We start from the raw sequence: 44,686 nt of genomic DNA, 5'->3' as shown, positions 1-44,686 counted from the left end.
CTTCCGAGGACCCTGCGGTGTCCGGTCCTCACGGATCTCGAAGTCCATCGCACCCCTTGAGCTGGGGTGTTGCGACGACCACTAGAACCCAAGGTGCGGTACGGGGCCTTCACGGAGGTCGGTCGGCAGGGCTCGGTTCAGTGGGGGCCGGTCAGCCGAACGGGTTGTAGGCCGGCGGTGCGGGCGGGGCCGGGGGAGCGGCCGGGGCCTCGGCCGAGTTCGCGGACGGGGCGGGCGGCGCGAAGGGGTCGAAGTCCGCTGGCGGGACGTGCACCGGGGTGCCCTTGCCCGGATCGGCTTCCTCGGCCTCGCCGCCGCTGGGGGCCGGGGGCGCGAACGGGTCGAAGTCGGCCGGGGGCACCGCGACCGGGGTGCCCTTGCCGGGCTTCGGGGGCGCCGCCGGCGCCGGCGGAGCCACCACCGGCGGCGCCACCGGGGCGGGCGGCGGGGTGGGGGCGGCCGAGCCGGCCATCACGGTGCCGAACGGGTCCTTCGGGACGGTGACGGTGCCGAAGGGGTCGGCTGCCACCGGCGCGGCGGGCGCCGCCGGGGCGGCCGGGGCCGCGGGCGCGGCGCTCCGGCCGAAGGGGTCGAAGTCGGCGGGCGGGACGTTGACCGCCGTGCCCTTGTCGGAGTCGCCGCCGGCACTGGGGGCCGGGGGCGCAAAGGGGTCGAAGTCGGCCGGGGGGACGTGGACGGCGGTGCCCTTGGGGGCCTCGGGCTGCGCGGTGGTCGGCGCGGGCGGGGCGAAGGGGTCGAAGTCGGCCGGGGGGACGTGGACGGCGGTGCCCTTGGGGGCCTCGGGCTGCGCGGTGGTCGGTGCCGGGGGCGCGAAGGGGTCGAAGTCGGCCGGGGGCACGTGGACGGCGGTGCCCTTGGGAGCCTCGGGCTGGGCCGGGGCGGGGGCCGGGGGCGCGAACGGATCGAAGGCGGCTGCGGCCTGGACGGGCGCGGCCGGGGGAGCCTCGGTGGACGCGAGGGCCGTGGTCGGCGCGGGCGGCGCGAAGGGGTCGAACTCCGCCGGGGGGACGTGGACGGCCGTGCCCTTGGGGGCCTCGGGCCGCGCGGTGGTCGGCGCGGGCGGGGCGGGCGGTGCGAAGGGGTTGAAGTCGGCCGGGGGCACCGCGACCGGGGTGCCCGCCTGCGCGGCAGGCTGCCGCGGCGGAGCCGGGGGCGCGACGGACGGGGCGGCCTGAACCGGCGCGGGCTGGGCGGGCGCGGGCTGAGCCGGGACGGGGGCGGGGGCGGCCGCGGTGGTGACCTGGGCGGTGGCGGTCGGCGCGGCGGTGGCGATCACGCCGTCCCAGCCGAGCTGAAGGCTTTTCAGGATGTCGGCGAAGGCGCCCGCGTACAGCTCCCAGTCCTCCGAGCGGACGGTGCCCAACTGCACGGTGAGCACCGAGGCGCCGTCCGGCAGCGGCACGAAGGCCTGGGCCACCGAGGCGATCGCCCAGCGCCGGGTGCCGTCCACGCTGAGCTGCGCGGGCACCGGCGCCGAACGGCCCTCGACCAGCACGACGGCGGGCCCGGCGGGCAGCAGCACCGTCCAGACCTCGGCGTTCGGGCGGGTGTCGGCCAGTGCGGTGGCCAGCTCGGTGACGGGCGTACGGTCGGTGGCGAGCGAGACGACCAGCGAGGCGTGGCTCGGGCGGTCGCCCACCTCGAGGGCGGCGACCCCGGCGAAGACCACCCCGGCCGCGTGCAGCGGCTCGGCGAGCGCGCTGCTCAGCACGGCCCAGTCCCGGCGGGTGGCCGGGTCGGCCCCGGCGAAGATCTCCTCGGCCGTCTCGACCAGGTGGGTGGCCCGGTCGGCCTGCTCGCCCCGGGTGGTGACGGGGTGGAAGACCGGCGGTACCACCAGGCGGACCTCCACGCCCGCGCCGGTGGCCAGCTCGTCCGGCACCAGCGTCTCGCGGCCCGAGGCCAGCTCGGCCAGCACGGCCGGGAACGGCGGGCGCAGCCCCGGGTCGGAGGCCTCCGCCGTGACGGGCAGCTGGAAGTGAGCGGCCGTCGGCCCCTGGCCCGGCGCGCCCTCGACACCCCGGACGGCCCCGGCGCCCAGGCGGCGGAGAAGTTCGGCGGTCAGGCCGGAGCCGGCGTCGGTGCCGCGCAGTGAGCTGGCCTCGACCACCGTGCCGAGGCCACGCACCGTCAGGGTGCCCTGGCCGGTGGTGGCCAGCCGCAGGCCGAAGAGGGCGCCGGCCGTGGGGTGGTCGGCGCGGCGGAAGGCGGTGAGGGAAGCCACGGGGTAGTGCGAGGCCCTGCCGTCGAGCAGTGCCTCGGCCAGCACGTCGAGCGTGGCCCCGATCCGCTCCGCACCCGCGAAGCCGTCCTGAGTCATGCCGCTGAGCCCCCCATCGCTCCCGAAGTCTGGCCGTCTGCGTGCGTCCGAACGGCCCAATGCTGCCCATTTTCTATCAGAAAGAGCTGGCCGGGCGGCACTGGGCGGTGGGTCGGGGCGGCTGAGGAGGAGTGGGGAGGGAGGGTTTGTGGGGGTGGGGCGAGGGTGGGGTCGCCGCGGCGGGCGGCACTGGGCGGTGGGTCGGGGCCGCTGAGGAGGAGTGGGGAGGGAGGGTTTGTGGGGGTGGGGCGAGGGTGGGGTCGCCGCGGCGGGCGGCACTGGGCGGTGGGTCGGGGCGGCTGAGGAGGAGTGGAGAGGGAGGGTTGGTGGGGGTGGGGCGAGGGTGGGGTCGCCGCGGCGGGCGGCACTGGGCAGTGGGTCAGGACTGCTGAGGAGGCGCGGAGCGAGGGTCGGTGGTGGCGGCCAGGCGGCCGAGGGTTTCGGCCAGGCCGGGGACGGCGAGGAGGCCGGCCAGGTCGCGGATCAGGCGGCCGGTGGGGCCGTCCTGGGGTTCGGCGGTGAGGAAGTCGGCGAGCTCCAGGGCGACGGCGGGCTCGCGGGCGGCCGTCACGGTGAGGGCGACCACGAACTCCTGCACCAGCTGCAGCTGCAGCTCCTCGCGGGGCACGCTCCGGTCGGCCAGCCACTCCAGCGAGGTGATTTCGGCGTTGGCGATCCAGGCGCGGACGGTGCGGCGCACCCCGGCGCTGGGCTCGGCCAGTGCCAGGTGGAGCAGGATCTGCTCGTACGCGGCCCGCCGCACCTCGTCGATGATCGCTGTGGTGCCGGGGCTGGCGGCCACCGAGCCGCCACGCAGCAGGGCGGCGAAGCCGGGGCCGTGGCTGTCCACGAAGTCGAGGTAACGGCCCATCACCCGGTGCAGCCGCTCGGAGAGCGGGCCCTCGGCCTTCTCCTCGAAGCGGCCGGCCAGCTCCTGGCCGGCCCGCCGCAGCGACTCCTCGTAGATCGCCTGCTTGCCGGGGAAGTAGTGGTACACCAGCGGCCGCGAGGCGCCCGCCGCCGCGGCGATGTCGTCGATCGAGACCTCCTCGGGCGGCCGGTGCGCGAAGAGCTCGAGGGCGACGGCGATCAGCTGCTCCCGCCGTTCGTCCACACTCAGCCGTCGCCGGGCCCCTCGCCCACCGGACTTGTCCGTCACCGCCTGCGCACGCGAAGCCATGGCCCTACCCTAGGGCCTCTCCTTCGGATCACGCCGGGCGGTCGTCGCCGGGGCACGCGCCCTCCTTGCCCGGCATCGGGCAGGAGGGGCCCTTCGCCGGCTTCTCCTCAGTCGCCGATGCTCCGCATGGACTCTCCCCCAGCCTTCGGCCGGGAGGTGCCCCCGCCTCGGCGCCGCCCGCGCGTCACTGGGCGACGCCCGCCCCGCGGCGCCAGCCGCTGATGTCACAGCCGACGTGATCCGAAAGAGAGGCCCTGGTCAACGCAGCCCCTGGACCGGCAGGCCAGGCTCGGGGCCGGTGGTGGCCAGGGTGTCCTCGTCAGGTGTGACGAAAGTCTGACGGTGGGCCGGGGAGGCTGGATTCGGGGGGTGCGGGCTGGTCGAATCTAAGGGTGAGCGGTGACGGAGAGAAGGCGGCTGCGCCCGGGACGCCCGTCGGGCGGCGGGTGGTGCTGGGGATGATCGGGCTCGGGGTGGCCGGGGTGGCGGCCGGGCCGTACCTGCAGCGCGGTGTGGAGAACGTGACCAGCAAGGACCCGACCGGGCTGAGCGGACTGCTGCCCGGCGGCGGGGGCTTCCGGTACTACTCGGTGGCCGGTTCGGTGCCGAGCCGCTCGGCGGCCGACTACCGGCTGACGGTGGACGGTCTGGTGAACCGCCCGGCCAGCTACGGGCTGGCCGAGCTGCAGGCCATGCGCCAGCGCCGCGTGGTGCACGACGTGCAGTGCGTGACCGGCTGGCGGGTGCCCAGCGTGCCGTTCGAGGGCGTGCCGCTGGCCGACCTGCTGGCCGCCGCCGGAGTCCGCCCGGAGGCCACCGCCGTCCGGTTCAGCTGCTTCGACGGCACGTACAGCGAGAGCCTGACGCTGGAGCAGGCCCGGCAGGACGGCGTGCTGGTCGCGCTGCGGATGAAGGACGCCCCGGTCAGCCACGAGCACGGCGGCCCGGTGCGGCTGTACGTCGCGCCGATGTACTTCTACAAGTCCGCCAAGTGGCTCTCCGGCATCACCCTCACCCCGACCGTGCAGACCGGCTACTGGGAGCAGTACGGATATGACACCGACGCCTGGGTCGGCCGGTCGAACGGGCGCGACGATGCACCGACCGGCTGAGCGCGTGCCCCGCTTCACCCGGGCCGAGCACTGGGTGCACCGGGCCACCGCCGCCCTGATGCTGATCTGCCTGGTGACGGCGGCCTTCCTCTACTACCCGCCACTGTCCGAGCTGGTCGGCCGCCGCCGCCTGGTGGTGACGGTGCACGAGTGGTGCGGCCTGGCGCTGCCGGTGCCGCTGCTGCTCGGCCTCGCCTCCCGCGCGCTGCGCGCCGACCTGGCCCGGCTGAACCGCTTCGCGCCGTACGACCGGGCCTGGCTGCGGGCCGTGCGGCAGCGCTCGTACCGCCGCCCGGCGGGCAAGTTCAACGCCGGGCAGAAGCTGTATGCGGCGTGGATCGGCGGGGCGGTGCTGGTGATGATCGGCACCGGGCTGCTGATGTGGTTCACCCACCTCGCCCCGCTGGTCTGGCGCACCGGTGCGACCTTCGTCCACGACTGGCTGGCGGTGGCCGTCGCGGTGGTGGTCGGCGGGCACGTCTGGATGGCGGTGAAGGACCCGGAGGCCCGGCGGGGGCTGCGCACCGGCAGCGTCGACCCGCTCTGGGCCGCCCGGGAGCACCCCGACTGGGACCACCGGGCCGAGGATCAGGAGCGCGGCAGCTCCAGGTAGCGCCGGTAGGCCGCCAGACCGTCCGGGACGAAGGGCCATTCGGCGAGCTTCGCCGACAGTTCGTCGTCGGTCAGCCAGCCGTGCCAGGCGACCTCCTCGACCTGCGGGGAGACCGGCCCGTCCCAGGCGGCTTCGTACACCTGGCACCACCACTGGTCGCCGTCGGCCGCGTTGTCGAACAGGAACTTGAACAGCCGGGTGGGCGTGATGCCGCTGACGCCCATCTCCTCCTCGGCCTCCCGGACGGCCGCTTCGTCGTACGTCTCCCCGGCGCCGACCACGCCGCCGACGAAGCAGTCGTAGTGGCCCGGGTGGTAGACCTTGGACTCGGTGCGGCGGTGGGTGAAGACCCGGCCCTGCGGGTCGCGCACCAGGATGAAGACGCAGCGGTGCCGCAGCCCGTCCCGGTACACCACGTCCCGGTAGGCCTGGCCGGTCACCACGTCCTGCTCGTCGACCACGTCAAGCAGCTCTTCGGCGGGGTTCGTCATGGAGGTGACGCTACCGAACGGGAGCCGGTCTGATCAGCCGATAATGGTCTTGACTGGTGTGGCGAGAGGGACGGTAGCTCGGTGGTGGAGATCTGGGGCGAGACGGCGGCGGGTTTCGAGCCCGTGCGGGAGGCCTTCGCGCGCAACTTCCGGGAGCACGGCGAGCTGGGCGCGGCCTTCGCGCTGTACGTGGACGGCCGCAAGGTGGTCGACCTGTGGGGCGGGGACGCCCGGCCGGAGGTCGGTGGGCGGCCCGCGCCGGCGGTGGCCTGGACGGCGGACACGGCCCAGGTACTGCGCTCGGTCACCAAGGGCCTCACCGCCGCCACCGCGCTGCACCTGGTCGAGCGCGGCAAGCTCGACCTGGACGCGCCGGTCTCCTCCTACTGGCCGGAGTTCGCGGCCGCGGGGAAGGAGCGGGTGCCGGTCCGCTGGCTGCTCTCGCACCAGGCCGGGCTGCCCGCGCTGGACGTGCCGCTGCGGGTCGAGGACGTGATCGCCTGGGAGCCCGCCGCGGCCGCCGTCGCCGCCCAGGCACCCGCCTGGGAGCCCGGCACCGCGCACGGCTACCACCCGTACACCTTCGGCTGGCTGGTGGGCGAGGTGGTGCGCCGGGCGAGCGGGCGCAGCATCGGCCGGTACTTCGCCGAGGAGATCGCCCAGCCGCTCGGCCTGGACCTGTGGATCGGACTGCCGGCGGGGGCCCGCCCGAGGGTCGGCCTGCTGGTGGACCTGCCCGCCCCGGAGGCCGCCCACAGCGGCCCGAACGGCCTCAAGCTGCGGCCCCGGCAGGCCGTGGTGGACGCCTACCAGAACCCGGCCTCGCTGACGGCCCGTTCGTTCGCCGCCGTGCGGCCCACGGTGGACCTCAACGACCCCGCGGTGCAGGCCGTCGAGATCCCCGGCGCGGGCGGGATCGGGACGGCCCGGTCGGTGGCCCGGTTCTACGCCGCGCTGATCGGCGCGGCCGACCGGCACAGCGGAGCGCCCGGGGAGCTGCTGCCGCCGGTGGTCGGCTCCGACCTGCTCCGGGAGGCCGCCGGGCCGGAGGTGAGCGGGCCCGACCGGGTGCTCATCATCAACACCTCCTTCGGGCTCGGCTTCTTCCGCCACGGCCCGACCTCCCCGATGTCCTCCCCGGCCGCCTTCGGCCACCCGGGCCGCGGCGGCTCCCTCGGCTTCGCCGACCCGGAGCTGGGCATCGGTTTCGGCTACGTCACCAACGGCATGCAGCCCGGGGTGACCGGGGACATCCGCTCCCGGACCCTGATCGCCGCGGTGCGCGGCTGCCTGGGTCTCTAGGTTTCAGGCCTGGCCGGTGGGCGTCAGGCCTGGCCGGTGGCGAAGTGGGAGATCTTGTCGCCCGAGACGGTGAAGCGCCAGGCGGTCCGCATCTCGCCCCAGGTGTCGTTGCGGTAGTTCGCTACCAGGGAGCGGCCGCCGTCGGACTCCGAGACCACGTCGAGGCGGCCGTTGGAGGAGAAGATCTCCCGGTCCACCCAGGGGGCGAGGTCGCGCTCGGCGCCGTCGTCGGACATGGTCGCGCCGGGGGTGAGCAGGGCGAAGAAGGCGGCGCGGTCGCCGGAGTTGATCGCGGCGATCAGGGCGCGGACGGTCGGATCGGTCATCGGTACTCCTCGGGGCTCCTGGGGAGGGTGTGATCAGTTCCGATTGTGGCGGATTCACCCCGTTCTGCCCGGAAGGAGGAGGCGGTGGGTCCCGCCGGGCCGCCCGTCCTGACGGCACGACGGAGCCGCCCGCCCGGGCGGGCGGCTCCTGAAGGTCAGTCCGCCTCGGTCATCAGCCGGGAGCGGGTGAGGAAGCGCCGTCCGGTCGGGGTCTCCAGGGAGAACCCGCTGCCCCGGCCGGGGACGACGTCGATGGTCAGGTGGGTGTGCGACCAGTACGCGTACTGGTCGCGGGCCATCCAGACCTGGACGGGGGCCAGGCCCTCGACGTGCAGCTCGCCGAGCAGGTGGTCGGCCTCGGAGAGCAGCAGTTCGCCCACCGGGTAGCACATCGGGGCCGAGCCGTCGCAGCAGCCGCCGGACTGGTGGAACATCAACGGCCCGTGCTGCGCCGTCAGTTCACGGATCAGCTCGGCGGCCTCGGCGGTGAGGTCGACCTGGGAGGCGGCCATCCTAGAAGAACCCGAGCGCCTGCGGCGAGTAGCTGACCAGCAGGTTCTTGGTCTGCTGGTAGTGCTCGAGCAGCATCTTGTGGGTCTCCCGCCCGATGCCGGAGTTCTTGTAGCCGCCGAAGGCGGCGTGGGCGGGATACAAGTGATAGGAATTCGTCCACACCCGGCCCGCCTGGATGGCCCGGCCCGCCCGGTAGGCGGTGGAGCCGTTGCGGCTCCAGACGCCGGCGCCCAGGCCGTAGAGGGTGTCGTTGGCGAGGTCGATGCCGTCGGCGAAGTCCTCGAAGCGGGTGACGGCGACGACCGGGCCGAAGATCTCCTCCTGGAAGATCCGCATGCGGTTCTCGCCCTCGAAGACGGTCGGCGCCATGTAGTAGCCGCCGCTCAACTCGCCTCCGAGGTCGACGCGTTCGCCGCCGATCAGCACCTTGGCGCCCTCGGCCTGGCCGATCTCCACGTAGGAGAGGATCTTCTCCAGCTGGTCGTTGCTGGCCTGCGCGCCGACCATGGTGTCGGTGTCCAGCGGGTTGCCCTGGCGGATCGCCCGGACCCGCTCCAGGCCGTCGGCGAGGAAGCCGTCGTAGATCGAGCCCTGGACGAGGGCCCGGCTGGGGCAGGTGCAGACCTCGCCCTGGTTGAGGGCGAACATGGCGAAGCCCTCGAGCGCCTTGTCGTAGAAGGCGTCCCGCTCGGCCGCCACGTCGGCGAAGAAGAGATTGGGGCTCTTGCCGCCCAGCTCCAGGCTGACCGGGATGAGGTTGGCGCTGGCGTACTGCATGATCAGGCGGCCGGTGGTGGTCTCGCCGGTGAAGGCGATCTTGCCGATCCGGGGGCTGGCGGCCAGCGGCTTGCCCGCCTCCACGCCGAAGCCGTTGACCACGTTGACCACACCCGGGGGCAGCAGGTCGGCGGTCAGCTCGATCAGCACCAGCACCGAGGCCGGCGTCTGCTCGGCCGGCTTGAGCACCACGGTGTTGCCCGCGGCGAGGGCCGGGGCGAGCTTCCAGATCGCCATCAGGATCGGGAAGTTCCACGGGATGATCTGCCCGACCACGCCGATCGGCTCGTGGAAGTGGTAGGCCACGGTGTCCTCGTCGATCTGCGACAGCGAGCCCTCCTGGGCCCGCAGCGCACCGGCGAAGTACCGCAGGTGGTCGATGGCCAGGGGTATGTCGGCGGCCAGGGTCTCGCGGACGGGCTTGCCGTTCTCCCAGCTCTCCGCGACCGCGAGGGCCTCGAGGTTCTCGGCCATCCGGTCGGCCAGGCTCAACAGCACCTGGGCCCGCTCGGCGGGCGAGGTGCGGCCCCAGGCCGGCGCCGCCGCGTGGGCGGCGTCCAGGGCCGCCTCGATGTCCTCGGCGGTGCCCCGGGCCACCTCGCAGAAGGTCTGCCCGGTGACGGGGGTCGGGTTCTCGAAGTACTGCCCCCGCACTGGGGGCCGCCACTCACCGCCGATCCAGTGCTCGTACCTGGCACGGTAGGTGACGACGCTGCCGGGCCGGCCGGGGGGCTGGTAGACCGTCATGTTCCGGTGTCTCCTCGCTGCGGGCTGGGTGGGTTCGCTGCGGTGGTCGGTTCAGACGTGCACAGCGCACCCTAGCCCGGGGCTCGGAGCGCCGCTACGGCGCGTACGCGACCCGTTGCGCGGGGTGGCGCGGCGGGTGGCGTGGTGCTCAGGCGACGCGGTAGCGGCCGGTGTTGCGCTCCCAGTGGAGATAGCCGGCCAGCCAGCTCGCCAGGCCGTCGGCGTACCGCTGGGCCGTCGCGCGGTCGGCCGGGTCGAGCTCCAGCCACTCGTAGGCGTCCGGGAGTTCGGCCTTGAGCTCGAAGAAGCGGTCGGCCATCCGCTGGGCCTCGTCGAGCACCACGGCCCCCGCCTCCTCCACCGAGCAGGCCCGCTCGCGCTGGGCGATGAGCACCAGGTTGCAGACGTCCCCGCGCGGTGCCTCCAGCGGGAAGGAGCGCACGTCGTTGGTCAACGAAGGGATGTCGGCGGCGAGTTGGCGCATCTGCCGGAGCAGCGGGTGGTGCAGCACGGCCTGCGGCACCTCGAAGCGGCCGAGCCGCTCGACCATGTCGAAGACCGTCTCCATCGCCGCGGTTCCCCGACGCAGCATCAGATAGCCCTGGCGGTCCGGGAGTTGGCCGGAGTTGCGGCCGGCCGCCTCCGCCGCGTGGCTGGCGAAGTACCACTCCCAGTCGTAGGCCGTGCGGGCGCGCCAGCGGGCGGACATGCCCTGCTGGCTGCGCCGCCACAGGTCCGCGAAGGCCCGCTCGACCGGCGAGGTGCCGTCGGGCCGGGCGCCGTGCAGGATGGCGCCGAGCTTGTCGCAGAGCCGCGCTATCCGCCTGGGGTGGCGGCCGAGCGGCCCGTCGAACTGGTCGTCGAAGAGGAAGTAGAAGCCCAACAGGTCGGCGGCGAGGCCGAGATCGGCGGGGGAGCAGTCGGGGTAGCTGAGGGCGGCCAGCTCGGCGATCTCCCAGTGGGCGTAGTCGAGGTCGGCCGTTCCTGCGGCGAGGTCGCGGTGGCGCTGGAGCCACTCCCGGTGGTGCTGCGCGGCGAGCGGGTGGTGCTGGCTTCTGCGGTGGGGGAAGGGAAGCTCAAGATAGGTGTCGTCGGACATCGGACTCCCGGGCGCTGCTGAAGGTGCGGTGGGTACTGGACTCCGGTGGGGTCGTGCCAGTGGGGTCGTGCCTGTCGTGTCGTTCCGGGTGAAAACGATCTCTGCTCCTCGCGCGGCGAGAGAGTATCCGATCTGATCATCAGATGGCAGGCATGTCAGGGCATTTGCCCCGGATGCCCGGTCCGAACCCTGCAAGTGCTCCCCGGCCTGCGCGAATGCGCCCCATGGGGGCGCACACGGCGCTAATGTCGGCGGGGAATACCCGGAGCGCGGTCGCGTCCTCACCGGACGTGTCCGACGCTGCATCACGGGGCATGGCCCGGTGGGTGACACGGCGAGGCGGAGGCGGGCAGTGGCCGGAGAACAGGACGCGGTGCGGAGCGAGGACGGCACTGGCCGTGCGGAGGGCGCCCAGCACCTGCACGAGCGCGACCGCGAGCTGGAGTCCGCCAGGCGCTCACTGGCCCGGCTGTGCGACGAGTTCGCGGCCGGCGGCACCGAGATCGGCGAGGTGCTGCTGCTCGACGCCCCGGCCGGGCACGGCAAGACCTCCGTCCTGGACGAGCTGCGCCGGATGGCCGGGCTCCGGAAGAACTGCACCTTCCTCACCGGCCGCGGCGGCGAGCGGCAGACCAACGAACCCTTCCACGTGCTGCGCCAGTTGCTGCACCCGGTGCTGAGCAGCCTCACCGAGGGCGAGCGCGCCGAGGTCTTCGGCGACTGGTACAGCATCGTCGGCCCGGCCATCGGCCTGATGCCGCCCTCGGGCGAGATGGAGTCGTTCCTCGACCCCCAGGGCATCCGGGACGGCCTCACCCACGTGCTGACCCAACTGGCCCCGCGCCGGGCGCCCTTGGTGATGGTCGTGGACGACCTGCACTGGGCCGACCTGGAGTCGCTGGCCTGGCTGGCCACCTTCGCCGCCCGCACCCGGTACCTGCCGGTGCTGCTCGTCTTCGCCTACCGGGGCGCCGAGATCCGCGACGAGGCGCTCGCCTTCCAGCAGCAGATCGAGAACCAGGCCAGCCGCAAGCACCTGCTGCGCCCGCTCAGCCCCGACTCGGTGGCGCTGGTGGTCCGGGCCGAACTGGGCGGGGACGCCGAGGACGCCTTCTGCCGCCAGGTCTGGGCCGTCACCGCCGGGAGCCCGTTCGACACGCAGGCCCTGCTGCGCGAGGTCCGCGAGCAGGGGCTCAAGCCGGTCGAGGAGAACGCCCCCAAGCTGCACGACCTCGCGGCCTACGCCAAGGGCATGGACGAGAAGTACTGGCTGCAGAAGCTCGGCATCAAGCCGCTGCTGTTCGCCCAGGCCGCGGCCCTGATCGGCACCGACATCCGGCAGAGCCTGGCGGCCAACATCGCGGGCCAGGCCCCCGCCGAGGCCGACCAGTCGGTCCGCGAGCTGCGCCGCCACCGGGTGCTCACCAGCGGCACCGGCGACCGGCTGGACTTCGTGCACCCGCTGATCGGCACCTCGATCTACCAGTCCATGAAGCCCGCCGCCCAGCGCGCGATGCACGGGCAGGCCGCCACCGTCATCGAGAACTCCGGCGGCAGTCTGCTGGACGCCTCCCGGCACCTGCTGGAGACCCACCCCGAGGGTGACGACGCGGTCGTCGACAAGCTGCGCCGGGCCGCGGTCGAGCACCTGGCGATCGGCGCGCCCGAGGCCGCGTACCGCTGTCTGGAACGCGCGTTGATCGAGCCGCCGGACGAGGACGAGCGCGCCGATCTGCTCTACGAGGCCGGGTGCGCGGCGCTGCTCACCCGGCCGCTCGACACCGTCAGCCAGTTGCAGCTGGCCCTGGAGATCGAGGGCGGGCTCAGCCCGGAGCGCCGGGTGGACGCCACCTTCCGCCTGGCCGAGGTGCTGGCCCACGCCGGTGAGCTGGTCAAGGCCGCGGAGATCTGCCGCGCCGAGGCGGACCGCACCCCGGTCGGCCCGGGGCGGACGCGGCTGCGCGCCACCCAGCTGATGTGGCACATGTGGCAGCGCGACGAGGACGACGGCCCCGGGCGGTCGGACCTGCTGCGCGAGCTGTACTACAGCCTCAGCGACGGGGAGGCCTCCGCCCGGGCGGTGCAGGCGCTGAGGGCCTGGGACGTGACGCTGCGCGGACAGTCGGCCGCCAGGGCCCTCGAACTCGTCACCGAAGCCCTGCTGGAGGGCGAGGAGCTGCCGCCGGAGCTGCGCTGGTGCGGCACGACGTGGGGTTTCGAGCTGCCCGCGATCGTCGGCCTGACCTTCACCTACACCGACCAGCTGGCGCAGGCCGAGAAGCTGTTCTCGGACGCGATCATGGACTTCACGGTGGCCGGCTGGAGCGGGGCCCATCTCGGCTTCGGCTACTTCCTGATGGGCCTGGTGCGCTTCCGGCGCGGCTTCCTGACCGAGGCGGAGGACTTCCTGCGACGCGGCCTGCGGCTCTCCGAGCGGATCGCCCCGGACATCCCGCTCCAGTGGGACGCCGTCGGCGTGCTGGCCGACACCCTGCTGGCCCGCGGCCGTACCGAGGAGGCGTGGGAGCTGGCCGAGCGCTACCGGTTCCGCCCGCCGTTCCACCCCACCGCGATGGTGCTGCCGGACGCACCGAGCCTCTACGGCAAGCTCCAGCTGGCCATGGGCGACCACGCCGGGGCGATCGCCACCTTCCGCGAGGTCGGCGCCCAGCTGGACCAGCGGGGCCGCCGCAACACCGTCTGGGCGCCCTGGGCCTCGCACCTGGCCGTGGCGCTGTACGCCACCGGCGAGGTGGAGGAGGCCCGCCGGACGGCGGCGGACGCGGTGGCCCGCGCCCGGGAGTTCGGCACCGCCTCGGCCATCGGCACCGCGCTGCGGCTCCAGGCCGCGGTCTGGGACGGACAGCACGCCGTCGAGCTCCTGGAGGAGGCCGTGGGTGTGCTCAGCCAGTCGCCCGTCGCCTACGAAGTGGCCTACGCGCTGGTCGACCTCGGCGCGGCACTGCGGCGCTCCGGGCGCCTGGAGGAGGCGGCCGAGTACCTGTACCAGGGCATGGAGATGGCCCAGCACTGCGCGGCCGAGGGCCTGGTCACCAGGGCCCGCAGCGAGCTGGCCCACTCCGGCATGCGGCCCAACCGGCTGCGCACGCTCAGCAAGGACGCGCTCAGCAAGCCGGAGTGGGCCGTCGCCAAGCTCGCCGCCCAGGGGGTGCCGCCGCAGCGGATCGCCGACCAGCTCGGCGTCGACCTGGGCCTGGTGCACCGCCGCCTGGTCAGCGTCCACCGCAAGGTCGGCACCGGCCCGGACGGCCTGGCCGCCGCGCTCGGGCTCACCCGGCCCGAACCGGGTGACGGATCGTCGGACGGTTCGTCGGACGGTTCGTGAGCAGGGGCGCCACGGGCGGCTAGGCTTGACGGACGATCACCCGGGGCGGCAGCCGCCCGGAGCGAGGAGCGAGCCATGACAGGGTCGGCAGCGGCGGCCGAGCTGAGCCGGGAGCCGTTCGAGGCGACGGGGGCCGGGGCGGCGATCGAGCGCTGGCGGCTGCGCAGCGGCAGCTGCGAAGCGACGCTGCTCAGCCTCGGCGCCACCCTGCACACGCTCACCGCCCCGGACCGCTTCGGCACCCCGGGGCAGGTGCTGCTGAGCACCGACGAGCTCGGCTCGATCCGCGGCCCGGCCCGCCACTACGGCACCACGGTGGGCCGGTACGCCAACCGGATCGCCGGCAGCCGGATCACGCTGGACGGGGAGGAGCACCCGCTCGCCCCGACCGGCGGCGGGGTCACGCTGCACGGCGGGCCGGACGGCTTCGCGAACCGGATGTGGCAGGGCGAGGAGGCCGAGGGCGGGGTCCGCTTCCACCTGCACAGCCCCGACGGGGACCAGGGCTTCCCCGGCGCGCTCGACGTCTGGGTCACCTACCGGCTGGCCGGCCCCGAGCTGACCATCGACTACCGGGCCGTCACCACCCGCCCCACCGTCGTCAACCTGACCAACCACGCCTACTTCAACCTCGCGGGTGAGGGCAGCGGCGACGTGCTCGGCCACCTGCTCACCCTGGACGCCGACCACTACACCCCGGTCGACGAGCGGCAGATCCCGCTCGGCCCGTACGAGCCGGTGGCCGGCACCCCGTTCGACTTCACCACCGCCCGCCCGATCGGCAAGTCCATCCACGACGAGCACCCCCAGCTGAACGGCGGCTACGACCACAACTGGGTGCTGCGCCCACGCCCGGTGGACGGCACCCCGGCCCGGGCCGCCTTCCTGGAGGACCCGGGCTCCGGCCGCACCCTCGAGGTGCTGACCACCGAGCCGGGCATCCAGGTCTACACCGCCAACGGCTTCCACGGCGCCGTCACCGGAGCCGCCGGCGTGCCCTACGGCCCCTTCTCGGGTGTCGCCCTGGAGACCCAGCACCACCCCGACTCCCCGCACCGCCCCGAGTACCCCTCCACCGAGCTGCGGCCCGGCCAGGAGTTCCGCTCCACCACCGTCCTGCGGTTCGGGGCCTGCGCCTAGGAGTTTGCTGAAGATCTTTCTCCGGCCGCCCGCCTTGCCCGAGTTCGCTGGTAAATGTCGATCGGGGCAATCTGGTGCAAGCTGGGCGCGATTTCAAGATCGTCAGTGCACTCCTAGCCCCGCCGTAGGATTGGCCAGATGGAGACCGGTGACGCGGGGGTGCACAAGGCACTCGCGGTGCCCGCGCGGCGGGCACTGCTGGCGGCGCTCACCGACGCCGCCGAGCCGCTGGACGTCCAGCAGCTGGCCGCGCTGCTCGGCCAGCACGTCACCACGCTGCGCCACCACCTGGCGGCCCTGCTCGAGGCCGGGCTGGTGGTGGCCGAACCGGCGGCCGCGCCGGCCGGGCGGGGGCGGCCCAGGCTGCGGTACGCCGCGGCGCCGGTCCGGGAGCAGCTGGCCGCGTACCAGGTGATGGTCGACGTGCTCGCCCGCGGCTACGGCGCCGACCGCGCGGAGCGGGCCGAGCGGGCCGAGCAGGCCGGCCGGGCCTGGGGCGAGAGCGAGGAGACCGGGGCCGGGCCGCTCGCCGAGCAGGTCCTGGCGGAGGCCGCCGGCTGGGGCTTCAAACCCGAACTTCGGCCCTCGGGCGAGGAGATCGTGCTGCACGGCTGCCCGTTCCAGCGCAACGCCGAGAGCCACCCCGAGGTGGTCTGCTCGGTGCACCAGGGCCTGCTCGACGCCATCGCCTTCCGGGCCGGCCGCCCCGGCGCGCTGCGGCTGCACCCCTTCAGTGGCCCGCACACCTGCACGATCACCATCGAGCCCGGACCGCGACGGGAAGCCGATCGCTGACGGAGGGTCCGTCGAGGCGCAGGGCTCGGCGGAGCGCGAGAGGGCGCGGACCATGAGCCCGCGCGCCGGTCTGGGGCCCGCTCCCGGCCCGCACCGGCGGCCCGTCCCGTTCCCCCGCGTTTCCCCAGGATCACCCGATCGTTGGTCCGCCTGAGTTCTGAGGCCTGCGATCGGAGTACCCCGTGCGAGTGACCGACATCCAGCGTTGCGAGATCCGGCCCGGACGTCTCGTCGAGTGGACGCTGCATCCGGCGGCCGCCGAGGCCGCCGCCGGCCTGCCGGACGATTCGCGCCCGCCCGCGTACGTCCAGGAGGCGCACGTGCGGACGGCGCGGACGGTACGGCAAGGAGGTCTGTCCGTACCGACCTGGATCGGCACCGCGTTCGACCTCCCGGGGCGGATCGATCTCGACGTCCTCCAGGACACGCTACGGATCTGGACACTGCGGCACGAGACGCTGCGCAGCGGCTTCCGCTGGGTCGGCGACGAGCTGCGCCGCTTCACGCTGGCAGCCGACGCCGTCCGGCTGCACCGGGCGGACGTGGGCGACTTTCCCGACGCGCAGACGCTGACCCGGTACCTGGAGAATCGTTTCGACGTCACGGCGGACGCGCTCACCTGGCCGAACTACATGTTCGCCGCCGTCGTCAGGGACGACAGCACCAGCGTCTACATGGCGTTCGACCACACCAACGCCGACGCGTACTCGCTCCAACGCATCGCCGCGGAGGTCCACGAGCTGTACGCGGCGGGCCTGGAAGGCCGCACCGTCCACACGCCACCGGTGGCCAGCTACATCGACTTCGGCGCGACCGAGCGCGCCAAGGCCGACCGGATCGACGACACGGACGCGATCGTGGCCCGCTGGCGGGAGTTCATCACCCGGTGCGACGGGCGGCTGCCGAACTTCCCCGTCGACCTCGGCCTCGATCCCCACGGGCCGTTGCCCGCCCAGAAGTTCATGAACGAGATGCTGGTCGGCGACTCGGACGCGGCGGCCTTCGAGGCGTACTGCCGCCCGTACGGCGGAAGCCTGGTCGGCGTCCTCGCCGCCACCGCCCTGATCGTCCGTGAGCTCGGCGGCCAGCAGGTGTACCGCACCGTCCTGCCGTTCCACACCCGGGCGCACTCCCAGTGGGCGGACTCGGTGGGCTGGTACGTGGGTGTCGCGCCGATCGAGGTGGAGCTGGGGCGGGCGCCGGACTTCGACGGTGCGCTGGAGCTGGTCCGGGCGGCACTGCGGGAGAACCGGGCGCTGTCGCGGATGCCCATCGCCCGGGTGCTGCGGCTGCTGGGGACCGACTTCCGGCCGACCTCGCCGGACCTCTTCTCGATCGTCTCGTTCGTCGACTCGCGCGACATCCCCGGGGCGGAGCGCTGGCACGAGCTGAAGGCGTACGCACTGCTGCGGGTCTCGTACGGCGACCAGGTCTGCGCGTGGACCACCAGGATCCACGAGGGCCTGCAGTTCGCCTGCCGCTACCCGGACACCGACGCGGCGTACAAGAACATGCGGCTGTACATCGAACGGCTCCGGGAGCTGGTCGTCTCGGTGGCGGGGGAGTACCGGGCCGCGCTCGCCGCCACGGCCGACGGCGCACTTCCCGGGCCGCCCCGGCAGGATGTCTTCCGGGGGGATGTCGCGATCGCCGTCCCGGCTTCGACCAAGGGGTGAGCACGCCCGCCGAGGGCGTACCGGAGTGGAGGAGCAGACCGTGAAGTACATGCTCTTGATGCAGTTCAGCGCCCAGCAGTCCGGCGAGGTGCCGCCGATCGGCACCTGGCGGCCGGAGGAGCTGCGGGCCCACATCGAGTTCATGCAGGAGACCAACCGCAAGCTGATCGCCGACGGCGAGTTCGTGGACGCCCAGGGGCTCGCGGGGCCGGAGACGGCGCGGATCGTGCGCTCGCACGCGGGTGGCGCGCCGCTGGTGACCGAGGGCCCGTTCGCCGAGACCAAGGAGTTCCTGGCCGGGTACTGGATCGTCGACTGCGAGAGCGACGGCCGGGCCCTCGAGCTCGCCGCCCACGTGTCGGCCGCGCCCGGGCCCGGCGGGCGACCGCTGAACATGCCGATCGAGGTCCGCCAGGTCATGTCGGCGCCCCCGGTCGACGGGGATCACCCCGACGGGGAGAGCTGAGCCCTGCGCCGCCCGGACGCGGAGACCGAGGACCTGCTGCGCACGCTCGCGCCGCAGGTCCTCGGTGTGCTCGCCCGCCGCACCGGCGACTTCGACCTGGCCGAGGACGCCGTCCAGGAGGCGCTGCTCGCCGCCGCCCGGCAGTGGCCCGAGGAGGGGCTGCCGGGCAACCCGAGGGGCTGGCTGCTCCAGGTGGCGGGCCGGCGGGCGGTCGAGGCGGTCCGCAGCGAACAGGCCCGGCGGCAGCGGGAGGTGCGGGCCGCCCTGCGGGAGCCGGCGGAGCCGGAGCCGGCCGGGCAGGACGACAGCCTGACGCTCTTCCTGCTCTGCTGCCACCCCGCCCTCACCCCGGCCTCCGCCGTCGCCCTCACCCTGCGCAGCGTCGGCGGTCTGACCACCGCAGAGATCGCCCGCGCCTTCCTGGTGCCCGAGACCACCATGGGCCGCCGGATCAGCCGCGCCAAGGAGCGGATCGCCGCGACCGGCGCCCGCTTCGCCCCGCCGACGGCGGCGGAGCTGCCGGAGCGGCTCGACTCCGTGCTGCGGGTGCTCTACCTGGTCTTCACCGAGGGGTACGCGGCGAGCGGCGGCCCGGCGCTGCGGCGGGTCGAGCTCGCGGAGGAGGCGATCCGCCTCGCCCGGCTGCTGGTCCGGTCGCTGCCCGGGGACGCGGAGGCGGCCGGGTTGCTCGCGCTGATGCTGCTCACCGAGGCCCGGGGGCCGGCCCGGACGGGGCCGGCCGGGGAGCTGGTGCCGCTGGACGAGCAGGACCGCTCGCGCTGGGACGCCGACCGGATCGCCGAGGGGGCCGCCCTGCTCACCGCCGCGATGCGGCGCGGCCCGGTCGGGCCGTACCAGGTGCAGGCGGCCGTCGCCGCGCTGCACGACGAGGCCCCGACGGCCGAGGCCACCGACTGGCCGCAGATCCTGGCGCTGTACGGCGTCCTCGAACGCCTGGCTCCCAGCCCACTGGTGACGCTCAACCGGGCCGTGGCCCTCGCCATGACGGACGGCCCGGCGGCGGGCCTCGCCCTCCTCGACACCCTGACCGGCGAGCTGAAGGGCCACCACCACTTCCACGCAGTGCGAGGACACCTGCGCGAACGCGCGGGCGACGTGTCCGGGGCCCGGCACGACTACCGCACCGCCGCCGCCCGGACGGCCAGTACGCCGGAGCGGAACTACCTGCTGCTGAGGCAGGCCAGGCTGGGGTGAGCCGGGGCCGGCCGACGCTGCCGCTCGCCGTACGGCTGCTCACGGCGCCCGAGGCTTCGGCGCGAGCCGATGAAGGTGCTACCGGGCTCCGGCGAGCCAGAGGTCCGGGCCGAAGACCTCGTAGTGGATGCGCTGGGCCGGGACGCCACGCCGCAGCAGCTCGGCGCGGGCCGCCCGCATGAAGGGGAGGGGGCCGCAGAGGTAGGCCCGGACGCCCTCGGGGAGCTCGACGCCGGCCAGGTCGACGTAGCCGGCGCGGTCGGGGGCGGTGGCGTCGGTCTCGTACCAGCGGTGGATCTCGGCGGTGGGCAGCTGGGAGACCAGGGCGGTGAGCTCGGCCGCGTGGGCGTGGTCGGCGGGGGAGCGGTCGCCGTGCACGACGGTGGTCGGGCGGGTGGCGCCGGTGCGGACGAGGTGGTCGAGCATGCCGACCATCGGCGTGATGCCGATCCCGGCGGAGGCGAGCAGCAGCGGCTCGTCCCCGTCCGCGAGGGTCAGGTCGCCGCAGGGGCGGGAGAGGCTGAGCAGGGTGCCGGGCGCGGCGTTGGCGTGCAGCCACCGCGAGACCTCGCCGTCCCGCTTGACGGTGATCCGGAGGTCATCTGAGCCGGGTGCGGCGGAGAGGCTGTACTGCCGGATCTGGCGGGCGCCGTCGGGCAGCTGGACGGCCACGCTGACGTACTGGCCGGGCTCGAAGCGCGGCAGCGGTCCGCCGTCGGCCGGGCGGAGGGCCAGCGCGAGGGCCGTGCTGCCCTGCGGCTCGGCGGCGGTGACGGCGTACTCGCTCCAGACCTCGCCCGGGGTGACCCCGGCCGCACCGTAGAGCTTGGTCTCCAGGGCGATCAGCTCGTTCGCCATCAGCCAGTAGACCTCGTCCCAGGCGGCGGCCACCTCGGCGGTGACGGCCTCGCCCAGCACGGACACGATCGCGGCGAAGAGGTGCCGGTGGACGATCTTGTACTGGTCCTCCGTGACGCCCAGCGCGACGTGCTTGTGCGCGATCCGGGCCAGCATCGCGCCCGGCCGCACGTCCGGGTGCTCGACCAGCATGGTCGCGTACGCGGCGATCGCGCCCGCCAGCGCCTGGCGCTGCGCCCCGGCGGCCTGGTTGCCGCGGTTGAAGAGGTCGCGCTCCAGCTCGGGGTGGGCGGCGAACATCCCGGCGTAGAAGCGCGCGGTGATCTCGTCCAGGGCCCCGCCGACGGCGGGAAGGGTGGCGCGGACGACTTCGGTCGACTGGGGAGAGAGCACGGAGAACCTCCAAAGGCTCGGTGGGAGACCGTGTTCTCAATATAAATGATGGTAATCATCTAAAAACAGCCGGGATGTGCCGAAGCGCCGGGCCGAGCCCGGGGTGATCGGAAAGGGATACCGGAGCGCCAAGAACCGGCAACGCGGAGGACACGCGGGCGTAACGATCGAAGGATCTTGCTGAAACTTGCTGCAAGGACTTTCGGCAGCGGTTGCATCGCTGTTACGTTCCTCCCCGAGCCCGACGGCCGTAACGGCGCGGTCGGCGCGGGACAGCCATTATGCGCCGTCCAACACCCCCCTCGGGCACCCCCACCTCTGAAGGAGTTCTCATGCGGCGTGGCATCGCGGCCTCCGCTCTCGTTGCGGCCCTGGCGGTCTCTCTCGCGGCCTGTGGCAGCAGCGGCTCCGGCTCGGACAGCAGCAAGGCCGACAGCGGCCCGGTCACCATCACCTACTGGGACACCTCGAACGCGACCAACGAGGCGCCGAACTACCAGGCCCTGGTGAAGAAGTTCGAGACCGCCAACCCGAACATCAAGGTCACCTTCGTCAACGTCCCGTTCGACCAGGCGCAGAACAAGCTGCAGACCGCGATGGGCGCCTCCGGCGCGCCGGACGTCTTCCGCTCCGAGGTCGGCTGGACCTCCGCGTTCGCCAAGGCCGGCTTCCTGGAGCCGCTGGACGGCACCCCGGCCGCCGCCGACGTCTCCGCCTTCCAGGCCAGCCTGATCCAGCAGGCCAAGTACGACGGCAAGCTGTACGGCGTGCCGCTGGTCACCGACACCCTCGGCCTGATGTACAACAAGGCGCTGTTCGCCAAGGCCGGCATCACCGCCGCCCCGAAGACCTGGGACGAGCTGAAGGCCGACGCCGCCCAGCTCAAGGACAAGGCCGGGGTCGACGGCTTCTGGATGCGCGCCGGTGACGGCTACTACGCGATGCCGTTCCTCTACGGCGAGGGCACCAACATGGTGGACGCCTCGGCGAAGAAGATCACCATCAACTCGCCCGAGGCCGCCAAGGCCGTCGAGACCTACAAGTCGATGTTCACCGCGCCCGGCACCGTCAAGGCCGACGTGACCACCGACAGCTACGCCCACATGATGGACGCCTTCACCAGCGGCAAGGTCGCGGCGATCATCCAGGGCCCCTGGGAGATCACCAACGTCTACAAGGGCAGCGCCTTCGCCGACAAGAAGAACCTCGGCATCGCCGCCGTCCCGGCCGGCTCCACCGGCAAGGCCGGTGCCCCGACCGGCGGCCACAACGTCTCGGTCTACGCCGGTGCCGACGCCGCCCACAAGGCGGCCGGCGAGAAGCTCGCGGCCTTCCTGACCTCCGCCGAGAGCCAGACCTTCCTCGCGCAGAAGAACTCCACCCTGCCGACCCGCACCGACGCCTACACCGCCGACGTGAAGGCAGACCCGGGCATCGCCGGCTTCCAGGCGATCCTGACCGCCGCCCAGCCGCGCCCCGAGCTGCCCGAGTACAGCTCGCTGTTCGGCTCGATCGGCACCAACCTCGGCAAGATCGTCCAGGGTCAGTCCTCGACCCAGGCCGGCCTGGACGCCACCGCCGTCGACTACGCCAAGCTGCTCCCCGGCTTCGCGAAGTAAGTCCTTGCAGCAGCCGCCCGGCGACCCCCACCGCCGGGCGGCTCGTGGCCGTACCACCCCGCAGCCGTGACGAATGAGGTGTCAACAGATGGCAGTCGCCGTGCAGGGCGCTCCCAAGGAGCGCAGCCGTGAGCGGGAGGAACGCCCTGGCCTCGTCCAGCGGCTGAAGCTCTCGTACAGCAAGTACTGGTACGCGTACGCGATGATCGCGCCGGTCGTGATCGTGCTCGGCGTGCTGGTCGGCTACCCGCTGGTCAACGGCGTCTACCTGACCCTCACCGACGCCAACAGCCTCAACTCGGCGCGGCAGATCGGCCACAAGCACATCCCGGCGAGCTACAAGTTCATCGGCCTGCACAACTACGCCGACGTGCTGTGGGGCCCCGGCAGCTACGACCGGTTCTGGTCGCACTTCGTCTGGACGATCGTGTGGACGGTTCTCTGCGTCACCGTCACCTTCGCGCTCGGCCTGGGCCTGGCCCTGCTGATGAACCAGAAGCTGCGCGGCCGCGGCCTCTACCGGATGCTGCTGATCCTGCCCTGGGCCGTGCCCACCTTCGTCACCGTCTTCTCCTGGCGGCTGATGCTGGCCGACGGCGGCGCCGTCAACGCGGTGCTCGGCTCGCTCGGGCTGCCCGAACCCTCCTGGCTGGCCGACCCGCTGGCCCAGAAGGCCGCCGCGATCGCCGTCAACACCTGGGTCGGGGTGCCGTTCATGATGGTCTCGCTGCTCGGTGGCCTGCAGGCCATCCCCGGTGAGCTGTACGAGGCCGCGGAGATGGACGGCGCCTCGCCCTGGCAGCGGTTCGTCAACGTGACGATGCCGGGCCTGCGCAACGTCTCCAGCACCGTGCTGCTGCTCGGCGTGATCTGGACCTTCAACCAGTTCATCGTGCTGTTCGTGCTGTTCGGCACCAATGCGCCGGACACCCAGATCCTGGTCACCTGGGCCTACTACCTGGGCTTCGGCCAGCAGCCCCGCGACTACGCCCAGTCGGCCACCTACGGCGTGCTGCTGCTCTCCATCCTGATCGTCTTCACCACCTTCTACCGCCGCTGGCTGGCCCGCAACGAGGAGGCCTCCCGATGACTTCCCCCCGCCCGCAGGGCCGCCGCATGCGCCGTCGGGGCGAGACCTCCCCGCTGGCCGCCGCACTCTCGCACGGTGTGCTGATCGTCGCCAGCCTGGTCGCGCTGCTGCCGGTGGCGTACATCGCGTACATCTCGCTCGGCCCGGACAAGATGGACTACCTCCACCCCGGGGCGATCCTGGACAAGGCCACCTTCGCGAACTACAGCAAGGTGCTGTTCCACACCGAGTTCTTCACGTGGTTCGCCAACTCGGCGATCGTGGCAGCCGGTACCACCGTCTTCTGCGTGCTGGTCTCGGCCACCACCGGGTACGCGGTCTCCCGGATGCGCTTCGCGGGGCACAAGCAGATCATGTGGACGCTGCTGGTGACCCAGATGTTCCCGATCGCAGTGCTGATCGTGCCGCTGTACACGATCCTGTCCGACCTCAAGCTGCTCGACGGCTACCTCGGGCTGATCCTGGTCTACGCGGGCACCATCGTGCCGTACTGCGCCTGGCTGTTGAAGGGCTACTTCGACACCATCCCGGTGGAGATCGACGAGGCCGGCCGGGTCGACGGGCTCAGCCCGTTCGGCACCTTCTGGCGCCTCATCCTCCCGCTGGCCCGGCCGGGGCTGGCCGTGGCCGCCTTCTACGCCTTCCTGACGGCCTGGGGCGAGCTCGCCTACGCCTCGACCTTCATGCTCAGCTCCGGCAAGTACACGCTCGCCGTCGGCCTGCAGACCTTCGTCAGCCAGTACGAGAGCCAGTGGAACCTGATGGCCGCCACCTCCGTGCTGATCGCGCTGCCCGCCGCGGGCTTCTTCTACCTGGTGCAGCGTCACCTGGTCTCCGGCCTGACCGCCGGCGCCGCGAAGTCCTGACACTGCGCCTCATTTCGACGTCCCCGCTCTATCTCCCAAGGGATGACCATGACCCAGAACCTGGCCGCCACCTCCCGGCCCGACGCCGCGCCGACCGCCCAGGACGGCGCCGCGTCCAGAGACTGGTGGCGCAACGCGGTCATCTACCAGGTGTACCCGCGCAGTTTCGCCGACTCCAACGGCGACGGGATGGGTGACCTGCCGGGCGTCCGCAGCCGCCTGCCGTACCTGCGCGACCTCGGCGTGGACGCCGTCTGGCTCTCCCCCTTCTACGCCTCCCCGCAGGCGGACGCCGGGTACGACGTGGCGGACTACCGCGCGGTGGACCCGATGTTCGGCACCCTGCTGGACGCGGACGGGCTGATCCGCGACGCGCACGAGCTGGGCATGCGGATCATCGTCGACCTGGTGCCCAACCACTCCTCGGACCAGCACGAGTGGTTCCAGCGCGCGCTGCGCGAGGGCCCCGGCTCGGCGCTGCGCGAGCGCTACCACTTCCGTGCCGGCCAGGGCGCGAACGGCGAACTGCCGCCCAACGACTGGGAGTCCATCTTCGGCGGCCCGGCCTGGACCCGCTCGCAGAACCCCGACGGCACCCCGGGCGAGTGGTACCTGCACCTGTTCGCCCCCGAGCAGCCGGACTTCAACTGGGACAGCCCGGCCGTCGCCGACGAGTTCCGCTCGATCCTGCGGTTCTGGCTGGACATGGGCGTGGACGGCTTCCGGATCGACGTCGCGCACGGCATGGTCAAGGCCCCCGGCCTGCCGGACATCGGTGGCTCCGAGCAGCTCAAGCTGCTCGGCAACGACGTGATGCCCTTCTTCGACCAGGACGGCGTGCACGAGATCTACCGCAGCTGGCGGATGATCCTGGACGAGTACCCGGGCGAGCGGATCGGCGTCGCCGAGGCGTGGACGCCGACCGTGCAGCGCACGGCCAACTACGTGCGCCCCGACGAGCTGCACCAGGCCTTCAACTTCCAGTACCTGGGCACCCACTGGGAGGCGGCGGCGCTGCGCGAGGTCATCGACCTCTCGCTCGACTCGATGCGCCCGGTCGACGCGCCCACCACCTGGGTGCTCTCCAACCACGACGTCACCCGGCACGCCACCCGCTTCGCCAACCCGCCCGGCGGCACCCAGATCCGCACGGCGGGTGACCGCGAGCTGGGCCTGCGCCGGGCCAGGGCCGCCTCGCTGCTGATGCTGGCGCTGCCCGGCTCCGCCTACCTCTACCAGGGCGAGGAGCTCGGCCTGCCGGACGTCACCGACCTGCCCGACGAGGTCCGCCAGGACCCGTCCTTCTTCCGCGCCAGCGGACAGGACGGCTTCCGCGACGGCTGCCGGGTGCCGCTCCCGTGGTCCGGCACCGAGGCCCCGTACGGCTTCGGCCCGGTGGCCGGCGGTCCGTCCTGGCTGCCGCAGCCGGCCGAGTGGGCTTCTTTGAGCGTCGAGAGCCAGACCGGCGACCCGACCTCCACCCTGGAGCTCTACCGCAGCGCGCTGGCCGTGCGCCGGGAGCACCCCGCGCTCGGCGGCGGCACCGAGGTGACCTGGCTGGACGCCCCCGAGGGCGTGCTCGCCTTCCGCCGCGACAGCGCCGAGGGCTCCTTCGTCTGCTACGCCAACACCACCGCCGAGCCGGTCCGGGTGGCCGCTCCCGGCCAGCTGCTGCTGGCCTCCGGGGACGAGCCGGTGGTGGACGGCGGCGAGATCGTTCTGGCATCGGACAGCACCAGCTGGTGGGCGGTCTGACATGGGTGCAATAGGCTCTGGGATCGTGACTACGGCGCGACTCTCGGACATCGCGGCGCAGGCGGGGGTCAGCGAAGCCACCGTCAGCCGCGTCCTCAACGGCAAGGCAGGCGTCTCCGCCACCACACGGCAGTCCGTGCTGGCGGCGCTCGACGTGCTCGGTTACGAGCGCCCGACCCGGCTGCGGCAGCGCAGCGCCGGGCTGATCGGCCTGATCACCCCGGAGCTGAGCAACCCCATCTTCCCCGCCCTGGCCCAGGTCATCGAGCAGGGGCTGAGCCGCCACGGCTACACGCCCGTGCTCTGCACCCAGACCCCGGGCGGCTCCACCGAGGACGAACTGGTGGAGATGCTGGTCGACCGGGGCGTGGCGGGCATCGTCTTCGTCTCCGGTCTGCACGCGGACACCACCGCCGACCACGACCGGTACGCCAAGCTGACCGGCCGTCAGGTGCCGTTCGTGCTGATCAACGGCTACAGCGAGAAGATCTCGGCGCCGTTCATCTCCCCGGACGACCGCTCGGCGATGTGGATGGCCGTGCAGCACCTGCACGAGCTCGGCCACGAGCAGATCGGACTGGCCGTCGGCCAGCGCCGGTACGTGCCGGTGCTGCGCAAGATCGAGGGCTTCACGGCCGCCCTGCGGGAGGTGCTGCACAAGACGCCCGAGGAGGCGGAGGCGCTGGTGCACCACACCCTGTTCAGCGTCGAGGGCGGCCACGCGGCCGCCGGGGCGCTGCTCGACAAGGGCTGCACCGCGATCGTCTGCGGCTCGGACCTGATGGCGCTCGGCGCGATCCGGGCCGTGCGCCAGCGAGGGCTCTCGGTGCCGCAGGACGTCTCGGTGGTCGGCTTCGACGACTCGCCGTTGATAGCGTTCACCGAGCCGCCGCTGACCACCATCCGCCAGCCGGTCGAGGCGATGGCCACGGCTGCGGTGGACGCCCTCCTGGAGGAGGTCGGCGGCAACCCCGGGCAGCGGGCGGAGTTCATGTTCCAGCCCGAGCTGGTGATGCGCGGCTCGACGGGGGCCGCGAAGTAGTCCGTTCCGACGCGGGGCGTCGTGCGGGGGAGTGTCCCCCGGACGGCGCCCCGTTCGGCGTGTCCGGGCTCCCCGGCTCCCGTGCGGGGTGACGATCGGATCATGGAGCCGAGCGGTACGGACGAAGTGGGCGCCCCGAAGGCCGCGGAGCCGGCGGCGCACCGGGACTGGCGCAAGCGGCTGCTGCTCGGCGGCGGGCTGCTGGTGGTCGTGGTGGCCGCGTACTTCGTCCTGGCCGCCACCATCCCGCGCTGGTGGTCCCAGCGGATCGGCGACGCCGTGGACGGGCGGCTCAGCACCGGCCTGGTGCTCGGCCTGTGCCTGGGCGTCAGCTGCACCCTGCTGCCGCTGATGGCCGCCTGGGTCGGCCTCTACCGCCGACGCTCCTGGAAGGTCACGCTGGCCTGGCTGGCGCTGGCCGTGCTGCTCGCCCTGCCGAACCTGTGGACGCTCGGCGTGGTGGTCGGCCGCGGCAGCGGCGCGCACGCGGGCCAGCGGGTGATGGACGTCAACGCGCCCTGGTTCCGCGGCGCGACCCTGGCGGGCGTGATCGTCGCGGTGGTGGCCTTCGCGGGCTTCCTGGTCTTCACGCGCCGCCGGAACGACCGCCCTCGCAAGGACGCGGGTTAGCCCTCCGCGGCGATCTGGTCGTGCTCGGCGGGCTGCCGGGTCTGCTGGGCCTCGCCGGTGCGGGCCTCGGTGCGGCGGCCGCGGGCCAGGAAGTCGCGGATCAGCAGTTCGACGGCGTCCTGCGGGCTGCGGGTGCCCGAGAGCATCATGACCTCGATCGCGAGGTCGGCGTCGAGCGAGACGGTCACCTTGGCCATGGTCATCCCCCTGTGTCGGTGGGATCAGCATGCCCAGGTACCCGGGGACGCCGCAAGGGCCCACCCCCGGCGGGTGGGCCCTTGCGGGTCAGGCGGTGTTTCAGATGCGACCGGCGAAGTCCGGCGCCCAGTTGGCGACGGTCTCGGTCTTCACGCCGGCCCGCGGGTTGGCGGCCTCGACGTACTTGCCGTCACCGACGTACAGGGCGACGTGGTAGACGCCCGAGTTGCTGCCGTTGTTCGACCAGAAGAGCAGGTCGCCCGGCTGCAGGTTGTCCAGCGAGACGCGGTGGGTGGCGTCGGCCTGGTCGGCCGCGACGCGCGGCAGGGAGATGCCGGCCTGGCGGAACGCGGCCTGGGTCAGACCCGAGCAGTCCCAGCCACCGTCGCTGGTGCCGCCGTAGACGTACGCCTGGCCCAGCTTGGACTCGGCGAAGGCGATCGCGGCGGCCATGCTGCCGGTCGCGGCCGGGGCCTGCGCCTCGGCGGCCTTGGCCGGGGCGCCGGAGCGCTTGGCCGAGGTGGTGCGGGTGGTGGCCTTCGGCGCGGCCTGCTGCTGCGGGGCGGCCTGGGCCGGGGCCTGCTGCGGGGTGGCGACGGCGGTGCCCAGGCTCAGGTGCTGGCCGGGGTAGATCATGTCCGGGCCCTCGGTGAGGACGGACTTGTTCAGGTCGTACAGCTTCTCCCAGCCGCCCTGGACGTTGTTCTTCTGGGCGATGGTGGAGAGCCAGTCGCCCTCGGCCACGGTGTACGTACCGGTGCCGGCGGCCGGGGCGGCAGCCTGCTGGCCCCAGTTGTGCTCGCCGCGGTGGCCCCACTTGGAGCCGGAGTCGGCGGTCGGCGCGGCGGCGTCGGAGGACTCGGACTTGGCCGGGGCGCTCGACTTGGCGGAGGTGTCGACCTGCGGGGCGGCGCCGCCGCGGGTCAGGCCGCCCTGGATGGAGCAGACCGGCCAGGCGCCGGGGCCCTGGTCGGCGAGCACCTTCTCGGCGACGGAGATCTGCTGGTCCTTGGTGGCCTGGTTGGCCTGCGCGGCGTAGTCGTGACCGCCGTACGCGGCCCAGGTGCTCGAGGTGAACTGCAGGCCGCCGTAGAAGCCGTTGCCCGTGTTGATGCTCCAGTCGCCGCTGCTCTCGCACTGGGCGACCTTGTCCCAGGTGGAGACGGAGGCGGCCGAGGCGGCACCGGCGGTCAGGCAGGGGATGGTCAGACCGAGGCCGACGACACCGGTGGCGGCGATCAGACGGCGGGCACGCTTGGTCGCGTTGATGGGCAGCATGAAGATGCGTTCCTCTCCCACGCCTGCGAGGTGAGCTGTCGGATTCGGGCTGGAGTTGCCCGGCCGTGCTGAGCACGGCTTCACCCCAAGCCCGGCCGCGGTCCGCTGGACCGCCTCCGGGCGACTTACCTGGTTCCCCCGCCCCTGCCGTGGTGCGTTTCTGCGCTGCCAGCTCGCCCGGCGGCAGGACTCGGCGTCCCGGATGAGCTGGGTCCGTGTGACCACGAACGGGAGGACATTAGGCAGACTTAAGTTGAATCTGCAAACACTGTGACCGCCATCACAGATCATCTTCAAACCATTTACCGGCGCCGGAATCCGGCCAATTCCACGGCGATGGCTCGCATACCGTCAAACCCTGTGCCGCACGGCGGAACTGGCGGTGGCTCAGAATTGTGGACTGACGGCGATTCCGCCGCGGGCGGCAGGTGACACAGTTCGGTCAAGCTGCGGTAAAGCCTGGCCGCCAGGGTCGAAGGTCCTGCCGGGCCGGGGGCCAAGGCCCGCGCCGGGGGCATGACGAACGGCCCGCCGACACGGGGTGTCGACGGGCCGTACGGAGGCGCGGGGAGGGCTACTCGGCGGGCTGGGCCACCGGGCCGGCCACGGGCTCCGGCTGAGGGGCCTCGGCCGGCTCGGCGGGGGCCGGGAGGGCGGCGAGGTAGGTGGAGGCGATCAGCTGGCCGACGGCCTGGTAGGTGCCGATCGGGGCGGCGCTGGGGCAGCCCGTCTCCTCCGCGGCGGTGGCCAGCAGCTCCGGGTCGGCCTCGGGGCCGATCACCAGCGGGGCCAGCGCCGGGCGCTGCGAACCGGTCTGCTGCAGGTGGGCGACGGCGGCCGCCACCGAACCCGGCACGTCCAGCGCCGCGGCCACCACCGGCACCGCGAGGCGCGCGGCCAGCAGCACGCCGGTGATCCCGGCGGCGGCAGCCGCCTCCTCGCCGCCGACCGTGGTCAGCACCACGCCGTCGGCGGCGGTGGTGATGGCGAAGAGCCGGGCCCGGTCGGCCCGGGCCAGCCCGGCCTCGGAGAGGCGGACGTGCACGGCCTCGGCCAGCAGCGGGTGCGGGCCGAGCACGTCGGTGACGACGGCACCGTGCTCGGCGGCGAGCCCGCGCAGCTCGGCCAGGTAGTCGTGCGGGCCCGCCAGCAGCGGGACCAGCACCGGGGCGGGCAGGCCCGCCTCGGCGGCCCGGGCCAGCAGCTCGGCGACGGTGGGGGCGTCCTCGCCCTCGGGGCTCGCCAGGTACCCGGCGGCGGCCTCGATGCCCGGCTGCTCGCCGCGCACGACGGAGAGCAGCTCGTCGACGACGGGGCGGGCCTCGGGCCCGGCCGTGGCGGGGACGGCCAGCACCAGGGCCGGGGCTCCGGTCGGGATCTCGGGACGCTCGGGGCGGCGGTGGCGCCCCCGCGCGCGGGAGCCTGGCGTGCGGACGGGCAGTGGCGCGCCCGGGATGGCTGCGGTGCTCATGGCGGAGATCGTAGGACATTACGCCGACATGTACGCAGGCGGCTCCCGTCCACGCCCCGGGCATCGACGGTCAATCAGGACATGAGCGGACATAACAGGTGATCAACTGGCCCGTTGCCCGAATCCGGGCAAGCGTAAGCCCGTATTCCGCGTGATGCTGGTCACATGGACCGGCCAAGGTGACGGACCGTGAGTCGATCAAGCGGGTCGAAGATCAACGCGGTGGCGCCCTCCCGGTACGGGGCGTCATCGAACCAGTCGTCATTCGCCCGAATATGTCCTCTTACGGGGCGTCAACTGTGCTTGTCGGAGCGGAAGAAGAGGCCAGTGACAGTGGCTTATGCACGCGCAATTGCCCGTGCTGATGCACGTGCATTCGGGCTATCATCACGTCAAGTGAGGCGAAAGCCAGGCAGCTCGGGAGAATGACGATGCAGAACACGTACAACGGCATGGCTGCTGCGGACCTGGAGGGCGTGGTCTGGCAGAAGAGCCGCCACAGCAACTCCCAGGGAAACTGCGTGGAGTTCGCCGCCCTGCCGGGCGGTGACGTCGCGATGCGCAACTCGCGCTTCCCCGAGGGGCCCGCGCTCATCTACACCCGGGCCGAGATCCAGGCGCTGCTGCTGGGTGCCAAGGACGGCGAGTTCGACCACCTGGCGCTCTGACCGCCGCTGCCGTACCGCGAGGCCGTCGTGGGTCATGGGACCTGCGGCGGCCTTTCCGTGTCCGGGGGCGGTCCGAACGGGCAGCGGGGCCCGGGCCGTCCGGGCAAAGCGAAGGGGGCGCGGTGCCCCGTTGCTGGAACGGGACACCGCGCCCCCTGACGGCGGAGCGCCGGCGCTCAGGCGGAGCGGCGGTGGCGGCCTGACGGACTGCCGGACCGAAGTGGCGTCACCGGGGCGTCCTCGGCCTCGAAGACGGCCCAGACGACCTTGCCCGCGCCGGCCAGCGGATGCCAGCCCCAGGAGCGGCTGAAGGAGTCGACCAGGTGCAGGCCCCGGCCTGACTCGGCCACGAAGTCGGCCTCCCGGGCGACCGGCCCGGTGCTGCTCGGGTCGCTCACCGCACAGACCACCTGCGGTGCGCGGTGCACCAGGCTGATGCGGATCGGCAGGCCCGAGGTGCCCGCACCCATGGCGGCCATCGGCCCGGGCAGCGGCCCCGAACCGGCCGGGCGCGGCCCGGGCTGGACGGGGATGTGGGCGGACTCGGCCGCCGGACAGCTGCCCTGAGTGCCCAGGGCGTGCCGCAGCGCGTTGGTCACCAACTCCGAGGCGACCAGCGCGACATCGTCGAAGAGATCGCCGAGGCCCCAGTCCTGCAGGGTCGTCCTGGTGAACTCGCGCGCGGTTCTTACGGCTTCCAGGCGAGGGGCGAGAGTGCAGGTGACCACGTGGGGGTCGGCCACGACAGCCGTACCTGTGCTCATGAAGAGCTCCTCCCATAAGGGGGCCGACACGGCTGGACCCGCCGGGGTCATGCCGGTCACCTCCGACTCGCTCGGTCGCGCCGTCACCTCCTCGACACACCCGCGCGTGCACACGTGAGCCCAGCCGTGCGGGGGCGCGGCCGGGTGCGGTGTGCTCAATCGCGCGTAGGGGTCGACGCGGTGCCTGCGGGGTTGCCAGGGATGTGCAGGTGCACGTGCACCATGGTCCTCTGCGCCCACTGCAGATGCAAGAGATGATTCACGTGCAGTCGTACAAATGGCATATGCAAGCGCCGGATGCACGTGCATCATGGGGGATCTCATGCAGAACTGGTAGATCGTTGCCTCAGTACCGGCACCGAGAGCGCTCAACTGATGGCAGACTGTGCGCTGTTTGTCCAAGGCGGAGGTTTCGACGGCATGACCACAGTTCAGCCCGGTGGTGGCTCAATGGTGCGCCGCATCCTCCTCGGCTCCCAGCTCCGGCGCCTGCGGGAGGGCCGCAGCATCACGCGCGAGGACGCGGGGTACGCGATCCGCGCCTCCGAGTCCAAGATCAGCCGGATGGAACTCGGCCGCGTCTCCTTCAAGGAGCGCGACGTCGCCGACCTGCTCAGCCTCTACGGCGTGGACGACAGCGGCGAGCGGGAGGCCATGCTCGGCCTGGTCCGCGAAGCCAACAAGTCCGGCTGGTGGCACAGCTTCAACGATGTGCTGCCCGGCTGGTTCCAGACCTACGTGGGCCTCGAGGAGGCCGCGGCGATGATCCGCACCTACGAGGTGCAGTTCATCCCCGGGCTGCTGCAGACCGAGGACTACGCGCGGGCCATCTTCTCCCAGACCCGGCCGGTGATCTCCGAGGACGAGCTGGAGCGCCGGCTCGGCCTGCGGATGCGCCGTCAGAAGCTGCTGGCCGCGGGGGACAGCCCGATGCTCTGGGCCGTGATCGACGAGGCCGCGCTGCGCCGCCCGGTCGGCGGGCCCAAGGTGATGCGTGCTCAGGTCCAGTACCTGATCGACATGGCCGAGCAGTCGAACGTGGTGATCCAGGTGATGCCGTTCCGCTTCGGCATGCACGCGGGCGAGAGCGGGGCCTTCTCGATCCTGCGCTTCCCCGAGCAGGACCTCGCCGACGTGGTCTACCTCGAGCAGCTGACCAGCGCCCTCTACCTGGACAAGCGCGACGACGTCGACGCCTACGTCCAGGTGATGGAGCGGCTCTGCGTGGACAGTCTGACGCCGGACCAGACCACCGAACTGCTGGCCGCGATCCTCGCCGAGAGCGACGACCGCTAGGCACCACTGCCCGACCGCTGGGGTCTGCCGGGCTTCCCGGGGCCCGGGCGGCGGTCCGGGCGGTCGCCCGGGGGAGTGCCCAGCTCCCAGTCCAGCCCGTAGCGGGCGAAGAGATCGGCCCGGATCGGGGCCAGCGGGAGAGCGGCTCCGGGGAGCAGCACGCCGATGCACCCGCCCATCAGCGCGCTGCGCAGCACGGCGTGCTCGGCGACCGGATCGCCGGCGCCCCAGCCCTCCAGCAGACCCTGCAGGATCGCGCCGAGCCGGCGCTGCTCCGGGTCCTGCACGAAGGCGCCGCCGTCCGGGTCGAGGATCAGGGCGAGGTGGGAGCGCATCACCCGGGGGTGGGTGAGGGCGAGGGTGAGCACCGTGTCGATGCCGAGGGCCAGCCGTGCCTCGGGGGTGGCGTCGGCCGCGAGCCCGTCCAGCGCGGTGGCGAGCGCCTGGTGCATCAGCCGGTGGGTGGCCGACTGCATGAGGAGCCGTTTGCCGTCGAAGTAGTAGCTCACCAGGCCGCGGGCGAGGCCCGCGCGCTCGGCGATGTCACCCAGTGTGGTCCTGGCGTATCCGTACTGGTCGACCAGCTCGACGGTGGCTTGGAGGATGCGGTCCTGGGACCGCTGGCGCATTTCCTCGTTGACCGAATCCCCGCGGGGTGCCATCGTGTCTGCTCCGTACGTTCGTTGGCTCCCGGCCAATATACTGCCGGGGCCAGGACGGTTGCGGCCCGCAGTGGCCCGTCGTCCTGCCCGTACGGAGAGCCGACTCCACCAACACGGGGGTTTGGTGGAGTCGGCTCGCCTTCAGTTTCGAGTGCCTCAGCCGCGGGAGCTTCCGGCCCGAGCGGGCTGCGCGGCCTGCGCGGGCTTTACGGGCTGCGCGGACGGCGCCGAGGGGTAGGTGTAGTCCGGCACCGGGGACTCCGCCCGCTCCGCCCGGCGGCGACGGCTGTCCACCACGGCGCCGGCCACGCCGACCAGCAGGCCGAGCAGTGCGACGCCGACGACCAGGAGCAGGGCCGGGCGGTAGCCGGCCAGCTGCTCGTGCGGGCTCTGCCCGCCGTGGCTGCCGGCCGTGATGACGGCGGTGACCACGGCGAGCACCAGCGCTGTGCCGACCTGGATCGCGGTGTTGACCAGGCCGGAGGCCAGCCCCTGCTCCTCGTCGGCCACGCCGTTGGTGGCCTCGATGTTGATCGAGGGGAAGGCCAGCGAGAAGCCCACCCCGATGAACAGCATGCTCGGCAGCACCAGGCCGAGGAAGGTGCTGTGCTCGTCGAGCCGCAGGAAGAGGCCGAAGCCGATCAGCAGGGCGAGCACGCCGACCGGCAGCAGGCGGGCGGTGCCGAAGCGGTCCACCACGGCGCCCATCTTGGTGGCGGAGAGCGCGATGAGCGCCCCGGCCGGGAGGAAGCCGAAGGCCATGTCCAGAGCGGACCACCCGAGCAGCCGCTGCAGGTAGAGCGTGGCGATGAACTGGAAGCCCGCGTAGGAGCCGACCAGGGCGAGGGCCGCGAGGTTGGCCCGGGTGACGCCGCCGTTGCGGAAGATGCCGAGCCGGACCAGCGGAGCGGCGCTGCGCGACTCGATCCGCAGGAAGGCGGCGGCGAGCAGGGCGACCACCAGCAGCGACCCCAGGGTGCGCAGGCTGGCCCACCCGGCGGACTGCGCCTCGGTGACGGTGAAGACCAGCAGCAGGAGGGCGGCGGTGCCGGTGACCGCCCCGGCTATGTCGTACCCGCCGGTGACGCGCTGGGTGGCGGTGGTGGGGCGGGGGAGCAGCCGGACGGCGGCGACCAGGGCGAGGAGCGCGATCGGCACGGGCATCAGGAACGTCCACCGCCAGCCGACGGCGGTGAGCAGGCCGCTGAGCACCAGGCCGAGGGAGAAGCCGCTGGCGCCGCAGGTGGTGTAGATGCTCAGGGCGCGGTTGCGGGCGGGGCCCTGAGCGAAGGTCGTGGTGATGATGGACAGGCCCGCCGGGGCGGTGAAGGCGGCGGCCACGCCCTTGAGGAAGCGGGCGGCGATCAGCAGGCCGCCGTCGTCGACCACGCCGCCGAGCAGGGAGGCGGCGGCGAAGACGCCGAGGGCGACCAGGAAGACCCGGCGGCGGCCCAGCAGGTCGGCCGCCCGGCCGCCGAGCAGCAGCAGGCCGCCGTACCCGAGCACGTAACCGCTGACCACCCACTGCAGGGCGTTGGTGGAGAGCCCGAGGTCGCTCCCGATCGAGGGCAGGGCTACGCCGACCATCGAGACGTCGAGCGCGTCGAGGAACAGGGCGGCGCAGAGGACGACGAGGGTGCCCCAGAGCCGTGGGCTCCAGCGCTCCTCGCGGGGTGAGTGGTCGTCAGGTGTCTGGTCGGGCAGGGGCCTTGCGGGCTGGGCGGTCTGGCTCGCTGTGGTCATGGCCCAGAGACTTCCATGCATGTGCATGGGATGCAAGTGCATTTATTGCGCACTCATTAAATGCGTGGGCATCTGCTAGCCTGAAGGGGTGGCGTACCCAGACTTCATCGCTCCCGACTCGCCCGAGCCGACCCTCGTCGCCGAGTGGCGCGACCTGCTCGCGCGCCATGCGGCGACGGCCTGCGCGCTCGACCGCGAGCTCGGTGAGCAGCACGACCTCGGCATGAGCGAGTTCGAGGTGCTGGAGCGGCTGGCCGAGGGCCATGTCGCGGGTGAGGGGCAGCGGCTCCAGGAGCTGGCGCCGACGGTGCACCTCAGCCAGAGCGCGCTCTCCCGCCTGATCGGCAGGCTGGAGAAGGCCGGGCTGGTCGAGCGGTCGATGTGCGCCGACGACCGCCGGGGCATCTACGTCGCGCTCACCGAGGCCGGCTGCCGCCGGTACCAGGAGGCCAAGCCGCTCCACCGCGAGGTCCTCGCCCGGATGCTCGCCACCCCGGCGAAGTAGGCGAAGTAACGGCCGGGCGGGCTCAGCGGTCGGCGCCGCCCGATTCGCCCGAGGCAGGGCTTCTCCGCCGCGCGTGCGGGGGCAGGTCAGCCGAGGCGGAGCAGGGCCGTCAGACCGGGCGCCGCAGCGAGCAGGACGGCGGCGGCCGGAGCCGCCAGGGCGGCGAGGGTCAGGCGTAGGCGGTGGTCCACCGGCAGGCGGGGCTCGCCCGCGAGCAGTCGGTCGACCCGGCGCGGGGCCTGGGCGGTCAGCTGCGGGGCCCGGGCGGAGGCGAGCGGGGACTGGCAGGGGCCGAAGACGCCGCGGCCGGAGTTGAGCTCGACCAGCGCCAGGGCCGTGGTCAGCCGGCCGTGCCGCCGGGCCGCCCGGTCGTCCGCCGCCAGCTCGATCAGCTCGCCCACCTGGTCCCGGAACGCGCTGAACATCGCCACCCCCGGGAAGCCGCTGGCCAGCGCCTGGGAGCACTGCGCCAGCCAGTGGTGCCGGGCCCGGACGTGCCCGCGCTCGTGGCTGAGCACCGCCGCCAGCTCACGGTCGGTCAGCTGGCGCAGCGCCTGGGTGGTCACCACCAGCCTGGCATCCGGCCCGGGCAGCGACCAGGCCTCGGGGCGCACGCTCTCCAGGACCACCAGCCGCTCACGCGTGGCGCGCCGACGCCGACGGGCCGTCAGCTGCGGCGGGATCTCGGGCGCCCGGTGGTCGAGCTGCTCCTGCCGGTGGCCGCGCAGGGCCCGCGCCGAGCGGATCTCACGGGTGAGGGAGAAGGCCGTCCACAGGCCCCCGAACGCCAGGGCCGCCGCCGCGAGCCGCCCCCAGCCCTCGCCGCCGGCCAGCCCGTACGCGGCCTCGACCCCGTGCGGGGCGCCCTGGAAGACCAGCTCGCGCAGCTCCGGCAGGGCCGCCGCCCCCGCGAGCACCAGCCCCAGCGCGCAGCAGAGCAGCACCGCGGCCACCAGGCACTGCCACACGAGCAGAGCCAGCACGGGCTCCCGCTCGGCCCAGCGGGCCCGGGCCAGCCGGCCCGGTGCGACGGTGGACAGCACGATCCCCAGCAGCAGCAGGCTCAGCAGGGCTGTCATCGCAGGTGCTTCTTCCCGAAAGGCACGGGCGCGCGGCGGTGCGCACGCCCCAACCTACGCCCGCCGCCCCGCCGTTGGAAGCGCTGCCCCGCCAGGTGACCAACGCCACGCGGCGGCCTCGGGCGGGCTCACGGGCAGAGCAGCTGCCGGGCGGTCGCGACGGTCACCTCGACGGTCTCGTCCCAGGTGCAGACCTCCAGCCAGGACAGGTAGCCGCCGCGGGCGAAGACCAGCACCTCACCGGCGTGCACCCCCTCGGCAGTGACGAAGTCGGCCTCCGCCACGATGCCGGTGCCGGGCTCGACCTGTGCGGGTTCGACCAGCGTGGTGTCCAGCTCGAAGGAGGGGCTGTCGCACCCGCACCCGCAGACGCTCGTCACCCGCAGGTGCGGGACGTGCGTGCGCAGCACGGCGTGCACCGGGTCGTCCGGACGCAGCAGGGTGTCGAGCAGTCGCAGGGTGTCCTCGGACGGCATGGTGCTCACCTGCTCCACGCTACTTCGCCGCGCCCCTCACATCGCCAGCAGCATCGCGAACATCCCGATGCCCATCGCCAGGCGGCAGGCCCGGGCGAGGGGGACGGCGGCCGGGCCGGCGGCGAGGGCGACGGTGACCGGGCCGGCGGGGGTGAGCAGGCGGGTGGCGGCCCAGAGGGCGTAGACGCCGAAGTAGAGGAGGAGCGAGCCGGTGAGGAGGGGGAGGCCGGGGGCGGTGTGGTGGTGGGCGGTGCCTGGGGGCATGGCCAGGGCCATGTACGTCATGGCGAGGGCGCCGATCGCGTGGTGCAGCCGGTGGGCACGGGCGGCCGGGGCGCCGGGAGCGGCGGTGGCGAGCAGCAGGGCGAGGCCGAGCAGCCCGTACGGCCAGCCCCAGGCGGTGCCGGGGAAGAGCGCCATCGCGGCCATGCCGAGCCCCATCACGGCCTCGGCAGCGTCGGCCTCCCGGCCCCGCCACCACCCGGTGGCGGCCGGGCCGCAGGCGGTGGCCGCGGGGCGCAGCCTGGTCAGGCAGTAGAGCCCGGAGGCGGCGGTGAGGGCTGCCAGCAGCCAGGTGACGACGGCTGGTCCGTGCATGGGGGCCCCTCTCGGCCGTGGACGCGGTTCGTATGTCCACGGTTGCCGATCAGGGCCCGGCGCAGCAGGGCGTGAACGGGGGCGTACGGAGGTGACGGTGCCTCAATCCGTCGCCGGCGCCCCTGCCGTGCCCTCTCAGGCTCCCGGGCTGAGCCGCCCGGTCGCCACGATCCGGCTGAGGAACTGCCTGGTCCGCTCGTGCCGCGGGGCGCCGAACAGCTGGGCGGGCGGCCCCTGTTCGAGCACCACACCGGCGTCGAGGAAGCAGACCTGGTCGGCCACCTCGCGGGCGAAACCCATCTCGTGGGTGGAGAGCACCATCGTCATGCCCTGCTCCTTGAGGTCCCGGACCACGGCCAGCACCTCGCCCACGAGCTCAGGGTCGAGCGCGGCGGTGATCTCGTCCAGGAGCAGCAGCCGCGGCGAGGTGGCCAGCGCCCGGACGATCGCCACCCGCTGCTGCTGGCCGCCGGAGAGCCGGTCCGGGTACTCCCGGGCCTTGGCCGCCAGCCCCAGCCGCTCGAGCAGCTCGAGCGCCCTGGCCTCCGCCTCGGCCCGCCCCAGGCCGTGCACCCGGCGCGGCGCCAGCGTGATGTTGTCGAGCACGCTCAGGTGCGGGAAGAGGTTGTACGCCTGGAAGACCACGCCGATCTTCCGGCGCGCCGCGTCCTGGTCGGCCCGGGGGTCGGTGATCTCGGCGCCGTCGAGGTAGATCGCCCCGTCGTCCACCTCCTCCAGGAGGTTGGCGCAGCGCAGCAGGGTCGACTTGCCCGAGCCCGAGGCACCGATCAGCACCGTCACCGAGTGCGCGGGCACCTCGAGGCTGACGTCCCGCAGCACCAGCTGGCCGCCGAAGCTCTTGCGGACGGACTCCAGCCGCAGCACGTTCGTCATACCGCTCCTCCCTGCTGCTGACGGCGGGCCATCCGGGCGGCCAGCCAGTCGGTGAGACGGGTCAGCGGCAGGGTCAGCAGGATGAAGACCAGCCCGGCGACCAGGTACGGCGTGTAGTTGAAGGACTGAGAGGTGACGATCTTCGCCGCGTACACCGCGTCGATCACCCCGCCGATCGAGACCAGGCCGGTGTCCTTCTGCAGCGAGACGAACATGTTCAGCAGCGGCGGCACCACCCGCCGCACCGCCTGCGGCAGCACGACGTACCGCATCGCCTGGGCGTTGGTCAGCCCCAGCGAGCGGGCCGCCGCGCGCTGGCTCGGGTGCACCGACTGGATGCCCGCGCGGAACACCTCGGCCGTGTAGGCCGAGTAGTTGAGCACCAGTCCGATCCCGCCGAGCACCATCGGGTCGGTGGTCACCCCGGCCAGCCGCAGGGCCGGCACGCCGGTGATCATGATGAGCAGCAGGATCACCAGCGGCAGGCCGAGGAAGAAGTCCACGTAGGCCGTGGCGAGCAGCCGCACCGGCAGGAAGACCGGTCCGCGCATGGTGCGGGCGAGCGCCAGCAGCAGGCCGCCGGCCAGCATCAGCACCCCGCAGACCGCCATCAGCTCCAGGTTGACCCGCAGCCCCTTGAGGATCTCCGGCAGCGCCTGGGAGGCGTAGTGCCAGCTGAAGAAGGTCTCCCGGGTGCGCTCCCAGCCGGGGGCGCTCACCACCACCAGGTAGAGGAGCACCGCCGTCACCGTCGTGCTCACGGTCGCTATCAGCGCCGAGCGGCGCGCCCGGCCGCGCCGGTACGCCTCCCGGGCCAGCCGCCGCTCCGAGGGGCGGTACTCCTCGGCCGGCCGGGTGTCGGTCACGCTCACGTCGTCAGAGGTCACTGCATCACCGGTGCCGAGACGGCGTCGGCGAGCCACTGCTGCTCCAGCTTGGCCAGCGTGCCGTCCGCCCGCAGCGAGTCCACCGCCCGGGAGACGCAGGCGGTCAGCGCGCTGCCCTTGTCCAGCACCAGGCCGAACTGCTCGCCGCCCGCGCCGGTGCTCGCGAACTGACCGACCACGGTGGCGTCGGTGATCTCGGCACCGGTGATGTAGAAGGCCGTCGGCAGGTCGACCACCAGCGCATCCACCTGGCCGTTCTTCAGCGCGGCCTTCGCCAGGTCGTTGTCGTCGAAGACGGCCGGCTGGGCGGTGGGCTTGATCTGCCCGGTGATGGTGGTGAGGCTGGTCGAGCCGACCTGCGCACCGAGCTTGACGCCCTTGAGGTCCGCCAGGCTCTTCGCGCCGGCCGCCTTGGAGCTCTTCAGCGCGATGACCGCCTGGCGCACGTCGTAGTAGCCGGAGGAGAAGTCGACCGTCTTCCTGCGCTCGTCGCTGACCGAGACCTGGTTGATGTCGAAGTCGAAGTCCTTCGCCCCCGGCGCGAACGCCTTGTTGAAGGGGCTCACCGTCCAGCTGACCTTGTCCTTGGCGTAGCCCAGCCGGTCCGCGACCGCGTAGGCCACCGCCGACTCGAAGCCCTTGCCGCTCTCCGGCTTGTCGTCCGAGAACCACGGCGCGTACGCGGGCTTGTCGGTACCGACGGTCAGGGTGCCGCTCTTCTTCGTGGCCAGCGCGCCCTTCACACAGCCGCTGCCCGACGCGGCCGGGGCGGCGGACTTCGCCTCGTCCTGCGGGGCACAGGCGGCGAGAGCGGTCAGCGTGAGCAACGCGGCGAACGGCGCGAGGCGACGGACGGCGGGGGCGGACGTCATGGCAGGGCTCCAAGGACGAGGAAGCGCGGACTGCCGGGAAGAGTGCCCGGCACACGCGGTGGGGACACCGGTACTCCCGGTGGCGGCGTTGCGGGGCTCGGGGCATGGTCGGCGTACGGACGGGCGCTCCTGCGGCACTCGGCCGCGGTGATCACCGCCGGAAGCATGGCGGGAGGTTCGCACTCCATCGAGGGATCTGTCCAGGTCATCCATGACGGAGTCCATATGCCGGACACCTTGACTTCGGACCGTTCTGTGATCCAACCCCCCTTGAACAGGAGAACCTCTCGAACTTATGGTGTCTCTGTCGAAATAACTCCTGTCTAAGTGGGTCTCCGATGCAGAATCTTTCGCCAAGCCTCGCTGTAGCGGCCGACCTTCCCGCTCAGCCCGCCACCGGCCACGCCGCCCACCCCGCCTGGCTGCGCCTCAAGGACGCGGTCGAGGCGCTGCGCCCGTTGCAGTCCAAGGACGGCTCGATCGACCTCGCCGCCGTGCAGCGCCACACCGTCGACCCGCTGGTCGAGACGGTCATCGGCGCGATCGAGGAGCTCGCCCCGCTCTTCCCGCACGACGCCGAGTACCACACCGCCCTCGTCGCCGACCTGCGCAAATGGGGTGAGACGGGCTACCGCACGCCGGACTTCCTGGACTCGCTGCTGGCCTTCCAGCCCGCCGCCAAGCGCGAGGACGGCCTCCAGCACCTGGTCGTCTTCCCGATGTACACCCAGAACGGGAACCCGAACCACAACCTCGAGGCCGTGCTGCTGAACGTGGTCTGGCCCGAGTGGCTCTCCGAGCTGGAGCGGACGCGTTTCGACAACCCGATGTTCCTTGCGATCACCTTCACCGACTTCACCGCCGGGTACGACACCAACTCGGCCGTGCTCTTCCCGGAAACGGTCTCGGTCAGCAAGGCCCCCGACCGCTTCACCTGGGGCGGCATCTTCTGCGACCGCGAGGCCGCCCGCTTCCGCGCCGTCGCGACCAGCGCGGTCGAGCAGCTCGGCCTGGCGATCCCCGAGGACGCGTCCGGCCTGCTCGCCAACCAGGACCGCGCCCAGCAGACCTTCGCCCTGTGGGACCTGGTGCACGACCGCACCCACAGCCACGGCGACCTGCCGTTCGACCCGTTCATGATCAAGCAGCGCAGCCCGTTCTGGATGTACGGCCTGGAGGAGCTCCGCTGCGACCTGACGACCTTCAAGGAGGCCGTCCAGCTCGAGGCCGAGGGCAACGAGCACGCCCGCGACGTCCAGTACGCGATCCTGTTCGACCGGATGTTCCGCTTCACCGTCTCCGGTGACCGCGTGCGCAACTACGACGGCATGGGCGGCCAGCTGCTCTTCGCGTACCTGCACAAGAACGGCGCGCTGGCCTGGCGCGACAACAAGCTGACCATCGACTGGTCGCGCGTCGCCGAGGTGACCAACGGCCTCTGCCGCGAGATCGAGGACCTCTACCGCGCCGGCATCGACCGCCCCAAGACGGCCCACTGGATCGCCGCCTACGAGCTGGTCTCGCGCTACCTCACCCCGCACCCCGCCTCCACCTGGGCCAAGGGCCCGGAGGCGCTGCCGCTCGACATCGCCGAGGAGAAGGCCCTCAAGAAGGCCCTCTGCGACGCGGTGCTGCCCGACGAGTTCCCGCTCTCCATGTTCTTCGAGGCCCTGAACAAGAAGCTCAGCGGCGTCATCGCCAACACCCGGGGCATCACCGGGACCAACCTCAAGGGAGTCGCCGCATGACCGCCAGCCTCGCAGGCAAGGTCGTCGCCGTGGCCGGGGCCAGTGGCCTCGGCGGCCCGGCCGTCGTCCGCCGACTGGCCGCCGCCGGCGCCACCGTCATCGCCGCCGACATCGACCAGCAGCGCCTGGACGCCGTGGTCGACTCCGTCCGCATCGCCGTGCCGGGCGCCAAGGTCACCAGCCAGGTGATCGACCTGCTCGACCCGCAGGAGGTGCACGACTGGGCCGACCACCTGGAGGCCGAGCACGGGCACGTCGACGGCCTGCTCCACCTGGTGGGCGGCTGGCGCGGCAGCAAGACCTTCTTCGACACCCGGATCGACGACTGGGACTTCCTGCACGAGCGCGTCGTGCGCACCCTGCAGCACACCTCGCTGGCCTTCCAGCCGGCCCTGGTCCGCAGCCCCTTCGGCCGGTACGCCATGGTCTCCGCCGCGGGCGCCCACAAGCCGACCGCCGGTGGCGCCGCCTACGCCGCCGCCAAGGCCGCCACCGAGGCCTGGACCCTGGCGATGGCCGACTCCTTCAAGAAGGAGACCACCGCCGAGAGTGGCGAGCCGACCGCGGCCGCTGCCATCCTGGTGATCAAGGCCCTGGTCAGCCCCGAGATGCGGGCCGAGAAGCCGGACGCGAAGTTCCCCGGCTACACCGACATCGCCGACCTGGCCGACACCCTGGCGGGCCTCTGGGACCGCCCCGCAGCAGAACTGAACGGACAGCACCTGTGGCTGACAGCCCGATGACCACCGATTTCGGCACCACCGACGCCGTACGCCGCCACGACACGGCCGTCCGGGGCTTCGCCAGCGACAACTACGCCGGTATCCACCCCGAGATCCTGGCCGCCCTCGCGGTCGCCAACGGCGGCCACCAGATCGCCTACGGCGAGGACCAGTACACCGAGCACCTGCAGGAGGTCTTCCGCCGCCACTTCGGCGAGAAGGCCGAGGCGTACCCGGTGTTCAACGGCACCGGCGCCAACGTCGTCGCCCTGCAGGCGCTGCTCCCGCGCTGGGGCGCCGTCATCGCGGCCGGCACGGCGCACATCAACGTGGACGAGTGCGGTGCCCCCGAGAAGATCGCGGGCATCAAGCTCCTCACCATCACCACCCCGGACGGCAAGCTCACCCCCGAGCTGATCGACCAGCAGGCCTGGGGCTGGGGTGACGAGCACCGCGCCCAGCCGCTCGCCGTCTCCATCACGCAGAGCACCGAACTCGGCACGGTCTACACCCCCGAAGAGGTCCGCGCGATCTGCGAGCACGCCCACGAGCGCGGCATGCTCGTCCACCTGGACGGCTCCCGCGCCGCCAACGCGGCCGCCTCGCTCGGCGTCCCGCTGCGCGCCTTCACCACGGACGCGGGCGTGGACGTCCTCTCCTACGGCGGCACCAAGAACGGCCTGATGCTCGGCGAGTGCGTGGTCGTGCTCAACCCGGAGCGGGTGCGCAACCTCAAGTACCTGCGCAAGATGTCGATGCAGCTCGCCTCGAAGATGCGCTTCGTCTCCGTGCAGTTCGAGGCCCTGCTGGCCCGCGACCTCTGGCTGCGGAACGCCTCGCACGCCAATGCCATGGCCAAGCGCCTCGAGACGGCCGTGGCCGAGATCGAGGGCGTCAAGCTCGTCCGCCCGGTCCAGTCCAACGCCGTCTTCGCCATCCTCCCGCGCGAGGTCAGCGAGCGACTGCAGAAGCGTTACCGCTTCTACTTCTGGGACGAGCACACCGGCGAGGTCCGCTGGATGACGGCCTTCGACACGACGGAGGCGGACATCGACGCCTTCGCCGCAGCGATCGTCGAGGAGCTCGGCCGCGCCTGAGCCGGTCGGTTTGACGTGGGGTGGCCCGGTGCGTAGTGTTCTCCGGGTTGCCCCACGGCCGGTGGGACTCGCTCCGAAATTCGATTGACTCGAATCGGAGAGCGAGAAAAACGGCCGGAGAACTCTGGTAGAGTTCGGGAGCGCCGAAAGGCGGAAAGCAAGCCAGAAAGAGCCCGGCGGAAATCGCGCGGAAAACATCTGGTAAGCTGGAAATACGAAAGAACGAAGCCCGGAGGGTTGGTCGGAAGGCCGCTCGAAGGAAGCATCCGTTCCTTGAGAACTCAACAGCGTGCCAAAAGTCAACGCCAGATATGTTGACATCCCCGGCCTTGATCCT

At 72.6% G+C, this 44,686-nt stretch carries 41 protein-coding genes and 1 riboswitch; of the genes, 21 read left to right on the top strand and 20 right to left on the bottom strand.

What is annotated here, in order from left to right; translation table 11 throughout:
- Positions 1–151: 151 nt before the first annotated feature.
- Positions 152–2,341 carry a hypothetical protein gene (locus tag ABT095_RS34470; protein ID WP_350533516.1) on the bottom strand — a complete coding sequence of 730 codons (2,190 nt, stop codon included), beginning with the start codon at positions 2,339–2,341 and terminating at the stop codon, positions 152–154.
- A gap of 379 nt (positions 2,342–2,720) precedes the next feature.
- Entirely contained in the window at positions 2,721–3,521 is an 801-nt protein-coding gene (locus tag ABT095_RS34465; RefSeq protein ID WP_350533515.1) for a TetR/AcrR family transcriptional regulator, read from the bottom strand.
- A 392-nt stretch (positions 3,522–3,913) separates the two neighbouring features.
- On the opposite strand from ABT095_RS34465, the gene ABT095_RS34460 reads away from it, so the two are divergent.
- Entirely contained in the window at positions 3,914–4,633 is a 720-nt protein-coding gene (locus tag ABT095_RS34460) for a molybdopterin-dependent oxidoreductase (protein ID WP_350533514.1), read from the top strand.
- Positions 4,575–5,246 carry a cytochrome b/b6 domain-containing protein gene (locus ABT095_RS34455; RefSeq protein ID WP_350533513.1) on the top strand — a complete coding sequence of 224 codons (672 nt, stop codon included), beginning with the start codon at positions 4,575–4,577 and terminating at the stop codon, positions 5,244–5,246. The genes ABT095_RS34460 and ABT095_RS34455 overlap by 59 nt, the downstream gene beginning before the upstream one ends.
- Here ABT095_RS34455 and ABT095_RS34450 read toward each other — a convergent pair.
- A complete protein-coding gene (locus ABT095_RS34450) occupies positions 5,222–5,737 on the bottom strand; it encodes an NUDIX hydrolase (RefSeq protein WP_350533512.1) in 516 nt (171 codons plus the stop codon). The genes ABT095_RS34455 and ABT095_RS34450 overlap by 25 nt on opposite strands.
- Before the next feature lie 81 nt (positions 5,738–5,818).
- On the opposite strand from ABT095_RS34450, the gene ABT095_RS34445 reads away from it, so the two are divergent.
- The gene (locus ABT095_RS34445; protein WP_350533511.1) at positions 5,819–7,039 is read left to right on the top strand and encodes a serine hydrolase domain-containing protein; all 1,221 of its coding nucleotides are present in this window, start codon (positions 5,819–5,821) and stop codon (positions 7,037–7,039) included.
- A 23-nt stretch (positions 7,040–7,062) separates the two neighbouring features.
- Here ABT095_RS34445 and ABT095_RS34440 read toward each other — a convergent pair whose 3' ends face one another.
- From ABT095_RS34440 to ABT095_RS34425, 4 genes are all read right to left on the bottom strand, one after another.
- On the bottom strand, positions 7,063–7,365 hold the full coding sequence (locus ABT095_RS34440; protein WP_350533510.1) for a nuclear transport factor 2 family protein: 303 nt from the start codon (positions 7,363–7,365) through the stop codon (positions 7,063–7,065).
- Between the two features lie 155 nt (positions 7,366–7,520).
- Positions 7,521–7,877, bottom strand: a complete 357-nt coding sequence (locus tag ABT095_RS34435; protein WP_350533509.1) for a DUF779 domain-containing protein — start codon at positions 7,875–7,877, stop codon at positions 7,521–7,523.
- Between the two features lies 1 nt (position 7,878).
- Positions 7,879–9,402 carry an acetaldehyde dehydrogenase ExaC gene (gene exaC, locus ABT095_RS34430; protein WP_350533508.1) on the bottom strand — a complete coding sequence of 508 codons (1,524 nt, stop codon included), beginning with the start codon at positions 9,400–9,402 and terminating at the stop codon, positions 7,879–7,881.
- Positions 9,403–9,550: 148 nt separating this feature from the next.
- On the bottom strand, positions 9,551–10,501 hold the full coding sequence (locus ABT095_RS34425; protein ID WP_350533507.1) for a terpene synthase family protein: 951 nt from the start codon (positions 10,499–10,501) through the stop codon (positions 9,551–9,553).
- 352 nt (positions 10,502–10,853) lie between these two features.
- On the opposite strand from ABT095_RS34425, the gene ABT095_RS34420 reads away from it, so the two are divergent.
- The 6 genes from ABT095_RS34420 (at position 10,854) to ABT095_RS34395 (ending at position 19,139) form a co-directional block, all read left to right on the top strand.
- On the top strand, positions 10,854–13,847 hold the full coding sequence (locus ABT095_RS34420) for an ATP-binding protein (RefSeq protein ID WP_350533506.1): 2,994 nt from the start codon (positions 10,854–10,856) through the stop codon (positions 13,845–13,847).
- A gap of 75 nt (positions 13,848–13,922) precedes the next feature.
- A complete protein-coding gene (locus tag ABT095_RS34415; RefSeq protein WP_350533505.1) occupies positions 13,923–14,987 on the top strand; it encodes an aldose epimerase family protein in 1,065 nt (354 codons plus the stop codon).
- A 138-nt stretch (positions 14,988–15,125) separates the two neighbouring features.
- Complete coding sequence (locus ABT095_RS34410) at positions 15,126–15,782, top strand: helix-turn-helix transcriptional regulator (RefSeq protein WP_350533504.1); 657 nt, start codon at positions 15,126–15,128, stop codon at positions 15,780–15,782.
- Positions 15,783–15,970: 188 nt separating this feature from the next.
- Positions 15,971–17,458 (top strand): condensation domain-containing protein, encoded by a 1,488-nt coding sequence (locus ABT095_RS34405; protein WP_350533520.1) that lies wholly within the window; start codon positions 15,971–15,973, stop codon positions 17,456–17,458.
- Between the two features lie 49 nt (positions 17,459–17,507).
- Entirely contained in the window at positions 17,508–17,924 is a 417-nt protein-coding gene (locus tag ABT095_RS34400; RefSeq protein WP_350533519.1) for a YciI family protein, read from the top strand.
- 3 nt (positions 17,925–17,927) lie between these two features.
- Complete coding sequence (locus ABT095_RS34395) at positions 17,928–19,139, top strand: RNA polymerase sigma factor (protein ID WP_350533518.1); 1,212 nt, start codon at positions 17,928–17,930, stop codon at positions 19,137–19,139.
- 78 nt (positions 19,140–19,217) lie between these two features.
- On the opposite strand, the gene ABT095_RS34390 is transcribed toward ABT095_RS34395, so the two are convergent.
- Complete coding sequence (locus ABT095_RS34390) at positions 19,218–20,390, bottom strand: globin domain-containing protein (RefSeq protein WP_350533503.1); 1,173 nt, start codon at positions 20,388–20,390, stop codon at positions 19,218–19,220.
- A 332-nt stretch (positions 20,391–20,722) separates the two neighbouring features.
- Between ABT095_RS34390 and ABT095_RS34385 the strand changes: the two genes are divergently transcribed.
- The 6 genes from ABT095_RS34385 to ABT095_RS34360 all read left to right on the top strand — a co-directional run bounded on the left by ABT095_RS34385 (position 20,723) and on the right by ABT095_RS34360 (position 27,392).
- The gene (locus ABT095_RS34385; protein WP_350533502.1) at positions 20,723–22,009 is read left to right on the top strand and encodes an extracellular solute-binding protein; all 1,287 of its coding nucleotides are present in this window, start codon (positions 20,723–20,725) and stop codon (positions 22,007–22,009) included.
- An 88-nt stretch (positions 22,010–22,097) separates the two neighbouring features.
- Positions 22,098–23,099: a carbohydrate ABC transporter permease gene (locus ABT095_RS34380; RefSeq protein WP_350533501.1), complete on the top strand. Its 1,002-nt coding sequence runs from the start codon at positions 22,098–22,100 to the stop codon at positions 23,097–23,099.
- Positions 23,096–23,965 carry a sugar ABC transporter permease gene (locus ABT095_RS34375; protein WP_350533500.1) on the top strand — a complete coding sequence of 290 codons (870 nt, stop codon included), beginning with the start codon at positions 23,096–23,098 and terminating at the stop codon, positions 23,963–23,965. Before ABT095_RS34380 ends, ABT095_RS34375 begins: the two co-directional genes overlap by 4 nt.
- A gap of 48 nt (positions 23,966–24,013) precedes the next feature.
- Positions 24,014–25,720: a glycoside hydrolase family 13 protein gene (locus tag ABT095_RS34370; protein WP_350533517.1), complete on the top strand. Its 1,707-nt coding sequence runs from the start codon at positions 24,014–24,016 to the stop codon at positions 25,718–25,720.
- A gap of 1 nt (position 25,721) precedes the next feature.
- Complete coding sequence (locus tag ABT095_RS34365; RefSeq protein ID WP_104819685.1) at positions 25,722–26,762, top strand: LacI family DNA-binding transcriptional regulator; 1,041 nt, start codon at positions 25,722–25,724, stop codon at positions 26,760–26,762.
- Positions 26,763–26,864: 102 nt separating this feature from the next.
- On the top strand, positions 26,865–27,392 hold the full coding sequence (locus ABT095_RS34360; protein ID WP_350533499.1) for a DUF7937 domain-containing protein: 528 nt from the start codon (positions 26,865–26,867) through the stop codon (positions 27,390–27,392).
- On the opposite strand, the gene ABT095_RS34355 is transcribed toward ABT095_RS34360, so the two are convergent.
- The 3 genes from ABT095_RS34355 to ABT095_RS34345 form a co-directional block, all read right to left on the bottom strand.
- Positions 27,389–27,589 (bottom strand): hypothetical protein, encoded by a 201-nt coding sequence (locus tag ABT095_RS34355; protein WP_350533498.1) that lies wholly within the window; start codon positions 27,587–27,589, stop codon positions 27,389–27,391. The two genes, ABT095_RS34360 and ABT095_RS34355, sit on opposite strands and share 4 nt — an antisense overlap.
- Positions 27,590–27,689: 100 nt before the next feature.
- Entirely contained in the window at positions 27,690–28,889 is a 1,200-nt protein-coding gene (locus ABT095_RS34350; protein WP_350533497.1) for a transglycosylase family protein, read from the bottom strand.
- Positions 28,874–29,035: riboswitch (cyclic di-AMP (ydaO/yuaA leader) on the bottom strand. (Overlaps the previous gene by 16 nt.)
- 407 nt (positions 29,036–29,442) lie before the next feature.
- Positions 29,443–30,339, bottom strand: a complete 897-nt coding sequence (locus ABT095_RS34345) for a sirohydrochlorin chelatase family protein (RefSeq protein WP_350533496.1) — start codon at positions 30,337–30,339, stop codon at positions 29,443–29,445.
- A 431-nt stretch (positions 30,340–30,770) separates the two neighbouring features.
- On the opposite strand from ABT095_RS34345, the gene ABT095_RS34340 reads away from it, so the two are divergent.
- Positions 30,771–31,007, top strand: a complete 237-nt coding sequence (locus ABT095_RS34340; RefSeq protein WP_350533495.1) for a DUF397 domain-containing protein — start codon at positions 30,771–30,773, stop codon at positions 31,005–31,007.
- A 176-nt stretch (positions 31,008–31,183) separates the two neighbouring features.
- Here ABT095_RS34340 and ABT095_RS34335 read toward each other — a convergent pair whose 3' ends face one another.
- Positions 31,184–31,771, bottom strand: coding sequence for an ATP-binding protein (locus ABT095_RS34335; RefSeq protein WP_350533494.1), 588 nt, complete (start codon positions 31,769–31,771; stop codon positions 31,184–31,186).
- Between the two features lie 420 nt (positions 31,772–32,191).
- Between ABT095_RS34335 and ABT095_RS34330 the strand changes: the two genes are divergently transcribed.
- Positions 32,192–33,067, top strand: coding sequence for a Sco1979 family transcriptional regulator (locus ABT095_RS34330; protein WP_350533493.1), 876 nt, complete (start codon positions 32,192–32,194; stop codon positions 33,065–33,067).
- Here ABT095_RS34330 and ABT095_RS34325 read toward each other — a convergent pair.
- Both ABT095_RS34325 and ABT095_RS34320 read right to left on the bottom strand, forming a co-directional pair.
- Positions 33,064–33,696: a TetR/AcrR family transcriptional regulator gene (locus tag ABT095_RS34325; protein ID WP_350533492.1), complete on the bottom strand. Its 633-nt coding sequence runs from the start codon at positions 33,694–33,696 to the stop codon at positions 33,064–33,066. The genes ABT095_RS34330 and ABT095_RS34325 overlap by 4 nt on opposite strands.
- A gap of 189 nt (positions 33,697–33,885) precedes the next feature.
- Entirely contained in the window at positions 33,886–35,472 is a 1,587-nt protein-coding gene (locus tag ABT095_RS34320; protein WP_350533491.1) for an MFS transporter, read from the bottom strand.
- 88 nt (positions 35,473–35,560) lie between these two features.
- Between ABT095_RS34320 and ABT095_RS34315 the strand changes: the two genes are divergently transcribed.
- The gene (locus tag ABT095_RS34315) at positions 35,561–35,977 is read left to right on the top strand and encodes a MarR family winged helix-turn-helix transcriptional regulator (protein WP_350533490.1); all 417 of its coding nucleotides are present in this window, start codon (positions 35,561–35,563) and stop codon (positions 35,975–35,977) included.
- A gap of 86 nt (positions 35,978–36,063) precedes the next feature.
- On the opposite strand, the gene ABT095_RS34310 is transcribed toward ABT095_RS34315, so the two are convergent.
- From ABT095_RS34310 to ABT095_RS34285, 6 genes are all read right to left on the bottom strand, one after another.
- Positions 36,064–37,056: a M56 family metallopeptidase gene (locus ABT095_RS34310; RefSeq protein WP_350533489.1), complete on the bottom strand. Its 993-nt coding sequence runs from the start codon at positions 37,054–37,056 to the stop codon at positions 36,064–36,066.
- Between the two features lie 128 nt (positions 37,057–37,184).
- Positions 37,185–37,532 (bottom strand): hypothetical protein, encoded by a 348-nt coding sequence (locus ABT095_RS34305; protein WP_502885121.1) that lies wholly within the window; start codon positions 37,530–37,532, stop codon positions 37,185–37,187.
- A gap of 36 nt (positions 37,533–37,568) precedes the next feature.
- A complete protein-coding gene (locus tag ABT095_RS34300) occupies positions 37,569–38,129 on the bottom strand; it encodes a DUF5134 domain-containing protein (RefSeq protein ID WP_350533487.1) in 561 nt (186 codons plus the stop codon).
- Positions 38,130–38,264: 135 nt separating this feature from the next.
- Positions 38,265–39,023, bottom strand: coding sequence for an amino acid ABC transporter ATP-binding protein (locus ABT095_RS34295; RefSeq protein WP_350533486.1), 759 nt, complete (start codon positions 39,021–39,023; stop codon positions 38,265–38,267).
- Positions 39,020–39,910, bottom strand: a complete 891-nt coding sequence (locus ABT095_RS34290; protein ID WP_350533485.1) for an amino acid ABC transporter permease — start codon at positions 39,908–39,910, stop codon at positions 39,020–39,022. The genes ABT095_RS34295 and ABT095_RS34290 overlap by 4 nt, the downstream gene beginning before the upstream one ends.
- Entirely contained in the window at positions 39,907–40,782 is an 876-nt protein-coding gene (locus ABT095_RS34285) for an ABC transporter substrate-binding protein (protein ID WP_350533484.1), read from the bottom strand. The genes ABT095_RS34290 and ABT095_RS34285 overlap by 4 nt, the downstream gene beginning before the upstream one ends.
- Positions 40,783–41,120: 338 nt before the next feature.
- On the opposite strand from ABT095_RS34285, the gene ABT095_RS34280 reads away from it, so the two are divergent.
- The 3 genes from ABT095_RS34280 to ABT095_RS34270 are packed head-to-tail and all read left to right on the top strand — an operon-like array spanning position 41,121 to position 44,349.
- Complete coding sequence (locus ABT095_RS34280; protein ID WP_350533483.1) at positions 41,121–42,530, top strand: DUF6421 family protein; 1,410 nt, start codon at positions 41,121–41,123, stop codon at positions 42,528–42,530.
- Complete coding sequence (locus ABT095_RS34275) at positions 42,527–43,273, top strand: SDR family NAD(P)-dependent oxidoreductase (protein WP_350533482.1); 747 nt, start codon at positions 42,527–42,529, stop codon at positions 43,271–43,273. Before ABT095_RS34280 ends, ABT095_RS34275 begins: the two co-directional genes overlap by 4 nt.
- Positions 43,270–44,349: a threonine aldolase family protein gene (locus ABT095_RS34270; protein WP_350533481.1), complete on the top strand. Its 1,080-nt coding sequence runs from the start codon at positions 43,270–43,272 to the stop codon at positions 44,347–44,349. Before ABT095_RS34275 ends, ABT095_RS34270 begins: the two co-directional genes overlap by 4 nt.
- Positions 44,350–44,686 lie beyond the last annotated feature (337 nt).

It is taken from the genome of Kitasatospora sp. NPDC002227 (assembly GCF_040296285.1).
In the GTDB taxonomy this organism is placed as follows: Bacteria; Actinomycetota; Actinomycetes; order Streptomycetales; family Streptomycetaceae; genus Kitasatospora.
Note: the sequence above shows the minus strand (reverse complement) of the source record. Positions and strands in the feature narration are given on the sequence as shown.

Bases quoted from the DNA above. Each gene is read 5' to 3' on its own strand.
- ABT095_RS34355 (WP_350533498.1), bottom strand. From the start codon at position 27,589: ATGGCCAAGGTGACCGTCTCGCTCGACGCCGACCTCGCGATCGAGGTC.
- ABT095_RS34300 (WP_350533487.1), bottom strand. From the start codon at position 38,129: ATGCACGGACCAGCCGTCGTCACCTGGCTGCTGGCAGCCCTCACCGCC.
- ABT095_RS34320 (WP_350533491.1), bottom strand. From the start codon at position 35,472: ATGACCACAGCGAGCCAGACCGCCCAGCCCGCAAGGCCCCTGCCCGAC.
- ABT095_RS34325 (WP_350533492.1), bottom strand. From the start codon at position 33,696: ATGCGCCAGCGGTCCCAGGACCGCATCCTCCAAGCCACCGTCGAGCTG.
- ABT095_RS34310 (WP_350533489.1), bottom strand. From the start codon at position 37,056: ATGACAGCCCTGCTGAGCCTGCTGCTGCTGGGGATCGTGCTGTCCACC.
- ABT095_RS34330 (WP_350533493.1), top strand. From the start codon at position 32,192: ATGACCACAGTTCAGCCCGGTGGTGGCTCAATGGTGCGCCGCATCCTC.
- ABT095_RS34470 (WP_350533516.1), bottom strand. From the start codon at position 2,341: ATGACTCAGGACGGCTTCGCGGGTGCGGAGCGGATCGGGGCCACGCTC.
- ABT095_RS34270 (WP_350533481.1), top strand. From the start codon at position 43,270: ATGACCACCGATTTCGGCACCACCGACGCCGTACGCCGCCACGACACG.
- exaC (WP_350533508.1), bottom strand. From the start codon at position 9,402: ATGACGGTCTACCAGCCCCCCGGCCGGCCCGGCAGCGTCGTCACCTAC.
- ABT095_RS34455 (WP_350533513.1), top strand. From the start codon at position 4,575: ATGACACCGACGCCTGGGTCGGCCGGTCGAACGGGCGCGACGATGCAC.
- ABT095_RS34370 (WP_350533517.1), top strand. From the start codon at position 24,014: ATGACCCAGAACCTGGCCGCCACCTCCCGGCCCGACGCCGCGCCGACC.
- ABT095_RS34465 (WP_350533515.1), bottom strand. From the start codon at position 3,521: ATGGCTTCGCGTGCGCAGGCGGTGACGGACAAGTCCGGTGGGCGAGGG.
- ABT095_RS34365 (WP_104819685.1), top strand. From the start codon at position 25,722: ATGGGTGCAATAGGCTCTGGGATCGTGACTACGGCGCGACTCTCGGAC.
- ABT095_RS34340 (WP_350533495.1), top strand. From the start codon at position 30,771: ATGCAGAACACGTACAACGGCATGGCTGCTGCGGACCTGGAGGGCGTG.
- ABT095_RS34425 (WP_350533507.1), bottom strand. From the start codon at position 10,501: ATGTCCGACGACACCTATCTTGAGCTTCCCTTCCCCCACCGCAGAAGC.
- ABT095_RS34345 (WP_350533496.1), bottom strand. From the start codon at position 30,339: ATGAGCACCGCAGCCATCCCGGGCGCGCCACTGCCCGTCCGCACGCCA.
- ABT095_RS34400 (WP_350533519.1), top strand. From the start codon at position 17,508: ATGCTCTTGATGCAGTTCAGCGCCCAGCAGTCCGGCGAGGTGCCGCCG.
- ABT095_RS34360 (WP_350533499.1), top strand. From the start codon at position 26,865: ATGGAGCCGAGCGGTACGGACGAAGTGGGCGCCCCGAAGGCCGCGGAG.
- ABT095_RS34450 (WP_350533512.1), bottom strand. From the start codon at position 5,737: ATGACGAACCCCGCCGAAGAGCTGCTTGACGTGGTCGACGAGCAGGAC.
- ABT095_RS34280 (WP_350533483.1), top strand. From the start codon at position 41,121: ATGCAGAATCTTTCGCCAAGCCTCGCTGTAGCGGCCGACCTTCCCGCT.
- ABT095_RS34295 (WP_350533486.1), bottom strand. From the start codon at position 39,023: ATGACGAACGTGCTGCGGCTGGAGTCCGTCCGCAAGAGCTTCGGCGGC.
- ABT095_RS34275 (WP_350533482.1), top strand. From the start codon at position 42,527: ATGACCGCCAGCCTCGCAGGCAAGGTCGTCGCCGTGGCCGGGGCCAGT.
- ABT095_RS34285 (WP_350533484.1), bottom strand. From the start codon at position 40,782: ATGACGTCCGCCCCCGCCGTCCGTCGCCTCGCGCCGTTCGCCGCGTTG.
- ABT095_RS34375 (WP_350533500.1), top strand. From the start codon at position 23,096: ATGACTTCCCCCCGCCCGCAGGGCCGCCGCATGCGCCGTCGGGGCGAG.
- ABT095_RS34415 (WP_350533505.1), top strand. From the start codon at position 13,923: ATGACAGGGTCGGCAGCGGCGGCCGAGCTGAGCCGGGAGCCGTTCGAG.
- ABT095_RS34385 (WP_350533502.1), top strand. From the start codon at position 20,723: ATGCGGCGTGGCATCGCGGCCTCCGCTCTCGTTGCGGCCCTGGCGGTC.
- ABT095_RS34305 (WP_502885121.1), bottom strand. From the start codon at position 37,532: ATGCCGTCCGAGGACACCCTGCGACTGCTCGACACCCTGCTGCGTCCG.
- ABT095_RS34335 (WP_350533494.1), bottom strand. From the start codon at position 31,771: ATGAGCACAGGTACGGCTGTCGTGGCCGACCCCCACGTGGTCACCTGC.
- ABT095_RS34435 (WP_350533509.1), bottom strand. From the start codon at position 7,877: ATGGCCGCCTCCCAGGTCGACCTCACCGCCGAGGCCGCCGAGCTGATC.
- ABT095_RS34410 (WP_350533504.1), top strand. From the start codon at position 15,126: ATGGAGACCGGTGACGCGGGGGTGCACAAGGCACTCGCGGTGCCCGCG.
- ABT095_RS34380 (WP_350533501.1), top strand. From the start codon at position 22,098: ATGGCAGTCGCCGTGCAGGGCGCTCCCAAGGAGCGCAGCCGTGAGCGG.
- ABT095_RS34440 (WP_350533510.1), bottom strand. From the start codon at position 7,365: ATGACCGATCCGACCGTCCGCGCCCTGATCGCCGCGATCAACTCCGGC.